General features: G+C 54.5%; 51 protein-coding genes and 1 pseudogene (2 of these 52 running past the window's edge). 35 read left to right on the top strand and 17 right to left on the bottom strand.

Annotated features, from left to right (window positions below):
• From PAB09_RS04395 to PAB09_RS04405, 3 genes are all read left to right on the top strand, one after another.
• On the top strand, positions 1-159 hold the 3' end of the coding sequence (locus PAB09_RS04395) for a hypothetical protein (RefSeq protein ID WP_271034833.1). Its footprint begins 633 nt before the window's first position; only the last 159 of its 792 coding nucleotides appear in the window; the start codon falls outside the window, past its left edge; it ends in the stop codon at positions 157-159.
• Positions 160-287: 128 nt separating this feature from the next.
• Positions 288-1268, top strand: coding sequence for a hypothetical protein (locus PAB09_RS04400; RefSeq protein ID WP_271034834.1), 981 nt, complete (start codon positions 288-290; stop codon positions 1266-1268).
• A gap of 155 nt (positions 1269-1423) precedes the next feature.
• Entirely contained in the window at positions 1424-2257 is an 834-nt protein-coding gene (locus PAB09_RS04405) for an HpcH/HpaI aldolase/citrate lyase family protein (protein WP_271034835.1), read from the top strand.
• A 156-nt stretch (positions 2258-2413) separates the two neighbouring features.
• Here the strand turns inward: PAB09_RS04405 and PAB09_RS04410 are convergent, their stop codons facing one another.
• On the bottom strand, positions 2414-3106 hold the full coding sequence (locus PAB09_RS04410; RefSeq protein WP_271034836.1) for a TetR/AcrR family transcriptional regulator: 693 nt from the start codon (positions 3104-3106) through the stop codon (positions 2414-2416).
• A gap of 236 nt (positions 3107-3342) precedes the next feature.
• Positions 3343-4239, bottom strand: coding sequence for a putative nucleotidyltransferase substrate binding domain-containing protein (locus tag PAB09_RS04415; RefSeq protein WP_271035265.1), 897 nt, complete (start codon positions 4237-4239; stop codon positions 3343-3345).
• A gap of 1244 nt (positions 4240-5483) precedes the next feature.
• On the opposite strand from PAB09_RS04415, the gene PAB09_RS04420 reads away from it, so the two are divergent.
• Complete coding sequence (locus PAB09_RS04420) at positions 5484-6254, top strand: thioesterase family protein (RefSeq protein WP_271034837.1); 771 nt, start codon at positions 5484-5486, stop codon at positions 6252-6254.
• A 752-nt stretch (positions 6255-7006) separates the two neighbouring features.
• On the opposite strand, the gene rpsR is transcribed toward PAB09_RS04420, so the two are convergent.
• The 4 genes from rpsR to rpmB are packed head-to-tail and all read right to left on the bottom strand — an operon-like array spanning position 7007 to position 7986.
• Entirely contained in the window at positions 7007-7255 is a 249-nt protein-coding gene (gene rpsR / locus PAB09_RS04425) for a 30S ribosomal protein S18 (protein WP_025252335.1), read from the bottom strand.
• Positions 7256-7272: 17 nt separating this feature from the next.
• Entirely contained in the window at positions 7273-7578 is a 306-nt protein-coding gene (rpsN, locus tag PAB09_RS04430; RefSeq protein WP_271034838.1) for a 30S ribosomal protein S14, read from the bottom strand.
• A 3-nt stretch (positions 7579-7581) separates the two neighbouring features.
• The gene (gene rpmG, locus PAB09_RS04435) at positions 7582-7746 is read right to left on the bottom strand and encodes a 50S ribosomal protein L33 (RefSeq protein ID WP_012359793.1); all 165 of its coding nucleotides are present in this window, start codon (positions 7744-7746) and stop codon (positions 7582-7584) included.
• A gap of 3 nt (positions 7747-7749) precedes the next feature.
• Positions 7750-7986 carry a 50S ribosomal protein L28 gene (gene rpmB / locus PAB09_RS04440; protein ID WP_025252337.1) on the bottom strand — a complete coding sequence of 79 codons (237 nt, stop codon included), beginning with the start codon at positions 7984-7986 and terminating at the stop codon, positions 7750-7752.
• Between the two features lie 867 nt (positions 7987-8853).
• On the opposite strand from rpmB, the gene PAB09_RS04445 reads away from it, so the two are divergent.
• From PAB09_RS04445 to PAB09_RS04470, 6 genes are all read left to right on the top strand, one after another.
• Positions 8854-9126, top strand: coding sequence for a type B 50S ribosomal protein L31 (locus PAB09_RS04445; RefSeq protein WP_271034839.1), 273 nt, complete (start codon positions 8854-8856; stop codon positions 9124-9126).
• A gap of 19 nt (positions 9127-9145) precedes the next feature.
• Positions 9146-9319, top strand: coding sequence for a 50S ribosomal protein L32 (gene rpmF, locus PAB09_RS04450; protein ID WP_046440321.1), 174 nt, complete (start codon positions 9146-9148; stop codon positions 9317-9319).
• A 461-nt stretch (positions 9320-9780) separates the two neighbouring features.
• Entirely contained in the window at positions 9781-10473 is a 693-nt protein-coding gene (locus PAB09_RS04455) for a response regulator transcription factor (RefSeq protein ID WP_271034840.1), read from the top strand.
• A 182-nt stretch (positions 10474-10655) separates the two neighbouring features.
• Positions 10656-12020 carry a HAMP domain-containing sensor histidine kinase gene (locus tag PAB09_RS04460; RefSeq protein WP_271034841.1) on the top strand — a complete coding sequence of 455 codons (1365 nt, stop codon included), beginning with the start codon at positions 10656-10658 and terminating at the stop codon, positions 12018-12020.
• Positions 12021-12773: 753 nt separating this feature from the next.
• Complete coding sequence (locus PAB09_RS04465; protein WP_271035266.1) at positions 12774-14108, top strand: S1C family serine protease; 1335 nt, start codon at positions 12774-12776, stop codon at positions 14106-14108.
• 102 nt (positions 14109-14210) lie between these two features.
• Positions 14211-14825 carry a MogA/MoaB family molybdenum cofactor biosynthesis protein gene (locus tag PAB09_RS04470; RefSeq protein WP_271034842.1) on the top strand — a complete coding sequence of 205 codons (615 nt, stop codon included), beginning with the start codon at positions 14211-14213 and terminating at the stop codon, positions 14823-14825.
• Positions 14826-15197: 372 nt separating this feature from the next.
• Here the strand turns inward: PAB09_RS04470 and mscL are convergent, their stop codons facing one another.
• The 3 genes from mscL to PAB09_RS04485 all read right to left on the bottom strand — a co-directional run bounded on the left by mscL (position 15198) and on the right by PAB09_RS04485 (position 17122).
• Entirely contained in the window at positions 15198-15605 is a 408-nt protein-coding gene (gene mscL / locus PAB09_RS04475; RefSeq protein ID WP_271034843.1) for a large conductance mechanosensitive channel protein MscL, read from the bottom strand.
• Positions 15606-15688: 83 nt separating this feature from the next.
• Positions 15689-16306: an SAF domain-containing protein gene (locus tag PAB09_RS04480; protein WP_271034844.1), complete on the bottom strand. Its 618-nt coding sequence runs from the start codon at positions 16304-16306 to the stop codon at positions 15689-15691.
• A gap of 171 nt (positions 16307-16477) precedes the next feature.
• Positions 16478-17122 (bottom strand): 5-formyltetrahydrofolate cyclo-ligase, encoded by a 645-nt coding sequence (locus PAB09_RS04485; RefSeq protein ID WP_271034845.1) that lies wholly within the window; start codon positions 17120-17122, stop codon positions 16478-16480.
• A gap of 441 nt (positions 17123-17563) precedes the next feature.
• On the opposite strand from PAB09_RS04485, the gene PAB09_RS04490 reads away from it, so the two are divergent.
• From PAB09_RS04490 to PAB09_RS04535, 10 genes are all read left to right on the top strand, one after another.
• Positions 17564-18484, top strand: a complete 921-nt coding sequence (locus tag PAB09_RS04490) for a UTP--glucose-1-phosphate uridylyltransferase (protein WP_271034846.1) — start codon at positions 17564-17566, stop codon at positions 18482-18484.
• Between the two features lie 409 nt (positions 18485-18893).
• On the top strand, positions 18894-20159 hold the full coding sequence (glp, locus tag PAB09_RS04495; protein ID WP_271034847.1) for a molybdotransferase-like divisome protein Glp: 1266 nt from the start codon (positions 18894-18896) through the stop codon (positions 20157-20159).
• An 8-nt stretch (positions 20160-20167) separates the two neighbouring features.
• Complete coding sequence (locus PAB09_RS04500; protein WP_271034848.1) at positions 20168-20866, top strand: GNAT family N-acetyltransferase; 699 nt, start codon at positions 20168-20170, stop codon at positions 20864-20866.
• Positions 20867-20980: 114 nt separating this feature from the next.
• Positions 20981-22252: a divisome protein SepX/GlpR gene (gene sepX, locus PAB09_RS04505; RefSeq protein WP_271034849.1), complete on the top strand. Its 1272-nt coding sequence runs from the start codon at positions 20981-20983 to the stop codon at positions 22250-22252.
• Positions 22253-22368: 116 nt separating this feature from the next.
• Positions 22369-22782 carry a DoxX family protein gene (locus tag PAB09_RS04510; RefSeq protein ID WP_271034850.1) on the top strand — a complete coding sequence of 138 codons (414 nt, stop codon included), beginning with the start codon at positions 22369-22371 and terminating at the stop codon, positions 22780-22782.
• Entirely contained in the window at positions 22769-23455 is a 687-nt protein-coding gene (locus PAB09_RS04515; RefSeq protein WP_271034851.1) for a zf-HC2 domain-containing protein, read from the top strand. The genes PAB09_RS04510 and PAB09_RS04515 overlap by 14 nt, the downstream gene beginning before the upstream one ends.
• A gap of 265 nt (positions 23456-23720) precedes the next feature.
• A complete protein-coding gene (locus tag PAB09_RS04520; RefSeq protein WP_271034852.1) occupies positions 23721-24203 on the top strand; it encodes a hypothetical protein in 483 nt (160 codons plus the stop codon).
• Positions 24204-24265: 62 nt separating this feature from the next.
• Positions 24266-25873: an IS21 family transposase gene (istA, locus tag PAB09_RS04525; RefSeq protein ID WP_271034853.1), complete on the top strand. Its 1608-nt coding sequence runs from the start codon at positions 24266-24268 to the stop codon at positions 25871-25873.
• Between the two features lie 16 nt (positions 25874-25889).
• Entirely contained in the window at positions 25890-26648 is a 759-nt protein-coding gene (locus tag PAB09_RS04530) for an ATP-binding protein (RefSeq protein WP_271033409.1), read from the top strand.
• A gap of 153 nt (positions 26649-26801) precedes the next feature.
• Positions 26802-27476 (top strand): HNH endonuclease signature motif containing protein, encoded by a 675-nt coding sequence (locus tag PAB09_RS04535; RefSeq protein ID WP_271034854.1) that lies wholly within the window; start codon positions 26802-26804, stop codon positions 27474-27476.
• Positions 27477-27623: 147 nt separating this feature from the next.
• Here the strand turns inward: PAB09_RS04535 and PAB09_RS04540 are convergent, their stop codons facing one another.
• Positions 27624-29186 (bottom strand): dolichyl-phosphate-mannose--protein mannosyltransferase, encoded by a 1563-nt coding sequence (locus PAB09_RS04540; protein ID WP_271035267.1) that lies wholly within the window; start codon positions 29184-29186, stop codon positions 27624-27626.
• Between the two features lie 159 nt (positions 29187-29345).
• Between PAB09_RS04540 and rsmI the strand changes: the two genes are divergently transcribed.
• The gene (gene rsmI / locus PAB09_RS04545; protein ID WP_271034855.1) at positions 29346-30209 is read left to right on the top strand and encodes a 16S rRNA (cytidine(1402)-2'-O)-methyltransferase; all 864 of its coding nucleotides are present in this window, start codon (positions 29346-29348) and stop codon (positions 30207-30209) included.
• Between the two features lie 14 nt (positions 30210-30223).
• Positions 30224-32053 (top strand): methionine--tRNA ligase, encoded by a 1830-nt coding sequence (metG, locus tag PAB09_RS04550; RefSeq protein ID WP_271034856.1) that lies wholly within the window; start codon positions 30224-30226, stop codon positions 32051-32053.
• Positions 32054-32177: 124 nt separating this feature from the next.
• Here the strand turns inward: metG and PAB09_RS04555 are convergent, their stop codons facing one another.
• Positions 32178-32717 carry a GNAT family N-acetyltransferase gene (locus PAB09_RS04555; protein ID WP_271034857.1) on the bottom strand — a complete coding sequence of 180 codons (540 nt, stop codon included), beginning with the start codon at positions 32715-32717 and terminating at the stop codon, positions 32178-32180.
• A 27-nt stretch (positions 32718-32744) separates the two neighbouring features.
• Here PAB09_RS04555 and PAB09_RS04560 point away from each other — a divergent pair, with 27 nt between their 5' ends.
• The 6 genes from PAB09_RS04560 to PAB09_RS04585 all read left to right on the top strand — a co-directional run bounded on the left by PAB09_RS04560 (position 32745) and on the right by PAB09_RS04585 (position 40758).
• Entirely contained in the window at positions 32745-33584 is an 840-nt protein-coding gene (locus PAB09_RS04560; protein WP_271034858.1) for a TatD family hydrolase, read from the top strand.
• A 348-nt stretch (positions 33585-33932) separates the two neighbouring features.
• Positions 33933-35081, top strand: coding sequence for a resuscitation-promoting factor (locus PAB09_RS04565; RefSeq protein ID WP_271035268.1), 1149 nt, complete (start codon positions 33933-33935; stop codon positions 35079-35081).
• Between the two features lie 234 nt (positions 35082-35315).
• Complete coding sequence (gene rsmA / locus PAB09_RS04570; RefSeq protein ID WP_271034859.1) at positions 35316-36188, top strand: 16S rRNA (adenine(1518)-N(6)/adenine(1519)-N(6))-dimethyltransferase RsmA; 873 nt, start codon at positions 35316-35318, stop codon at positions 36186-36188.
• On the top strand, positions 36181-37149 hold the full coding sequence (locus tag PAB09_RS04575; protein WP_271034860.1) for a 4-(cytidine 5'-diphospho)-2-C-methyl-D-erythritol kinase: 969 nt from the start codon (positions 36181-36183) through the stop codon (positions 37147-37149). The genes rsmA and PAB09_RS04575 overlap by 8 nt, the downstream gene beginning before the upstream one ends.
• An 88-nt stretch (positions 37150-37237) precedes the next feature.
• Entirely contained in the window at positions 37238-39073 is a 1836-nt protein-coding gene (locus PAB09_RS04580) for an ABC-F family ATP-binding cassette domain-containing protein (RefSeq protein ID WP_271034861.1), read from the top strand.
• Between the two features lie 59 nt (positions 39074-39132).
• Positions 39133-40758 (top strand): alpha/beta hydrolase, encoded by a 1626-nt coding sequence (locus tag PAB09_RS04585; RefSeq protein WP_271034862.1) that lies wholly within the window; start codon positions 39133-39135, stop codon positions 40756-40758.
• A 72-nt stretch (positions 40759-40830) separates the two neighbouring features.
• Here PAB09_RS04585 and PAB09_RS04590 read toward each other — a convergent pair whose 3' ends face one another.
• Complete coding sequence (locus PAB09_RS04590) at positions 40831-41160, bottom strand: putative quinol monooxygenase (protein ID WP_271034863.1); 330 nt, start codon at positions 41158-41160, stop codon at positions 40831-40833.
• Positions 41161-41373: 213 nt separating this feature from the next.
• Here PAB09_RS04590 and ppk2 point away from each other — a divergent pair, with 213 nt between their 5' ends.
• A complete protein-coding gene (gene ppk2 / locus PAB09_RS04595; protein WP_271034864.1) occupies positions 41374-42306 on the top strand; it encodes a polyphosphate kinase 2 in 933 nt (310 codons plus the stop codon).
• A gap of 144 nt (positions 42307-42450) precedes the next feature.
• Here ppk2 and PAB09_RS04600 read toward each other — a convergent pair whose 3' ends face one another.
• Positions 42451-43251 (bottom strand): Cof-type HAD-IIB family hydrolase, encoded by an 801-nt coding sequence (locus PAB09_RS04600; protein ID WP_271034865.1) that lies wholly within the window; start codon positions 43249-43251, stop codon positions 42451-42453.
• Positions 43252-43473: 222 nt separating this feature from the next.
• On the opposite strand from PAB09_RS04600, the gene PAB09_RS04605 reads away from it, so the two are divergent.
• Positions 43474-44550: an enoyl-CoA hydratase/isomerase family protein gene (locus tag PAB09_RS04605; RefSeq protein WP_271034866.1), complete on the top strand. Its 1077-nt coding sequence runs from the start codon at positions 43474-43476 to the stop codon at positions 44548-44550.
• A 157-nt stretch (positions 44551-44707) separates the two neighbouring features.
• Here the strand turns inward: PAB09_RS04605 and PAB09_RS04610 are convergent, their stop codons facing one another.
• Both PAB09_RS04610 and PAB09_RS04615 read right to left on the bottom strand, forming a co-directional pair.
• On the bottom strand, positions 44708-45412 hold the full coding sequence (locus PAB09_RS04610; protein WP_271034867.1) for a TetR/AcrR family transcriptional regulator: 705 nt from the start codon (positions 45410-45412) through the stop codon (positions 44708-44710).
• A 165-nt stretch (positions 45413-45577) separates the two neighbouring features.
• A complete protein-coding gene (locus PAB09_RS04615) occupies positions 45578-47917 on the bottom strand; it encodes an MMPL family transporter (RefSeq protein ID WP_271034868.1) in 2340 nt (779 codons plus the stop codon).
• Positions 47918-48340: 423 nt separating this feature from the next.
• On the opposite strand from PAB09_RS04615, the pseudogene PAB09_RS04620 reads away from it, so the two are divergent.
• Both PAB09_RS04620 and PAB09_RS04625 read left to right on the top strand, forming a co-directional pair.
• Positions 48341-49563, top strand: a pseudogene (locus PAB09_RS04620) (IS3 family transposase).
• Between the two features lie 122 nt (positions 49564-49685).
• Entirely contained in the window at positions 49686-49817 is a 132-nt protein-coding gene (locus tag PAB09_RS04625) for a hypothetical protein (protein ID WP_271035269.1), read from the top strand.
• Positions 49818-49843: 26 nt separating this feature from the next.
• Here PAB09_RS04625 and glcB read toward each other — a convergent pair whose 3' ends face one another.
• Positions 49844-52042 (bottom strand): malate synthase G, encoded by a 2199-nt coding sequence (glcB, locus tag PAB09_RS04630; protein ID WP_271034869.1) that lies wholly within the window; start codon positions 52040-52042, stop codon positions 49844-49846.
• A gap of 551 nt (positions 52043-52593) precedes the next feature.
• Here glcB and aceA point away from each other — a divergent pair.
• Both aceA and rraA read left to right on the top strand, forming a co-directional pair.
• The gene (gene aceA, locus PAB09_RS04635; RefSeq protein ID WP_271034870.1) at positions 52594-53889 is read left to right on the top strand and encodes an isocitrate lyase; all 1296 of its coding nucleotides are present in this window, start codon (positions 52594-52596) and stop codon (positions 53887-53889) included.
• A 692-nt stretch (positions 53890-54581) separates the two neighbouring features.
• Entirely contained in the window at positions 54582-55085 is a 504-nt protein-coding gene (gene rraA, locus PAB09_RS04640; RefSeq protein WP_271034871.1) for a ribonuclease E activity regulator RraA, read from the top strand.
• Between the two features lie 452 nt (positions 55086-55537).
• Here rraA and PAB09_RS04645 read toward each other — a convergent pair whose 3' ends face one another.
• Complete coding sequence (locus tag PAB09_RS04645) at positions 55538-56968, bottom strand: glyceraldehyde-3-phosphate dehydrogenase (protein ID WP_271034872.1); 1431 nt, start codon at positions 56966-56968, stop codon at positions 55538-55540.
• Between the two features lie 337 nt (positions 56969-57305).
• Between PAB09_RS04645 and PAB09_RS04650 the strand changes: the two genes are divergently transcribed.
• On the top strand, positions 57306-57671 hold the 5' portion of the coding sequence (locus tag PAB09_RS04650; RefSeq protein WP_271034873.1) for a hypothetical protein. The gene runs 288 nt beyond the window's last position; the window shows 366 of its 654 coding nt (coding positions 1-366); its start codon is at positions 57306-57308; its stop codon lies beyond the right edge, outside the window.

The raw sequence follows: 57671 nt of genomic DNA on the forward strand, positions 1-57671 counted from the left end.
GATGCCTTCGTCGTTGAATTCGTGCGCACAGGGAGCACAAATATGGATCTAGCAATCAAAGTGGCTCAGTCCGGCACGGACGAATACCTGCACTGCCAGGACTCGGGAAAGCTTGTAACCTGTAGCAGCGACAACGGCTACCTCGTTTACATTGCCTAGTCAGGCGGCGGGACAACGTCGCACGCTAAGGCGAGCAGGCAGGACGGCGTCGGCAAGCAGTGGGGCACGCACCCGTGTCGGAGTTATCAATAGATCCGCGCCACGTCACCGAAAAAGGAAAACTGGAAATGACCACGTTCGCGAATAATCAAAAACCAACCTTAAGGAAGGGTACGCGCACATGTGCCGGTCTTGGACTGTGCATCGCAATATTTGCTACCACCGGTTGTACGATCGGTGACCCGGAACAACGAGCTTCCGCCACAGCCACGCCGACGATGCCCAGCGTCACCCCGACGATTATCGACTCAGCACCAATTTCGGATGCGCCGGACACGCGGGACACGCGGGAAACACAGCCCGCGACAGGGCCCGTTGAGCAGCAAAGTGGCCCAGCCGATGCGGCTGGACTGCAGGCGGAACTTGAAGTGATCGTCAACGAGGTGCAATCAAGCCTCGGCGGGCACGTGGGCGTTGCGACCCAGGGAGCAGGCGGCATTGCCTCCGCTGGAACCACCAGTGGCATCCCGGCGTGGTCGACCATCAAGGTTCCCATCGCTATCGCGGCGCTGCGCAATGATCCAGGCCAGCGATCGAACATGCTGGCCGCTATCACCTATTCAGACAACGCGGCGGCCCAAGCGATGTGGGACTCGTTGCTGACCCCGCGTGACAGCGTCCAGGCAATCCTCGCGGAGGCGGGCGATAGCACCACGGTGGTCAATGATCGGCCTTTGCGACCGCCCTACACCGTCTTCGGGCAGACGCAATGGTCGCTGGATGCTCAGGTGGCCTTCGCAAGCAACGTAGCCTGTCTTTCGGGCGCGGCGGAAGTCCTCACGGCAATGGGACAGGTCGACTCGGGGCAGTCCTATGGCCTGGGCACGTTGCCACAAGCACGGTTCAAGGGTGGCTGGGGACCCGATGTCTCCGGCGCTTATGACGCGCGTCAATTCGGAATCGTGGAAATCGGTGGCGTCCACGTACCGGTGGCTCTGACCGCCCATGCTGCCGATGGCAGTTATGAGTCCGCCCAAGCCCTGCTGAGCGCGTTGGCCGGCAAGTTGTCGGCGCTGACGGTCCCCCTCGCACCGGCAAACTGCGTGTAGGAAGCCGCTTGAGTGTACGGTATTCCCTGCACCGGTAGTCCTAGGAGACGAGGAAGGTTCCCGCGAGCACTGCGACCGGTTTTGAGCCGCGTAGCACGATGCACAAACTCGATTCTGGGTACCGAGACGAGAAGAAATAGGTACTCTAAGGTCTTATGACTTCTCCAGATGGCTTTCACATTCCAGGACCTGCGATTCTTTTTGCCCCTTCCAACCGAGCGGAGATTATTCCGAAGGCCGCGGCCCGCGCGGACATGGTCATTCTTGACCTTGAAGACGGAGCAGGCGATGTCGATCGTGACGTGGCGTATGGCAACATCCGCAACGCGCACCTCGATCCGGCACGTACTTTCGTGCGCATCGTGGGACCACAAGATCCTTATCACGCCGACGACCTTGCTTTTGTACGTTCGACCGAATACACAAACGTCATCGTGCCGAAGGTAGGAGCGCACCTGCCTCCTCACCTTGACGGACTCAACATTGTCCCCATCATCGAGACACCACAAGCGGTACTCAATATCGCTGAGATAGCTGCCGACGACAATGTGGTGGGCTTGTATTGGGGGGCCGACGACCTCACCATCGCCCTCGGCGGACTGTACTCGCGCCGTCGCAGTGACGAGCCGCATCCGGGCTCATATCGGCCAGCGATGGAGCTCGCCCGGCAATTGACCCTCATTCATGCGGCTGCCGCGGGCAAATTTGCGATGGACGCCGTCTATCAAGACTTCCAGGACGAGGCGGGACTCTACTTCGAGGCTCTGGATTCCGCGCGCATGGGATTTCAGCTTTTCCCGTGCATTCACCCACGACAGGTGGAGGTCGTGCGAAAGGCATTCCGTCCAACAGAGGAGCAGCTCCAGTGGGCGCATCGCATCGCTGAGGAAACTAAGAAGCACCCTGGCGCTTTCAAGCTGGACGGCGAAATGGTGGATGCTCCCTTAATCAAGCTAGCTTCCATCTTGTTGTCCCGCGCGGAGATTTAGGTAGTCTGGTCACCCGTCAGACAAATCCTGAGGCCATCATCTTTGATGTGGGCAAGCACACGATAGTGAATCGCGACCTCTACTTTTATGCCAATGCCCAGGCTAAATAGCCTGGGCATCATGGGATTTCTGGTGCGAGAAAAGCGGGTTGAGGTTCTAGCTTTCTTCGCTGTCTTCGAGTTGCTCGTTGGCTTGCTGGATGAGCTCCAACGTTCGCTCAACTCGGTTATCCGGCAGCTTCGTACCCAAAACGGCGAGTACAGCGTCGGCAAGCATAATCGCAAGTTCTGGCAGAGTTTCATCCGACAAGGGGAAGGGAACCACGCCGTCGTTCTTGCGCATTTCAATCACCGACAAAGCGATGTGGAAAGGAAGATCCACCCGCGGATCCTCAGGACCGACGATTTCGCCTGCGATGTCTCGGAAAATTTGCTCCAGCTGAGCACGCTGCGCATGATAATCGGAAAATTCTTCTGAAGACGCAACAGGAAGCTGATAAAGGCGACCGACGTTCCACCGCGACGACAGCAACAGGCGGCATTCCGCAGCCGTCAATGCCCACAGGCGAAGGGGGGCGTTAACCTCAGCCTCACCAAGAAGAGCCGCCAGACGAGTGGAAGGCTCCACTGTCGAATTCAGCAGCTTAAGGAATATCTCCGTCTTAGAAGGGAAGTGATAGTACAACGACGCCTGGCGAATGCCGACGGCATCAGCGATCTGGTGGGTGGATGTCGTTGCGAAACCCTGGGTGGTAAACAGCTCCGCGGAAGCATCCAAGATCTCCTCGCGTGCCGTGCTGCCACGGCGGCGAGGGCTCTTCTTGCGCGGGCGGCCAACAGCTCCTGCCATGTTTGGTTTCACACCCCTTTCCCTTTTAAAGCTTGGGCGCTCGAAGACTTAAAGAGCGCGCGGACTTTCTATTCTATACAACGCTAGGTTGAAACCCGTCATTGCGTAATCTACCTGCACCAATTACCGATTCACTTATTTCGGTGCATCGCCGAATCGGACGGGGTGTCCCCATCGCGGGTTGTCGTTAATTGTCGTGCTGCGTGCGGAAGTTTTTCTGGCGGGTTTCAGACAAACTAACTCAGAGTGATCCCGTGCTCACTGGCTAGTGAGTGTGCAACTTCGCTCACCGAGCGCGCAGAAGCGCCATAAATGGATCGCTGCAACGGCGGGAGGTATTCGGCGGTCGAACGCTGGTTGTCAATTCGGTCAGTCCAGCGACGGAATTGCAACTGAAGGCCGGCTGCCCATGCTTCGCGCAAATAATCGGCCTGCGCCACGCTGAGATGTCCGGCGGAAAGCCCAGCATCAATTCGATCCAACGTGGTTAGTGCCTCCGAGCCTGCTGCGACTCCTGCCCAACGGGCAATAGCAATGATGGGGTAAAGCAGGTCCCGCCGAACGTCAAAGCGTACGTCGCGGTCGGGGAGTCCTTCGAGCAGTTGTACGGCTGGCGGTCGCAAGGCGATGGCGTCGGCCAGCAGTCCTTCATGTTCGCCACGAGCAAGCACCGATTCGAGTAGCCAGGTTCCGGCATCAGCGAAGATCGCGAGCTGTGAGCTATCAGCGTCCTTGACTGCCTGGATCCATTCCTGTTTCGTACGTGGTGCAGAACCCAATGGGGTTACGTCAGTATTGAGCCCAACACCTGTGATTAGTTTGGTCAAGGGTTCGGTGTTGGCATCTGCAGGGCCCACGGCAAGCCACTTAATGGGGGAGTTTGGAAGGGCATCACCGCGACCAACCGAACCGGTAAGGACAATGCGAGCACCTCCGGTGAGCTCCTCAACCGCGGGAGAATGTAGGGCATCCGTTATGAGCGCAGAAAACCATGCGACGAGCTCTTGAAGGTTCTCGTCATGATCGACGGCGTTGCGTACCAAGTCTTGGGACTCAGCGAGCACCCCACGGAGCATGGGTGTATTGGAGCACAGGGGTGCTTGTTCAGCGAGCTCGATCAAAGATGAATGCAGCACGTTTTCGTCTTCCCTTTTAAAAAATGGGCTCACAGTCCATGGATTTGAAACCCATGGGCACTCTGTGGACAACTACTGAATTGTTTCTTTCATTGTTCCATTGCTTAAGCACGCAACGTTAATTGTGGATAATTGCGTGTACTCGATCAAGCGGCAGTGGATTTCTGGTCCACCATTGCGGGGTGTAGATGGCCTTTGTCCGAAGATTTGGAACAATTTCTAGCACTCTTCAATGTAGCCTACGGCCGTTTGTTCTCCTTAATCTCGCCCCATGAATTCGGATAAAAATCTTGCGATTGACAAGGTTCAATTCACAAACTTTGAGTTCGTACGGAAGGAGAGGCGTACTTCGCATTCGAAGTTTCCAACAACTGCTTTAGCTAGTCGACGTCCACAGAGTGGTAGGAAGACTGATTCCTTAATGGCAATCGACCATTAGTAGCCTCGATCGAGCTTAAATGGTTGGGACATCGTCTGCCTAGCAAACTTATATGGTTTGCCTGTTGAGATGAAAAGACAAATCCATGAATTCGTAGTGTGGTTCATCCGGGGTAGGGGCGCCTGGGGTATGTGTGCACGATGGGTCGATTGCTTATGTGTCTCCAAGGCGGGGTGGGAGATGATTACCGTTGCTGAATGTGGGGTCGGGATTCTCAACTTTCTGGGGTTTTGGCTGCATCGAGAGGAAGTGGACGGCTATTTTGTGGTGATGGTGGGGGCGGGAGGGGTATTTTGTCTTTGAGCTTTACTCGGAAAGAACAGGCCCTGACGATGGGATGTAAGGCCGATTCGGGGGTGAGCAGCGTTGCTTTTTGTTAACAACGTGTTGTAAGACACATTTCTGGCAGGTACAGTCTGGTGCAGCTTTTGATCCGTAATCGCTGGAGAATAAGGGGGCATGCTAATGACTGATGTCGGAACTGGACGGTGAAATTACCTGTGCAAGGCTGCTGGAATGCCGATGTGTGAATTGAAGCGTCGACCGAGATTTGTACCGCCAATTCGAAATGCATCTTCAGCCCGGACTTATGTGGCCGCCGGCACAGGCGCGTGATGTAAGGGCCGAAATGCGCCTTCGACATTGATAAGGGAGTACTGAGAACCTAAGAGTGACAAGGAAGTCTTTGCCTCGAATCGTGCTGGTGCGCTGTGGTAAGCGCTGACTGAACAAAGGTGCTTCCACTGCGATCCGGACAAACACCCCTCAAAAAACTGAACTTAATTACAAATTGGAGAACCCTATGGGCAACTTCTATTTCCGCCGAATCGCCGATAACCGCTTTGAGCCGTCCCGACACACGGAAGGCGCATGGTCCAGGGAGGACTATCACTTCAGCGCTTTAGCGGGTCTAATGGTCAATGAGATTGAACGCTCGCGCCCGAACGCAGAACTAGTCTTAAGCCGCGTTTCCTTTGACATTCTCGGAAGGCTGCCGTTTGAGGAGGTGGCAGTTGACGTCGAGGTTTTGCGTCCTGGACGCACCATCGAACTCGTACAGGCCACGGCTAGTATTGGTGGACGCGCGATGATTAGCGCCAGGGCCTGGTACCTAGCAGCTGCCGACACTGCTGAGGTGGCTCACATGGACGAACATCGCCTACCTGCGCCAGATGAGTGCCCGGAAGGAACCCTTCAGGGGCTCTGGGGTGGTGGTTTCATTGAACAAATGCATTTCCGGAAAGCGGGCCCTATTGAACCGGGACATGGAGCGATCTGGCTGACCTCCGACAATCAGTTGATTGAGGGGGAGCCGCGTATTGAAGTTGCCGAATTCTTTGCCCGCATCGACGTGGCCAATGGAGTAAGTCCCCGCCGTCAGCCAACGGAGTGGGCATTTCCCAATGTTGACCTGACCGTCCACTTGTACCGACAACCGGACGGGGCATGGACGGGATTGGATACGAAGGTGTATTGGGGTGCTGAAGGAATCGGATTGACAAGCTCAGTGCTCCATGATGTCCACGGCCCTGTCGGGCGAGCAGAGCAGATCCTCACCCTCCGTAAGATCTAAGACACCGCAGATTACGAAGCCAGCAGCACTACTCAGGCTTGTCCAATCATGAATGTCGAAGGCGGGGTGCTAAGACTACTCGGGCAGAAAATCCGCTATAAGAAGAGCCTGCCTTGCTTTTACCTGTTTGAATGCAGCAGCCAAAAAGCTTGAATGAAGTAAGGGGAAATGCCTTCAGATTGAACGTGACAGAGATAATCGGAAAGACGTGGCGTTCGATATCGAGAAACTCGACCGTTGGCTGGCATCGATCCAAACAAACCTTGCCGAAAGAGGTGAAAGGTAGAAATCCAGATGGGCAAGCGACCGTATGCCCGTTTTTTCGAGACGATTCCTGCATATGGACAAGCATCTCGTTGTTGAGGTGGCAGTGGTGGAGAGTTTCGCCCCCTGAGCGGGGAATTGGGTATGCAGCGGGTGTGGCGAGCAAGAATCACGATAGGAACAGTACGACGAAGCCCCAAATTTCCTAATCCTCGCCTTGAGCGCTAGAAGGTGTGCGCGATGGAAGTGAAGGGAAGGATACCAGTTATTCGAGTACCAAATTTGTAAGGAGCCGTCGCGATACCTCAGGGAGATAGTGGATGCGAGCCCTTTGATCCCCTCTGACAACGATGAGAATACAAAGCTCGCTCGGGGGGTAACGGGGCGGTCGTAGAAAACAAAAAACGCTCGTCCCTGAAAAGGAACGAGCGTTTCAAGCTGTTATCGCGTGCTAGCAAAAAGGGCTAGCGGCGTTGTCCACCCAGTCTTTAGCGGCTGGTGAACGGCAGGAGAGCCATCTCGCGAGCGTTCTTGACGGCGGTGGCAACCTGACGCTGCTGCTGCGGGGTCAGGCCGGTTACGCGACGAGAACGAATCTTGTGGCGATCGGAGATGAAAAGGCGAAGGGTGTTGATGTCCTTGTAATCAACCTTTTCGATACCGGCGGCCTTGAGAGGGTTCTTCTTGGGGCGGCGGGACTGCTCCATCCGCGCCTTCTTCATGTTGGTGCGCTTCATTGCAAACTCCTCGACAATTACCAGCTGGACTTACGAACGCCAGGCAGCTCACCGCGGTGAGCCATCTCGCGCATACGGACACGGGAAACGCCGAACTTGCGGAGGAAGCCACGTGGGCGACCATCGCGGGAGTCGCGGTTACGAACGCGAACTGGGGAGGCGTCGCGTGGCTGACGGTTCAGCTCGAACTGTGCGTCCAGACGGTCCTCGTCAGAGGTGTTAGGGTTCTTGATGATTGCCTTGAGCTCGTTACGGCGCTCCGCATAGCGGGCGACGATTTCCTTGCGCTGCTCGTTCTTGGCGATCTTGGACTTCTTAGCCATAGATTATCGCTCCTCGCGGAATTCGACGTGCTTGCGGGCTACCGGATCGTACTTCTTCAGAGTGATACGATCGGGGTTGTTTCGCTTGTTCTTACGGGTGACGTAGGTGTAACCGGTGCCAGCCGTAGACTTCAGCTTGATGATTGGGCGGATATCGTTACGTGCCATCTTTTAGATCTTCTCCCCACGTGCTCGGATCTTCGCAACAACGGACTCGATGCCGTCGCGGTCGATGATCTTCAGGCCCTTGGTGGAAACATTCAAGGTGATGGTACGGCCCTCGGAGGGCAGGTAGAACTTACGACGCTGCACGTTGGGGTTCCAACGGCGAGACGTGCGTCGGTGCGAGTGCGAGACAGACTTGCCGTAGCTCGGCTGACGTCCCGTGACCTGGCAAATAGCCGACATGGGTTTTCTTTCTCCTAGCCGCCCACATCATGGCTTGAAAGGCAAGCAACTCCACGGCTTCGTTCACAAAATGGAACGCGAGCGAGATGTAAGATGCCGAGGTGGCAAACTTATGCCTCGTGGGCACGTGCTTTAGAAAAGCGGGGTGGAGCTAGCTGCCAAACGCCAGTTGACGGGGCGTAAACGTACAATGTGACAACAGCAATCAGCAATCTTACAACCTTGCTTGGAAATTTCCTAATCGCTTCCCGTTTCGAGCCTTTTCGCGACACCTACGGGTTCCTGTTCGTTGCTAGCTGTGCAATCGCGATTGAGCGCATTTAAAGTTTGCTTCCTTTAATTATGTATCGTCTCTCCGCTTGGGGAAGCTTGCTTACCGACGTCGGCAAGCAAGAAAGTGACAAGCTCACCTTTTTAAATGGCTGGTTCCAGTGCGTCAATGGTTGTTGAAAGTAGGGTCCGGTAACAAGTTGTTGGGAATCTCAACCTGTTGCCGTGGAGGTGGTGGGCGTCGGAAAGCTCACAAGTGCAGGTGGGTTGTCTTCTTTAACAACCTGGCGATGTGGTGGGGTGTGTGAGGAGTGTATCAGCGTGCTGAAGGAGTCGGGCCGGGGGCTGAACTTGAGATTTATTGGTGCAGCTTAGACGGCAGTAAGTTAGTGGGCTGGTGGGTGGGAGATAGGATTTCTTAAAATGGCAATCCTCCTGTAGCATTGTTCAAGTTGTTCTTGGCTTTGGCGCTCTAGTGTCTAAGGATCTTCCATAGAGCACATTCTTGAATCGATATTTCGCACCCAACTCGGGCACGATCCAAGGCAGGACCTTGGAACCGACCCGAAGTCTCAATCCTGAGGGAAACGAATACATATGAAGAAGGATATCCATCCTGACTACCACCCAGTAGTCTTCCGCGATGCAGGTACTGGCCACCAGTTCCTGACTCGCTCCACCGTCACCTCCGACCGCACCGTTGAGTGGGAAGACGGCAACGAGTACCCACTGATCGTCGTCGACGTCACCGCTGAGTCCCACCCGTTCTGGACTGGTGCACAGCGCGTCATGGACACCGCAGGTCGCGTTGAAAAGTTCAACCAGCGCTTCGGTGCAATGGCTCGTCGCAAGAAGAAGACCCAGGCTTAAAGGTTAGGAGGGAAAAACCATGGCAGTACCAAAGCGTCGTATGTCCCGTGCTAACACGCACGCACGCCGTTCCCAGTGGAAGGCCGACAATGTCGCCCTCCAGGAGGTTAAGGTCAACGGCCAGACCGTTCGCATTCCGCGTCGTCTGGTCAAGGCAGCTCAGCTTGGCCTGGTCGAGGTCGAGCAGTTCTAGGAGCTCACCCAACCGTAGGAACGTGCTAACAAGGATCTTAGTCAGGATCGGGCCTACACTTCGGTCGCAGTTTGAGCTGTGTGCACCGTTGCCTGAAAGCCGGCAATCTGCCTTCCAGAAGGAGGCGGGTTGCCGGTTTTTTCATGCAATCCATGTGTGCGAAGGGGGAAAGCGCACTCGCAGGAGGGGCGTTACTCATCGCTGTATTCGGGGAGGTATCCGCTTCTTCGCGCGGAGCATACGCCTGTGCTTTCCTCCAAACGCGCGGCGAGTAACCCGTCACTCGCAACCCGTGTTTGTGGGAATGTCCTTGATTCAAAGAAAAGGGTTGCTCCATTTTCTGTCCTGATTCATTGTGGTTGAAGATAAAGGCCTTTTTAGCGAATACGATTGAAGGGTTCATAGCACTAAGCTAGCGTTTATTCAGTAACGGTATAGGTAGACAAGGCAGTATTAGAAGAATGAAGATTGTTGTAGTTGACGACGAGCAGGCCGTACGCGAGTCGCTGCGTCGTTCGTTGACCTTTAATGGCTACGAAGTATATCTCGCCGAAGATGGTTTGCAGGCATTGGAAGTTATCGAGCGTGAGCAGCCGGAGCTGGTCATCTTAGACGTGATGATGCCCAAGATGGACGGTCTCGAGGTTTGTCGCGCCCTACGCAGCGGTGGCGATGATCGCCCGATCTTGGTCCTCACCGCTCGTGATGGGGTGTCTGACCGAGTCGCGGGTCTTGATGCGGGGGCTGATGATTACCTGCCAAAGCCCTTCGCATTGGAAGAACTCCTTGCCCGCGTTCGTTCCTTGCTTCGTCGCGCGGCTGCCGAATCGGTCAATAGTTCTGGCCCGGGTGAGTTGGTTTTCGAAGACTTGCGTTTGAACCCTGAGACTCGGGACGTCACCCGTGGCGGTAGACAAATCAGCCTGACTCGCACGGAGTTTGCACTCCTGCAGTTGTTAATGACCAACGCCCGCCGCGTGCTTTCCCGTTCGACGATCCTTGAAGAGGTATGGGGATATGATTTCCCAACCTCCGGAAACGCTCTCGAAGTCTATATCGGCTATCTTCGTCGCAAGACTGAGGCGGAGGGTGAACCACGCCTGATTCACACTGTGCGTGGCGTCGGCTATGTGCTTAGGGACACGGCGCCGTGATTTTGCGCAAACATAAAAGTCAGCCTGGGGATTTTGATGAATCCCAGGCTGACTTTGGCGAAGGGCGCTTTCCCCCCGATGTGGACCACGTCTACTCCGCCCCTGCTCCCCCCGAACCACTAAGATCGTCGAAGAGAAAAGGGCTGTGGTCAAATCAGGCTTCATTGAGGTGGCGCATCACCATGCTCACCGCCGCAATGGTCGCTGTAGCAGTGGGAATGATGACCATCGTCGCATATTGGACCGTCTCCGCGACTTTGAGGCAGTCAGTAGATAAGAGCCTGGAAAACTCAGCTGCTGCGTTACTTCAACAAGCGGTGCAGCCGACAACCCTCGTTGACGCACAAAATGTCGTAGACAATTTCAGGCTTTACCACCCGGAGACCAGGGTTTCTATTCGTCTGCCCGGTAGTTCATTCGTTATTGGCGATGATATTCCACAGCTGACGAGTGTCGAAGCTGATAATGGCGAGGGCAAGGTAGCCACAGTTGGCGGTGAAAGAATCTATTCCAAGAGCAATGGTTTCGGTGCAACCGTCGTGCTGGCTCAAGACATGCGAAGCCATAACCAACTCATCACGAGCCTAGGGCTGGTGCTCCTTCTGGTGGGCGCAATCGGTATCGCGCTCGCTGTGGCCGCCGGAAAGGTCGTAGCCAGCGCTGGTCTCCGTCCGCTCGCGCACCTGCAGGCGGCGGTGGATCGGGTTCGGCGTACTAATGAATTGCGACAAATTGAGGTTCTCGGAAACGATGAGCTTGCTGACCTCACGCGCAGCTTCAACGAAATGTTGGAGGCACTAGAAACATCTAGGCGTCGGCAGGCTGACTTGGTTGCGGACGCTGGTCATGAGCTAAAGACGCCACTAACCTCAATGCGCACCAATATCGAATTATTGATGATGATGCAGCGAAGCGGTGGCGCAGGAATCCCGGAAGAGGACCGCATCGCACTCGAGCATGATGTGATTGCGCAAATGGAGGAAATGTCCACCCTTATCGGCGATCTCGTTGATTTGGCTCGTGATGATGCGCCAGACACTTCTCTCGAAACTGTTGACATGGTGGAGGTTACGGAGGCAGCATTCGAGCGCGTCCAGCGCCGTCGCCCAGATGTTACCTTTCACCTCGAGACTACCCCGTGGTATCTCGACGGCGACACGCACGGTCTCTCCCGTGCCATCGTGAACCTCCTCGACAACGCTGCCAAGTGGTCTCCCAATGACGGCGTGGTTCGACTGTGCATGACTCCTCTTTACAATGGGCACGTGGAGATTACCGTTTCTGATTCCGGTCCTGGCATTCCTGTGGAAGATCGAGAAAAGGTTTTTGAACGCTTTTTCCGCTCGGTTCAGGGACGGTCGACCCCAGGATCGGGACTGGGCCTTGCCATTGTCAAACAGACGATTGAACGTCACGGTGGCACGATTACAGCGGAGGAGTCTGATGATGGTGGAGCAATGATGCGCGTGATCTTGCCTGGTTACGCCATGCTAACCGACTTGGAAAAGTCCCGCATCGGTTCAACCCGAAAGCGAAACACCCCCTGAAGTAGCTGGTACGAATGATATTGGCTGATTCGGCAGGGGTGTTCTGCCTTTTCAAGTAGTTTTATACCGTCAGTTAAGAAGGCCAGCGAAAACCCGTTGGCGAACCTTAGCAACCACGAATACTGAATACTGGGCTTCATCTGGAAGCCGCCATTTCCTAGTGATCAACCGAAGTGCTTCTCGTGAATGCGCACATGGAAACCAATCACAGAAAGCTCCCAGACTTTCACATGAAAACTCCAGAATGGTGGCAGTAGCCCCTAATGCATCAGGAGCATAGTATTGCTTATGAATAATCCCTTTGGTTCAAATTTCCATAACGATGCTTCCAACAAGCAACCAGGCAATGACCTACATAACGTGGGAGATAAAGACGCAGCTGCAGTCGAAGGCAACGGCGGCCACCAGTCAGCTAGTTCTAATCAGGTTGGAAACTCACCTCAGCTGGAAAACAGTGGTTTTGCCACTTCTGCGGGTTTGGATCCGCAACGGAGCTTCCGCATATCTGATAGCAACAGCTTTGAGGAGCAACGCGCCAGTGCGGATACTGCAACGTGGAGTTTCCCTGTGAACAATGAAACTTCTGCAAAGCCTGCCAATTTCGGTGAAAACTCAGATTCGCTCGGTAAATCTCCGGATGAAGCCTACCCGGTCGGGTATGGCGATACCAGCCAAACCGGCTCCTACGATTCTCGGGCAGGTCAGTTCAATTCCTACGGCGTTGCACAAAAGTACCCCCAACCATCTCAGCCGCTGGCTCCTGAAGCTCAGCAGACAAGCTACAGTCCAAATCAAGGGATAGAGGACGCTGCAGGATCATACGCAGGAAGTGCCCAAACAGCCAGATCTGCTGGAGGCAATTCCATCGGTCCATCGGGACAAAAAGATGGCCGAGACGACCCAACCATCGCCTCCGACGGCACCCAGCCTTCGTGGCTTTTCCCTCAGGGCGGAGGTGCCGAAAGTGAAGGTGAGTCCAGCCCTAAGAAGAAACCGAGAACCCTTAGCATGCGCGCCGCAACGGCTATGGCACTGGCTGCCGCAATCGGTGCTGGCTCCATTACGGGAGTTGTCGTATCCAATGTCAACAACTCCGACAGCTCGTCTCGCGCTGCCGTGGTGGATAGCTTGAATAAGCAACCTGTCGCTAACACAACCGGATCCGAAGCTAAAGATGGATCGGTTGAAAAGGTAGCAGCCACGGTTTTGCCTTCAGTTGTCTCTATCAGTGTGACTACTCGAACCGGAGTTTCTGAAGGATCAGGATCAATCATCTCCGAAGATGGTTATGTATTGACCAATAACCACGTTATCTCGGATGCGACGACCGGAGCCGCGCAAATCACCGTGTCGCTTAACGACGGTTCAGAATATAACGCGACAGTGGTTGCGGGCGACGCGAATACTGACGTTGCCGTAATTAAGTTGGAAGGCGCATCGGGATTGCCGGTGATTAATTTCGGAGACTCAAGCGCTCTCCAAGTGGGACAGGAAGTCGTCGCGGTCGGATCCCCCCTCGGTCTTAGTGCTACGGTTACAAGCGGAATTGTTTCGGCGCTGAATCGACCAGTCCGAGCAGGCGGTGAGGCTACTGGGCAGTCCTCGCTCATAGACGCAATTCAGACAGATGCTGCTATTAATCCCGGAAACTCCGGCGGCCCCCTGGTTGACATGAATGGCAATCTCATCGGTATGAACTCCGTCATCGCTTCGACGAGCACATCTAGCGGGGAAGCCGGCTCGATTGGTTTAGGTTTTGCTATTCCCGCAAACTTTGCTCGCCGTGTGGCTTCCCAGCTCATCGAAACTGGTCAGGCTTCCCAGCCGATGATTGGTGTTCAGCTCCAATCCAATTCCGCTATTGTTGGCGCGCTCATCGCAGATGTCACTGCCGGTGGACCGGGTGAACAGGCTGGGCTGCAAGCTGGCGAAGTCATCACCGCAATGAATGGTCGGCGAATCGACTCCGCGGACGCACTCATCGCTGCTGTCCGAAGTAGCGATTTCGGCGAAACAATAACGTTGACGGTTGGAGACGAAAATGGAAGCAACGAACGCGAAGTAGAGGTTACCCTCACAAGCGAGTAGCTTATTAACCAACGCACAATTCCAGTTTCCTCGTGGGACGGGTCCGCCGAGCAATGTCGGCGGACTTTTCACAATCCTGCGCGACCCGAAGGACCAATATTTATGAGCGGACGTGGTACGGAAAGCCTTGAGACGGCGGATGAGACGCCAGAGGTAGAGGGCGAATTTGGTGGATTTCTTGAGGTCGGTGAGCCGGATGCCGAATTTTTCCGTGCCACTGAAGCCGAAGCTGAAATTACGGCACCGCGGCGTGCTTTAGTGGTTTTGATCTCCGATCATGTGATCTCCTCCGGCGAGGATACCGATAGGCTGTGTACCGAGCTATTGGAGGAAGGCGGATTCGTCGTTGACGCAGTGTTGACAACGCGAAACAAGCGCTCCCAGATTCGCAAAGCGATTGAGACGGCGGTTATTGGCGGAGTTGATCTGGTACTTACGGTTGGTGGCACAGGAGTCGGCCCGCGAGATCGCACCCCAGAGGCAACCCGCGATGTACTGGATATGCACGTTCCTGGCATCGCACAGGCATTAAGATCCTCCGGACTAGCCTGTGGTGCGGTTGATGCTTGCACGTCGCGTGGAATTTCTGGAGTTTCAGGTTCAACGGTGGTGGTGAATCTTGCGGCATCGCGAGCTGCGATCCGCGATGGTATGGCTACACTGACGCCATTGGTACATCATTTGGTGGATCAATTGCGGCGTTCCACGGTGGATTAGATCAGAGGTGAACACTCGATGGCTGCATCGCCACGTAAACGACGCAGGGTAGTGAGAAGAAGCGACGTGGATTACGATCGCTCCGCTGATGGTGCCACCGTGGAAAGCTCTTTGGATGGAGCGCGGACGATTTCACTCGAGGGGGATGAATCTGAGCCCTCAGCCAGAGACATTGAATTTTATCGTGAGCAGCAACCACCGCATTATGGTGGCTAAACAGCTTCATAGAAAAGATGGGGGCGTGACCTTAATGGTGACGTCCCTCGTGCTTGGTAGTTGACCGCTATTATGCCTTGATGCGCTTCAGAGCTTGGAAAGGCCGCACGCATTGACAATGCGTGCGGCCTTTCCAAGCTCTGAAGCGTGCCGGAGTTAGTTCTTCTGCTGCTCCTTGAGCAGGTCGCGGATCTCGGTAAGGAGCTCGGTCTCGACTGATGCAGGAGCCTCTTCGTCCTCTTGGACGCCCTTTCGCTTTGCCTGCAGCTCATTGAACTTGTTCATCGGTACGACCAGAACGAAGTAGACAACAGCGGCAACCAGCAGGAAGTTGATGGCAGCGGTGATGACGGCGCCGAAGTCCATGAAGGTTGCGTCGTTTCCGGAGATGATGTGGAAGCCCAGACCATTGACCTCTGCGCCACCCAGGGAAGCGATCATTGGGTTGATGAGCTTCTCGGTGAAGGCGGTGACGATGGCGGTGAAAGCACCGCCGATGACAACGGCGACAGCCAAGTCAATGACGTTGCCGCGGAGGATGAAATCCTTAAATCCCTTAAGCATGTTGGTAAAATCCTATTCTTTCGGTTCCGAAAAGTTCTAACTTTGCCCAAGATTAGCGGAGAAAACTTAGAAAAGTGAAAGGTTTATTTGAGGGTTGTAGTCAAGTTAGCTCGGGTGCCTGTGAGAACCACCGCAAGCGGTTGCTTGAGTGAAGCGGCGGCCACATGCTGGGCTTGTGATTGTGGCAGAGCTATCATGACCATCCCGGCGGGAATGGAGGAGGTGCTGGAACCGTTTTCCGCGGGCTTTGTGGATGCGAAAACTACTGTTCCACCTGTAGCAATAGGCTCACCCTCCAAATTGCCCTCAGAATGGGTAACAATGGTCACCTCATCACCGTGCACTAACATCTCGGCCAAACCTGGATCGGCCAGACGAATGGGAACCATGTTATATGACTCACTTGAAAGAAGTGCTGTGGGATTAGATACAGGGGCATGGGTTTGGTCAAGGGTAACGACATTCTTGATGCTGATCGGAGTCCCTGAGACTACGGTGCTTGCGGCAACTCGCCCTGCAATTTCTTCGGTTTTGAGGGCGGAATCTTTGGGGGCAAAGTCTGTTGGAAAGTTGACGACGCGAATGTCGGACTCATCGATGATACTTCCGGCGACAATATCTGTGGTCGCAACTACTACAGGTGTGGTTTCGGATTGATTATTGGTCAAATTAATGGCTCCGGCAAAGAGGACAATGCTCATCGCGAAGCAGCGCCTTAGTAACTGAGTGCGCTTAAAACCGGGCTGAGAAAGTACGTGCAATGAATTGAAGGGGAATCTTTCCATAAGCGTCTTAGACTCGGCCGCTCCTCAAATCGTTCCCACTTACACTTGCTTCAAGCAAGGTCGGATGGCCGATCCCATCGCACGGACTCAGGTGAAAGACGTAACTGGGAAGGTGAGAACTTCCCTCTCGTTAATAACGTGGCTCGCACGCGTATCATGCGATTCGAAAGGTATGTCGGAGCGAATCTCGCCCTCAAAAAGCAGGAGAACCTGAATCGGCCGATCGTGTCCAAGGGGGGCTAGTGCGCGGTCATAGTATCCGGCACCTTTGCCGATTCGGTGTCCGGAGACGTCCGCTCCAAGTGCGGGGATGAGGAGGAGATCGAGTCCGCCTAGGATTTCGGAGGAAAACGAAGGCGAATGTGGCTCGACGATGCCAAATGCCCCTTCCGAGAGGCTGTTTGGCCCATCGTAGCGCGCCCATTCCAAAACTCCCTTAGGGCGGGAGAGTGGAAGCCAGAGTTCGTCAACAATCGTGGATAAGGTGTGAGGAAGATCTGACCCTCCAGGTTCTTCCGGCAAAGGGCAATAAGCCGAGATCTTCCTTGCTCCTACATGGTCGATGAATGAAATGATGTTGTTGGTGATTGCCTGGTTAGCTCTCTCTCGCTCATGATCAGTTCGCTGCCTTCGGGCATCTTGTAGGAGTGCACGCAGGCGTCGCTTTTCTGAACGCAGGCCTAGTACAAAGTCTTGGGTGGGAGAGTGGGAGGTGTCTTCACTGGTGGTCATAACACAATGGTTGCATGAAAGAACGCCATGATGCGAATAGTGGTGCGACTAATGACCAATTAACGAGGAATTCAACCAGAGCTGTTTTGATAGCCATTGTTCAAAATGCAAACAGGCACAACCGTGACGGAAGAACGGACGTAGTAGTGAACCTACCGTAGGCGTCGGTAAGCAACTGTTCGATCTGAAACTCTAGAAATGTGACCTGTGCGGTAGCAGGTCCTCGAAAGGTGAAATGGCCGCGAATGACCCACGCGGTGTGAACGCAGTAACAAAGGGGGGCTCGAGACAATTTTTCCCCTCGAGATGCATTGGGTAAAAAAAGTGGGCGTGGCCTGCGGTTTGCGAGACCACGTTGGAGACAGTGTTGCGAGTTATGTGACGGAGTTTAGAGGGTGTTATCGCGTGGAACGAACATAATTAAAGGTAAGGTTTTCTTTCATGACCTTGCCTCAGAATTCTCATCCCCTCGCCGTCAAAACGGTGATCGTTCCAGCAGCTGGAATGGGAACTCGCTTCCTTCCAGCAACGAAGACAGTTCCGAAGGAGCTACTTCCAGTCGTAGATACGCCGGGAATCGAGCTCATTGCTGAAGAAGCAGCGCAACTGGGGGCGACACGGCTGGCGGTCATCACTGCACCGAACAAACAAGCAGTATTGGAGCATTTCAAGGCCTTTCCTGAGCTCGAGGCGACCTTGGAGGCGCGAGGAAAGACTACGCAGCTTGAAAAGGTGCGGCGTGCCAACCAGCTGATCCAGCCCGTTTCCGTTGTCCAAGATCAACCGCTTGGCCTTGGGCATGCGGTCAGTCTCGCCGAAAGTGTGCTCGACGACGACGAGGATGTCGTAGCGGTCATGCTTCCTGACGACCTTGTCCTGCCGACAGGGGCGGTTGAGAAGATGGCAGAGGTGCGTTCTCAGTTGGGTGGCAGCGTGTTGTGTGCCGTCGAAGTCCCGCAAGATGAGGTATATAACTACGGTGTCTTTGACGTCGAGGACTGTGACTACTCGGGCCCACTCGCGGTCAAGAAGGTGAAGGCGATGGTGGAAAAGCCTTCCATTGAGGATGCACCGTCGAATCTTGTTGCAACGGGCCGCTATCTTCTCGATCGAAGCATTTTCGATGCGTTGCGTCGCATCACGCCTGGCGCCGGCGGTGAATTACAGCTGACCGATGCCATCGATTTGCTTATCGACGAAGGCCATCCGGTCCACATCCTTATTCATGACGGTAAGCGCCACGACCTCGGAAATCCCGGTGGTTATATCCCAGCGGTGGTTGACTTCGGTCTATCTCACCCAGAGTATGGTCCGCATCTCAAGCGCGTATTGCGACAAATCCTCGATGAACACGGGGCCTAAAAGCTTTCCTCACATTAATCCTCCCGCTGTCTGCGGCTAAAAGCGATGAGGCAAAGACCATGCAAGTGTGGGTTTTGTGGGGCGCGTCACTTAGTGGGGGTGCTGGTTGTTTGGTGCATCCGAGTGGTTTCAATTGTCAACGACAAAAGTCCCTTCATTGAGGAGAAGGGACTTTGCAAACCTCATTTGTCCAGTTTCTTGCAGGTGAACGCTTTTTTGGGCACTCTTCGTAGGTGTGGCCCGCGCGCGATTACACATATGTTTAGGCGTGCAATGTCAAAACTACTGGGTGGGTCGACTACAGTTAGGTTGCAAGTGTGACGGAATCTCTAACATTGCGTCGGTGGGGCGCGATGGGGAGATTTCGATTCAACTTATGCAAGATTCTGCGATATGAGGAGATCGGCACGTGCGCTCTGTGGAGGAACAATTAGCCCTCGTCACCGAGGCTGCCATTGCGCCGGAGCCAGTCCGGATTGCCATCACGGATGCGTTGGGGCTTATGTGCGCTGAGGAAGTTCAGGCGAGCCGTCCGCTCCCGGGTTTTGATCAGGCGGCGATCGATGGTTACGCGATCCGTGCGGTCGATGTTGGTGGTGAGCGCGGTTTAGGACGTCCCGCTGACGAGCCACCAGTTGTTTCTGAATCAAGTCTGCCGGTAGTAGGCGAAGTCGCCGCTGGCTCGCAACGTCCGTTGCGCTTGCAGCCGAAGCAGGCGGTGCGCGTCCACACCGGAGCTCCGTTGCCGACCCTGTCAGATGCCGTTATTCCACTTGAGTGGACAGATCGCGGTCGAAAACGCGTGGTGGCTCAACGCCCAGTGCGTTCGGGTGAGTTTGTTCGCAAGGTAGGCGACGATATTCGCCCTGGGGATGTTGCAGTTAACTCCGGCGCTATTTTGGGTCCGGCTCACATTGGTCTGCTGGCAGCAGTGGGGCGCAGCAAGGTGCTCGTATACCCGCGCCCTCGGTTGTCTGTTATCTCGGTAGGGCACGAGCTCGTTGACATCGATCGGGAGCCGAGCCTCGGACAGGTATTGGACGTCAATTCTTACGCGCTTGCGGCCGCAGGAAAGGAAGCAGGCGCGGAAGTCCACAGGGTAGGCATTGCAGCTGGCGAACCTCGACGGCTGAAGGAGATAGTGGAATCGCAAATTCTCCGCTCGGAAATCATCGTCATCTCCGGGGCTGTGGGGGGCTCGGGTTCTGAGGCAATCAGAAGTGTCTTGGCCGAGCTTGGCGCCATCGATACCACTCGCGTGGCCATGCATCCAGGCTCTGTGCAAGGATTCGGGCTCCTGGGTGAAAACCAAACCCCCGTTTTTCTGTTGCCGAGCAATCCTGTTTCTGCACTAGTCATCTTCGAAATGTTCATCCGTCCAGTCATCCGGTTATCGCTAGGTAAGCGGACGCCGATGCGACGAACGGTTCGTGCCAGAGCTCTCAATCATGTGGGCTCCAAAGAAGGCCGCCGGGGTTATGTGCGCGCACGATTGATGCGTGATGCCGAAACACAAGACTATTTAGTCGAAGGCCTCGGCGGAGCTAATGGTGCGCACTCGCACCTCCTTGCAGGGCTTTCTGAAGCAAACGCCATGATTAGAATCCCTGAAGAAGTCACTCAAGTGCGCCCTGGCGACATTGTAGATGTCATCTTCCTTTCCCAAGGCAGGTAGCGCTTGCCATGCTAGAAAGAATCAAGCAGGCTCTAGGGACCGGTCCACAACCAGCATCAGGGCCAGTGCACCCCACCCATCCTGGGTGGGGTGAAATTACCTGTGGCGTTCAAACTCCGTTGGGTGACGTGGTGCGGCTTCGCCCATTGGCTTATAAAGACGGACAACAATGGTCTGTCATGCGCCAAGCGGATCAGACCTTTCTCGAACCGGTCGAACCCACTGTGGAGGAAGATTGGCGTCAAGCACACACGCTTACCGCCTGGCGCAGCTTTTACTACTCGTTGAAGCAAACAGCTGACGCTGGCTTCGTTGTCCCGATGGCGATTGAAGTAAACGATCGATTCGCAGGTCAAGTCACGTTAGGCAATATTCAACGCGGAGTGGTTGCAGAATGCTGGATTGGATATTGGGTAACAAGCGATCTCCATCGACGTGGAATTGCGACAATAGCCTGCGCGCTCGGCACCGACCACGCGTTCACCCGGGTCGGTATGCACCGAGTCACGGCTACTTTTTTGCCGACAAACGAAGGTTCCAGAAAGGTGCTTGATCACTGCGGCTTCCGCGAGGAGGGATACCTGCGAGAGAATCTACATATCAATGGGCAATGGCGTGATCACGTGCTCGTAGCCCAAGTCGAGAACGAATATGTTAACGGCTGTGTCGATAGACTCATCCTTCAGGATCGTGCGCGGCGTGTCTGACCGTGGTTGTATCTGCCTGCGGCTACGGTAGTAGAAATCTGGGGTAGTAGCTTCAGCGGTGGGGCGCGCTACTTTGGTTCAACGTCTCAAACTATCCTTCGGAGGGTTCGCGCTATGCCAGGTGCTATCGCAATCGGGCTTTTGATCGTGGTGTGGATTTTTGTTCTTACACCGTGGCTTCTTCGGCGCCAAAAGCCAATTCGAAAGGCCGGGGAGGCCTTCGATGACACGCGAGTGGTCTACGAAGGAGGAAGTGGCGAACTTCGTCCCCGCAGGCGCCCGCGCATCAGTCGATCCGACGTACACGCCTCGCACCAAGAAGTAGACGCTGGTGAGTATGAGATGGTGGACGCTGAGGATTACGAATACGAGGCTGTTGAAAGTCAGATAGGAAACCTAGACACCGATCCCTTGATTGCTGACGAAGTTTCTGATCGACTTGACTCGGCTTTCTCCTCGGTGCGCTCAAAGTTCCCTCGTCCTTCAAACAGAGCCGAAGCAGATGTGGTTGACGGTGAATTAGTCCACGAACTCCCCGCTTCGGAAAAGTTTTCGGCACAGCTTGCTTCAGCCACCGCTCCTGATGAGGAAATCAACGAATTTGCGCTTGATGACGGCGAAAAGGCCTACTACGAGATGGATGAGTCGTATACGGATGCAGACGAATACCTGCTCGCAGAGCAGCGTACTTTGCGTTCACCAGAGGTTACTAACGGAGCCCTAGCCGCCGACGATAGAAGGTCCGTTGGTGATACTCCAGTGGTGGATTCGGATGGCGCACAAAAAGCTGCATCTTTAGAGGACTCTGAGAGAGATGAATCAGAGACTCGTGGAGTGGCAAAGCCATTTGGCCAAGGGGTACGATCCGATAGCGAACCACTCAGCGAGGAGGAGTTGGCTTTTGCTCAACGGCGCAAGGGACGTGGCGGATGGGATCCCGAAGCGGACCAACTCGCAAGTCAGGACCGTTATCGGCGTCGCACACGTACGCTCGTCGGGCTTGGTGCCGCGCTCATTGTCACTCTCATCATCGGCTTTGTAGTCGGCGGCTGGTCTTGGGTGCTCCCCGCCGTGACGGCCGGACTGACAGGGCTCTACCTTTACGCTTTGCGTCAGCAGGTAGCCGCAGAGGAGCGACTTCGCGCTCGACGCATCCAGCAGTTGCGGCGTGCCCGGCTCGGTGTCCGCAGCAAGAATGACGAGATACTCGGTATCCCTCAGCGGCTGCGTCGGCCCGGCGCTGTTGTCCTTGAAATCGATGATGAGAGCCCCGATTTCGAGGAACTCGACGTGTATGAAGGACCGGTGCCAACTTCGGATTCAGATTCCCAGGGGATTGCAGATGTCCGCGAGGTGGATTTCCGAAACGGTCGTCGGGCGGGATAGACGGACATTTCGCGAGGTGGCCGTTGTCCTTTGATTCAGCGTAGAATTTTCGGCGTGCCAAGCCGAAAAGGCTCTTTTTGGTCGCCCATGCACAACTGACGAAAGAAAGACTCGCAATGGATCAACCGGTGGTAAGAGATGCCACGCTCCTCATTTTCAGGGCAGTCCTTGGCATCGTTTTCATCGCACACGGATTTGAGCGATTCTTCCGCACAGGCATCACACAAACTACCGCTGATTTCAGCGCAGTAGGCGTTCCCCAGCCAAAACTCTCCGCCTACATAACGGCAACCGCAGAACTATGTGGTGGTGGTTTTCTTGTGCTCGGTCTATTGACGACATTCATTGCCGGCGCATTAGCCTTGCTCGTCTTGGCTGCGTTGTACTTTGTGCACCTCGATCAAGGATTTTTCGTTGCTTCTAATGGTATTGAATATCCTTTGGTCATGATAGTTGCACTGCTGATGATAGTCGTGTTTGGCTCAGGGCGTGCCAGCTTGGATGGAGTTTTGAGCCGTGCTGAGCTGTGATCAGGTGCAAGCAGCCTTGTCGGCGCGTTTGGATGGCGAAGATCCAGGTGTCGATGATGATGTCCTCGACGCGCATCTTGCATCCTGTGACAACTGTCAGGCATTTTATGAGCGTGCCGCCCAACTGAACCGGCACCTGAGTTTCGGGGGAGGCATGGATCAAGCGAAAGAGAACATTCCTGATCTTTCAGACGCAATTCTTGCTGGAATTGAGCCACAGTTTAGGCGCCAGGCGGCAAGCCGTGCGCTTTCTGCTTCACTGAGTAGGGTCTTGCTCGGCGTAATCGGGGTTTTTTGGATCGTCGGCGCGGTGTTTAGCCTCGGAGATGTCCAAGCGCTCGACAACGTTGACATAGACCCAATGATGCAATCGCTTGCCTTTGAAGTTGCAGCCACTAGGGGAGCGTTTGGCTTTGCTTTGTTCGCAACAGCATGGTTGCCAAATTTAAGCGCGGGCGCATTGCCAGTGTTTGGGGCAACAGCGATGTTTAGTCTTGGTTTTAGGGTGCGCGATCTATTCATGGGAAACCTCACCACCGGTCAAATTGGAGAGCTTGTTCTCCTCGCGGCCTCAGTGCTGGCGTTGCTGTGGACCTGGATTGCTAGTCGGGGCTGGATCGTTCTTCACAACACGTGGAACGCCTTAAAGGCCGAGCCGGTCACTGAGCATTAGTGACTTGGGGTACTTTGAAAACCCCTGAGGTCGCTTCTTGCGAATCAGGGCCATTTTGCTGTGGATAACTTGCCAACTTCAGCATTTTCTTAGCCACATGAGTCACTTTGGTTTCGTTATCCACAGGATAGGGCTGTCTCTGATAAATCTGTTATGCGGCGCTCGCAATCCTTCTTATCATCCGAATCACCACCGCAATCGCGGTGTCTTGCCTCTTTGAAATACGCGGAGGCAATTTCGTTCGATTAGAAAGGATGGCTCTGATATGAGCGATACCGGGGTTGGTTTTCGTATTACTGACGGTGAAGGAAACGGTGCTTATTTCCAGCGAATCGTCAACGGTGCACTCATCGAGGCCCTGATGCCCTGCATCGAAGACATGATCGATAGGGATATTGCGTTCGACGTAATTGTTCAACGTCTCGCGATGGAATTGAGTCGAGACACCGGCGACATGCGTGGTCTGGTCAAGGGGCTGGTTATTCTGGCGCAAATGCCAAGAACTCGCCTCGCAGCAGTTAGGCATTTGCACCTTGATGAAAGTCGCATCAAAATGCTGGGAAACCAGTTGTGGCACCTCAACGGTGAGAAAGAGTTGTCTGTCGTGGATGAACACTTCGTCAAACATGTAACGCCGCAAACGCAGAACGAAGAATGTCGATTCGGGGTAGTTGGTACCGCGAGTCCGCGTAGTTGGTACCGGTGTTCCACGTATCTGGTACTGCAAGGGGTTTTCTTTCATAGTTGATGCTGGCGACACCGCAATCCGGTGGTGTCGCGTCAACTTTTACTTGGAAGGAGCCGGTCCTTGTGGCTAACTTCAAACAGATCATCGCGATGTGCCTTGATGGTGCTAGCTACGCGCAGATCACACACGCATTGGGATGTTCACGACGAGAAGTATCCCGCGCAAAGAAAGTCATCAACGATGAGGTACTAACTCCAGAGCGTTTCCGTCAGCTCCCACCGGGATGGTTTGATGATCGATTCAGTGATGGCCGGAGTAAGCGGACGATGTCCTACGACCAGCCTGATTTTCATGCTCTTGCACGCAAGCTGAAAAGTACGAAGCACGTGACCAGGCACAAGCTGTGGATGGACTACTTGTCGCAGCCTTGTCCGACGGATAAGGCAAAGTACCAGTACTCCCAGTTTTGCAGTGGGCTCAATGAATTTCTGCGTGCTAATGATCTTGTCGAAGTCGTCACCCATGAGCCCGGGCAAGAGCTTTATGTCGACTGGGCCGGTGACAAAGTGCCAGTGGTGGATCAGGCCAGTGGTGATACCGCATTCAAGGCGTCATTGTTTGTCGCGGTCAGCCCGTACTCAGGACTGATGTACGTTACTGCTGCTGTGAATGAGAAGATGCTGGCTTGGATTGAGTGCCATGTTAAGGCGTTGAACTATCTTGGCAAATTACCGGCGGTCATCGTGCCGGATAATGCTTCTACGGCGACTTATCGGCCGAAAAAGACCTCTACATATCGGATGGTCACTGACCGCTACGCAGCGTTTGCTGACTATTACGGGGTCACGATCGTGCCGACTCGGCCCGGCAGGCCACGCGACAAAGCGGCAGTAGAACGTGCCGTGAAAATCGCCTACACCAAAATCCTGGGTTACTTCAGCGACGAGGTCTTCTATAGCCTTGATGAGCTTAATGAGGCGATCGCTGATCGGCTTGCCGATATCAACAGCGCAATGACGCGGCCTGATGGCTCAACACGGCGCATGCGCTTTGATAAAGAAGAGGCACCAGTGATGCGCGATCTTCCGCCGACGCCGTTTACGGAAGTGTCTTATAAGCGGCTTAAAGTCGATCGTAATTGGCACATCACCTGTGACTATCAGTACTACTCTGTGCCATTTCAGCTGGTAGGAGAATCGGTAACAGTCAGGCTCACCCCGCAACTGGTGAGCATCTTCAGCGGGGAGCAGCTTGTTGCTGAACACACGCGCCTTCACGGATTTAAATACCGGTATTCCACAAACCCTCAGCATGCACCGCGTGGCGATGATGAAGGCCACAAGGCGCTTACCCGTGATGAGCTTTTGGCCTGGGCCTCGTCGTTTGGGGCAGCAACGCACGCAGTCATAGCGATGATCCTCGACCGCAATAGTGCCGCCGTACCCCGCGGACTCATCCAGGCACGCAACGTGCTGGCCAACCTGGGCAAAAAGCACAACAAAGCCACCCTGGAACCTGCATGCCAGCAGGTCTTAGACAAGAAACTGGCCCCCACGATGGCAGTGATCAAACGCATCCAGACTGACATTGCCCACGTCCAACAACATCCCGGGTCACCAGGGCTAAAAACACAGCCTGTGGCCAAGCGCCAACCACGCCCAAGTACCCCGCTTACCGGCGAGGTGGCCGATGCCGTCTTTATCCGGCCTGCTGATCACTACGAAAACTAGAAGGAGTGTAAAAATCATGAGCAGCATCGATGACGAGATTGTGCGGGCGAAAATGCGCAAGCTTCGCGTATCAACCTTCGCTGACATCTTCTACGAGGTTGTCAACGACGAGGCCTATGCGGATGCGCTACCAGAAGATATCTTCCTCGCCGCAGTCGAAGAAGCCTACACACAACGCCAACAGCGCAACATTGCCAAGGCTATCACCCAGGCTAAATTCCGATACCCGGATGCGAGCCTTGCTGAAGTCACCCGGGCAGAACAACGCGGCATCAACATGCGCCAGCTGAAACGGATCGCAGCGACCAACTGGCGGGAAAACCCGACCAACATTCACATCCTCGCACCGACGGGAACAGGCAAGACATACATTGCCTGCGCCATCGGCATCGCCGCATGCAAGGCTGGATATTCCGTGGCGTATTACCGGCTGGATCAACTTGTAGATATGCTCGCGGTCTTCTCACCGACTGACCAAAACTACCTCGATAAGATGCGGAAACTGATCAACGTCGATGTCCTTATCATCGACGATTTTATGACCATGAGCATCAACCAGCGCGGGCAAGAAGACCTAACCAAGATCATATTCGACCGCGACGGTCGGCTCCCGACACTTATCTCCTCCCAATCGGCCGCCGCCTACTGGGTTGAAACACTGCCAGACAGAGTCGGAGCCGATTCACTCGTTAGCCGCCTCAACAACGGCCACCGAATCCGTATCGGAGACTTCGACATGCGCAAGGCCACCGCCCCAATAGAACCGGACGAATAAAGCAAACAACCAGGCCGACTCGGTCGGCCCGGCCCCGGTACCAACTACCCGGAACCCGGCAGTACCGGGTCTCCGGAACACCGGTACCAAAAACCCGCATCTGACAAAGAACTGGTCCTCTCACGTACGTTGAGCACACGGTGCAAGGAGATTTTGGATAACATTGGTGCCCAGCGAGAGGCTGCATCTCATTCGAAGAATCGAAATCGAGCAACCATTACCCAAAAGGGCGAGCATGTCGAATTCGTCATCACCTTAGATCTGGCACGGGGACGACAATTAGAAGCCCAACTCGAGAAAGTACGGGAACAGCTTGCGTGCGATTTGCCAGAGGCTTTCGCCGTTTGCTTGAGGCTAGACAAGGCCCCAGAAGTGATACTCCATGCCGTAGCGAGCATGGACGGTGGGATCTATTTGGATAATGGCATGCGCCTGAGCCGAGAGGATTTCGCGGACGTGGATCTGGTCAAGACGGCGATTCTCAATCCTCATCGAGAAGTGGAAGCGACAGAGGTGCCGGAGGATATGGCAACTTTAGTTCGCGGGCGAGATGGTAGTTGCCGCGCCCCCTATTGCGAAAAGCCTGCTCATCTCTGTCAGGTAGAACATGTCATCGCGCCAGGAAATGGCGGGCGCACAAATCCTGCAAATCTTCACGCCGTATGTCTTCAGCATTCCCAGGCGAAGTCACGAGGAAAAATCTCGGTGGTTCAACATCCGAATGGACTTAATGTATGGACACTCGAGGATGAATCTACGATCAATACCCTTCCGCACGGAGCGCTCTCCTCGCAAGTCATTTCCGGAGATATTCAACCTGCAGCATGATGTGCCAGCGTGTGGCCGGTTTTATCTGCAGACCTTGGTGGAAAGGTTGGTATGCATGAGGCCAGCACCACGGTGTCGGCCCCATGCTGCGTGTATGTGAATAATCGAAACGCCGCGCGCGTTGTCTGACAATCCAGGAAGCTGAACTTATTTCCAACTCGGGAACCACATGAGCGATTCATAGTACGAATCGGTGATCTGCATCCCATAGAGGATAGGGGCGAAATAGAGGAACATCGCAATTACGAAAGCGAGATAGGTTATCACCCATGCTTGCCCACTGGATACTCCAGGTGCAAACTTCTGTAGCCTCTCAATTGCGAGAATTCTCCCTGACTTCCACAGTGTGCCAAGGATCAAGGAAAGCATGACTATCATCATTGGTGCGAGTGCGGTGGCGTAGAAGAAATACATCTGGCGGTCGTAAGCTGCAAGCCACGGTAGGAAACCAGCTAGGAACGCAACGAACGGAACGAGGTAATTGCTTTCGCGTCGTATCACCAGAGCCCAGGTCGCCCACAAGAGAACTGGCACGGTTAGCCACCAAATGGCGGGGGTTCCAAACAAATAGATCATGCGACGGCACGTTGTATCCCCACAGTTGATGTCAGTGCTCGAATAGTAGAGAATGGGGCGTGCCGAGACAAGCCATGCCCATGGTTTAGAGTCCCAGGGGTGTGAATGTCCACTCGAAGTTGTGAGTGACTCATGGAACTTTAGGACAGACTGGTGATAATAGAGCCAATTCGCGAGGGTGTCTGGCAATGAACGTAGTACGGAGTCTGCAGGGATGCTGCCGTCCTCGGCGGCATGCCGATAGGCAGCTGTTTCGTTTGCAAACCACGCGCGCCATGACCACGCGTACAACGCAACTGGGAGGATTACCAAGGACGCAAAGGCGGGGAAAGAATCTCTTATGAGAGCACCTACCAAGGGGCGTTCGATTCCGAACTTTCGGCGCCTGAAAGCATCCATGGCAACTGCAAGCACACCAAAAAACGCCATGTAATAAAGGCCAGACCACTTGACGGAAAGCGCGAGACCCAGAAAAACGCCGCACGCAAAGCGCCACCAGCGAAAACCTGCCCGTGGACCCCATTTCTCAGAATCTTCGTGGCGCAGCCACCACTGCCAGAACCGCCGATCCATCTGCTGATTGTCGAGTACTAAAGCCCACGCGGCGGCAACGATAAACAGCACTTGGAAGATATCAAGCATGCCAAACCGCGAGCTGACCAGAAGCACTCCGTCGCAGGTGGCCAGAATGCCCGCGAAGAGAGCAACGTAGGGAGAGTGGCTAAGTCTTCGGGCAAGATCCATGGTCAGCAAGACTACTGCTACCCCGAAGAGTGCAGCCATCACCCGCCAGCCTAGTGGTGTGTATCCAAAGATCTGTTCCCCGAGTGCCTCAATTTGCTTGGCGAGAGGAGGGTGGACAACGAGCCCGTACCCTGGATTCGACTCGATTCCGCCGAGAACTGGATTAAACCACGAACGAACCATGTCCCAAGCTTGTGGAACGTAATGCTTCTCATCGAACACTGGCGTCCCACTTGCGGTGGCAGTTGTCAGACCAATGAAGCGAGTGGAAAAGGCTAATACTGCGACAACTACTGTGAAAATCGTGTCCCGCCGCGTCCAAACATAGAGCTGGGACGAAGTAGGGATGCGGGGTTCGCGTGTGCGTGCAAACCGACCGGCAGGAGCCATGCGGGCCGCAGTAGTGGTGTCGTTAGGGACAGTGGTGGTGCTCACTTGCAACAGTCTAGAGGACGCTTCCGCTTGCTCGGAATTATATACCCTAGGTTTCGAGTCAGCTATGACGCTGCGGTAGGTAGTGGAAAGGTAGTCGTGTGGAAGACTTAAGGTATGACTTTGGATTTGGCAGGTAATCAACTTCCACCTTTGCCACGCGGCATTATTCTAGCGGCCACCCCGCTGGGAAACGTCGCCGATGCGTCGCCGCGGCTAGCACAGGCGCTTGCAGAGGCGGACTTCGTTGCCTCTGAAGATACGCGGCGCACGAGAGCATTGGCGCAGGCATTGGGGGTCGAAATCCGCGGTCAGGTGCTGAGCAATTTTGACCACAATGAACAAGGGCGCGCCGTGCAACTAATTGAATACGCGCGCACTGGCACCGTTGTTGTAGTAACCGATGCGGGCATGCCGATAGTGTCGGATCCAGGTTTCCCTTTGGTCGAAGCGGCGCATGAAGCCGGAGTGTCGCTCACATGTTTTCCAGGACCTTCAGCCGTTCCGGTGGCGGTGGCACTGTCTGGGTTGCATGTCGGCAAGTTTGCCTTCGATGGATTTGCTCCGCGCAAGGCTGGACAAAGGCGGCAATGGCTGGAGACGCTGAGAAACGAAACCCGTGCCGTTTGCTTTTTTGAATCTCCGCACCGGATTGCCGAAACGCTTGCCGACGCCGCCGAGGTTTTAGGAGGCAACCGTCGCGCCGCCGTCGCGCGTGAGCTTACAAAGACCTATGAGGAGGTACGCCGTGGAACTCTTGAGGAGCTTGCCGCTTGGGTGCGTGAAGGCATTCGAGGTGAAATTTCCGTCGTTATCGAGGGCGTTACGAAGAAAGAGGTTGCCGATGTGCGAGAACTCATTGACGAGGTCGAGGCTCTCGTTTCGGGCGGAATGCGATTGAAAGAGGCTTGCGCGAAGATGGCCGAAGACTATGGAGTGAGCAAGAAAGTACTGTATGACGCCGTGCTCAAGGCACGCTGATAGAGTAGTAAACCATGAATAATGTGCTCGTTTCAGTAGCTTGGCCATATGCAAACGGTCCCCGACACATCGGGCACGTGGCTGGCTTTGGTGTTCCTTCCGATGTATTTGCGCGTTATCAGCGCATGATTGGCGCCAACGTACTTATGGTTTCAGGTACCGATGAACACGGCACCCCACTTTTGGTGCAGGCGGATAAGGAAGGCGTCAGCGTCAAGGAGCTTGCTGATCGCTACAATCGCCAGATTGTTGAAGACCTCGCAGGCCTTGGTCTGTCCTATGACCTCTTTACCCGTACAACAACTCGGAACCATTACGCGGTCGTACAGGAGCTGTTCAAAGGGCTGTACGCAAACGGGTACATGATCAAACAGACGACGATGGGGGCGATTTCCCCTTCGACCGGTCGTACCCTTCCTGACCGCTATATCGAAGGTACGTGTCCGATTTGTGGGGCTGCCGATGCACGCGGTGACCAGTGCGATACCTGCGGAAACCAATTGGATCCGGCGGATTTGATCAACCCAGTTTCGAAGATCAACGGTGAGACCCCAAAGTTCATTGAGACCGAGCACTTCCTGCTGGACCTGCCTGCGCTCGCTGAGGCGTTGGGTACCTGGCTTGAAGGACGCAAGGACTGGCGTCCTAATGTCTTGAAGTTTTCTTTGAACCTGCTCGAGGATTTGCGTCCACGTGCGATGACCCGAGACATCGACTGGGGAATCCCAATTCCTGTCGAAGGATGGGAAGAAAATCCATCGAAGAAGCTTTACGTGTGGTTCGACGCGGTCGTCGGATATCTGTCTGCCTCGATTGAATGGGCCAAGCGTTCGGGTGATCCGGATGCTTGGCGTCAGTGGTGGAATGATCCTGAGGCAAAGTCCTACTACTTCATGGGTAAGGACAACATCACTTTCCACTCCCAAATATGGCCGGCCGAGTTGCTAGGCTACCAAGGAAAGGGAGCAAAGGGGGGCAACGTCCATTCTCTTGGCGAGCTTAATCTTCCTACTGAGGTCGTGTCTTCCGAATTCCTGACCATGTCGGGATCGAAGTTTTCTTCTTCCAAGGGCGTCGTTATCTATGTCAAGGACTTCCTCAAAGAGTTCGGCCCAGACCCCTTGCGTTACTTCATTGCGGTGGCCGGCCCGGAGAACAGTGACACGGACTTCACATGGGAAGAATTCGTTCGACGTGTCAATAACGAGTTAGCCAATGGCTGGGGTAACTTGGTCAACCGTGCTGTGAGCATGGCCTATAAGAACTTTGGTTCTGTTCCAGCTCCAGCAGCGCTAGAACCTGCCGACGAGGCGATTCTTACTCAAGCACAGAACGCATTCGCTGAGGCGGGAGAGTGTTTGGCACATTCGCACTTCAAGCAGGGCATTTCGATTGTGATGCAACTTGTGGGCGAAGCAAATGCATACATCGCAGACATGGAGCCTTGGAAGCTAGCCAAGGATGACACCCAGCGCGAGCGCTTGGGAACCGTATTGTGGACTGCCCTGCAGGTGATCTCGGACTGCAACGTCATGCTTACCCCGTTCTTGCCACACACGGCACAGCGCGTGCATGAAACGTTGGGACGCACGGGAGTGTGGGCTGCACAACCAGAAATCCGCGAGGTGGTCGATGATGAGCCACTGGACCTGGTCGGAGTCGGGCTGCCAGAGCTCGGCCAAACTTATCCGATTATCACCGGTGACTACGAGATTCAACAGGCGAAGTGGGAAAGAATCGAAGTCATCCCCGGTACCGAACTTGCAAAACCACAACCCTTGATCGCGAAATTGGATCCAGAACTTGGCCAGACTGGCCCTGACTGGGCTCCGGTTCGGGCCTAACTACCTGTTGGGGCAAGTCTCCAGATGACGAACTCAGCGTGGCATCTTCTTTGTTGGGAGATGCCACGCTCAGTTATTTCTTGTTCGGCCAATTGCCGCTGCGGGACGGGATAACCTTTCAAGACTAAGGATTAACTCCGGTGTCTTCGAGCAACAAATACATAAAATGCAGGTCAAGCCAGCGGCCAAATTTGATTCCGGCCTGTGGTATCACGCCTGCGCTTCGGAAACCGAGGCGTGAATGCAGCGTAAGAGAGGCTTCATTAGATCCCTCGATAGCGGCGACTACTACGTGAAGTTTGAGTTCGCGCGCGCTTTCCACAATCTTTTCAAGCAGCAGCGAGGCGATTCCACGTCGCTGGAAACGCGGGTGAACATAGATCGAGTTTTCAGCAGTGTGAGCAAAGCCTTGGAAATCGCGAAAAACACTAAGGCTAGCATAGCCTGCGATTTCTCCTCCAACCTCTGCGACGAGAATCGGCAGTCCCGCAGCATCATGGCTTTCGATCCACTGCAGGCGATTGGCTTCGTCGACATGATCGTTGTTCCAAATGGCGACAGTGTCATCAACAGCTTGGTTGTATATCTCGACGACTGCAGCCACGTCATCCTTCGCAATCGGACGAATAGTTGTTTCTGCTCGTGCACGCGGTTCATCTGACATAAACAGAGAGTCTAGACTTAGGGAATTATGTCGAAGAAGAAGCCGCGTCCTACTCCAGTCCCCGCCCCAATAATCCCCAAGCTCATTGATGCCCACACCCACATAGCTTCGTGTGGAGCACGCGAGGCCGTAGAAGTATCGGCCCTCGTCGGCCGTGCAGTTGATGCCGGAGTGGAATTGATCTGCACTGTTGGTGACGGTCTAGCTGAAGCAGAGCTCGCTCTCTCTGCCGCGCACATGGATGAAAGAGTCTATGCTGCATGCGCCATTCATCCAACCAAGTCGAATGAGCTTGACGCAACGGCGCGGGCACGGCTGAGGGAATTGGCGAATGATACTCGGTGCGTCGCAATCGGTGAAACAGGTCTCGATACCTATTGGATTAAGCACGATCCGGAAAACACAGCGGATTTAGATACTCAAATTGAAGCGCTCATCTGGCATGCGCAACTGGCAGTTGACTCTGGGAAAACGTTGATGATTCACAATCGGGAGGCCGATGAGGAGCTGATGCGCGTGCTTGCAGAAGTTCCACAGCCGAAAAGCATTGTCCTGCACTGCTTCTCCTCACCGATAGAGGTGGCAAAGCAGGCGCTGGAGCGGGGGTATGTGCTTAGTTTTGCCGGAAACGTCACCTTCAAACGTAACGAAGAATTGCGGGAGGCGGCCCGCATCGCTCCTATTGAACAGATTTTTATTGAGACCGATGCTCCTTATATGACCCCTGAGCCATTTCGGGGTGCTCGAAATGAGTCGAGCTTAATCGGGCATACAGCGACGTGCATTGCTCAAGTGCGCGGCATTGCGGTCGAGGAATTAGCTGAGGCAACGTTCAGAAACTTTCAGCGCATTTACCTTGACAAGTAGGGCGGATCGTTGCAAGGACCCAGGATCTGGTCGAACGGTGCCCAGCATTAAAGCATGTGAAATAGATCACGAATCTTTAAGAATTGTATGAGAACCTTGGCGTATAAAGGCATTATTTGTAGCTGCTGTGGCAAATGTGAATGAGTAGCCAGTTCTTAAGGTGGGATTGCCCTAAGTTGCAGATTGACAATTCTGCGAATTGTTACATCAGGTACTCGCAAATTGAGCAGTGTTACCGTATTGTTATTTAAATAGTTCAGGCGAAGGGTAGTAAACTCATCGCGCATAGCTCGGAAGCACTAGTCTTTCCGCAGAAAAGTGTCGTCGAAAAGAAAAGTGAAGCAACACGTGGGTATCCACCAGAAGTCCCGAATCAATAACAGTCCAAAGTTCTCTGTGCCTATGCGCCTGGCAACCGGCGGCGTCCTCGCGGCGGTCGCAGTCGGCGGGGTCACCGTCGTTACGCAAAAGAAAGATGTCACCATCGACATCAACGGCGATCAAATGACCTTGGCTACGTGGTCTGGGGATGTTCAGGGGGCATTGGACAAAGCTGGGATTGCTATCGGTGAGAAGGACTTGGTCTACCCAGCTCCTTCGGAAGAGCTTCGAAACAACGAAACGGTTACCGTTCGCACTTCCAAGCAGGTGGCTGTCGTCATTGATGGTGAAGAAAAGACCATCGACACCAACGCCACCACCGTTGGTGAGCTTGTTAATCAACTTGATGGGATTAGCTCCGCTGTTGCGGCACTGAGTGTCAGCCAAAATCAGGATGCCAAGATTCCTGAGGATGGCATGACGGTCGATGTCACCACTCCGAAGATAGTGTCGCTTACCGACGGCGGCAAGACTGTCTATTCAGAGATTGCAGCCGCCACCGTCGCCGACGTGCTTGAGCAACGCGGAATTAGCTTAGGTAAGGACGACGTTGTTACTCCGTCGCTAGATACCGCAGTCAGCAAAAACCTCAAGATCAACATCGATCGCGTGGTGATCAGCGAGGTTGAGGGCACGGAGTCGTATACCGTCGACCCAACCTTTGTTGATGATCCGAACGCTTTCGAGGGTGAGGAGACCGAAGTAAGCCCGGCTACTCCGGGAGAGCGCTCCATAACTCGTAAAATCACCACCGTCAACGGTGTCGAGACCGCTAACGAAATCATCGACGAAAAGATCCTGACTCCAGCGATCGCGGCAACGATTTCCCGTGGCACCAAGCAACCAACCAGCGCGCCCGCTGTTGCTGGCGGCTCGGTTTGGGATTCCTTGGCACAATGCGAGGCCGGTGGAAACTGGGCGATTAACACAGGCAACGGTTTCTCCGGCGGTCTTCAGTTCACCCCGAGTACGTGGCTCGGCTTCGGCGGTGGTGAATACGCCCCTCAGGCCTATCTCGCAACCCGTGAGCAGCAAATTGCGGTGGCACAGAAGGTACAAGCAGTCCAGGGATGGGGTGCTTGGCCGGCGTGCACCTCCAAACTTGGTTTGCGTTAGTCTTAGCTGATAGAAAACAACCCTTGGCGTCGGAGAGCGATGCCATGCCAACCGCGGCAAAGGGGAAAGTAGGAAAGACGACACGGTTTCTTCCTTGTGCTGCGAGCCATTCCAACCTCTAGCGGGCCCCGATGGATTAATCCAAGGGCCGCTGGAGGTTTTTTGCAGCTTCGTTTCGAGGTGTTTTAGCTGCAGTTCGAGGTTGAATGGGTGGGGAAGGTAGATTGTTAGACTATGGGAAATCTGCGTGCGCAACTCTTGGGTCCGGCCGAAATTCGTACCCTTGCGGAAAAACTGGATGTTTCGCCGACAAAGAAGCTGGGGCAAAACTTCGTTCATGACCCCAACACGGTGCGCATGATTGTTGCAGCGGCTGAATTAGATTCGTCTGATCACGTCATCGAAGTCGGCCCAGGTCTGGGATCGTTGACATTGGCCTTGGTAGATACTGTTGAAAAGGTAACAGCCGTGGAGATCGATCCGCGATTGGCCAAGCAATTACCGCATACTGTTGCCGAACGCGCTCCGGAATTTGCCGATCGCCTAACGATTATTCAGCGCGATGCACTTCTGATAACACCGGAAGACCTAAATCAGCCCACAGCGCTTGTCGCCAATCTTCCCTATAATGTCTCGGTTCCAGTACTCTTGCACCTGCTGGCTACGTTTCCGACGATTCGGAGGGTACTTGTCATGGTTCAGGCGGAAGTTGCCGATCGGCTCGCTGCAGCTCCTGGAAACAAGGTTTATGGTGTCCCGAGCGTAAAAGCCAGCTTTTATGGCAACGTCAGGCGTGCGGGTTCAATCGGAAAGAATGTATTCTGGCCAGCGCCGAAGATAGAGTCTGGGCTCGTGCGCATTGACTGCTTTGATCCCGTCAGCGCACCTTGGCCGATTACTGAACAAACTCGGAAACAAGTCTTTCCTCTTGTGGATGCTGCATTCGCACAACGCCGGAAGACGCTCAGAGCAGCACTTTCTGGCGTATTCGGTTCCGGACAAGTTGCGGAAGAGGCACTACGGGCAGCGGGAATTGAACCAACGCTTCGTGGAGAGAAACTCGATATCACGGACTTTGTCCGCTTAGCAGGAGTAACCAATGCCTAGACAGACTCTTGAGGATCAACGAGGCCTTCGCACCGTCACGGCGACGGCCCATTCGAAGGTCAATCTTCATCTCGGTGTGGGGCCGGTTCGTGAGGATGGATATCACGAATTGGTGACAATTTTCCAGGCGCTGAGTCTTCACGACGAAATCATCCTACGCGAAGTTGACCAGGACCCCCGCCAGGTCGCAGGGCAGGAGTCAATCATCGCCGGGTTCGAGGTCAACGGGAATCCATCGGTCCCCACTGATTCCAGCAATCTTGCATGGCGCGCGATTGATAAACTTTATGCGTGGCACAGGGCGCATGGGGGGAAGCAACTTTTACCCGTCACTCTGGAGCTAAACAAGGGAATTCCAGCGGCTGGGGGCATGGCCGGTGGCTCTGCAGATGCTGCCGCTGCATTGCGTGCGTTTAATGCGCTGCTGCCTCATCCAGCCTCGGAAGAGGTCCTGCTTGAACTATCCGCCGAGCTAGGCTCGGACGTTCCATTCACTTTAAGCGGAGGTACTCAGCGAGGCACTGGCCGGGGTGAAAACCTGACTCCCGTTATTTCTACCGGCACCTACCACTGGGCATTGGCGTTTGCCAAAGAAGGACTTTCGACCCCAGCGGTTTTTGCCAAACTGGATACGATGCAGCGGTCATCGCATCTTGATACTCGGGAACTTGCCCTAGCCCTGCGAAGTGGGGATGTACATGAAGTTGCGGCGAATTTGCACAACGATATGCAAGCAGCAGCCCTATCTATGCGTCCATCCTTGCGTACTACGCTGGAGCGCGGTCAACGAGCTGGCGCATTGCGAGGAATAGTCTCCGGCTCTGGTCCCACCTGTGCTTTTCTGTGTGAAGATGCCCTTATAGCACAGGAAGTAGCCGCCGAACTAGGCCTTTATGGGGCAGTAGCCGTGGCGAGCGGTCCAGCGCCTGGGGCTCAATTAAGCAACCTTGGGCAAGCATAGGTGACAAAGGGCTCAATCATTCGTCCTGCCTCAGCCCTGACCTAGACTGATACGTTCATGTGAACCTTGACGGGAAAGAAAATCTTTAGTGGCAAATCTCATTAACTTGGAATCCGTCAGCAAGTCTTTTGGACTCAAGACTCTGCTCGACAACGTAAGTCTCGGAGTTCAGACTGGGGATCGAATCGGGGTAGTTGGACTCAACGGTGGTGGTAAGACTACTTTGCTTGAAGTTCTCACGGGCATTGAAATACCCGATTCGGGGCGTGTGAGCCACAATTCCTCACTCAAGATGGCTGTCGTGACGCAACGGGCAGAATTGAACCCTGAGGCAACGGTCGCTGAGGTGGTACTTGCGCCCCTAGGCTTGGAAACGTACGAGTGGGCATCCAACTCTAAGGTTCGCGAGGTACTTGGGGGATTGGGCATCGTTGATCTTGGTCTAGACTCAAAAGTCGGGCAGCTTTCCGGCGGAGAGCGCAGGAGGACAAATCTTGCTGCTGCGCTGGTCCAAGATCTTGACTTGGTCGTGCTCGATGAGCCGACCAACCACCTTGATGTCGAAGGCGTTCAATGGCTGGCCCAGCATTTGCTTTCCCGCAAGCTGGCGATAGTCGTTGTCACCCACGACCGTTGGTTCCTTGACACTGTAGCTACGCGAACGTGGGAGGTACACGACGGGCAGGTTGACTCCTACGAAGGCGGCTACAATGACTGGATTTTCGCTAGGGCGGAGCGTGCCCGACAGGCCGATGCGATGGAACAGCGTCGGCAGAATTTAGCGCGAAAAGAACTCGCTTGGTTAAGGCGTGGCGCCCCGGCCCGAACCTCAAAACCGCGTTATCGCATTGAAGCTGCCGAAGCCCTGATTGCCGACGTGCCAGAGCCACGAAACAAGGTCGAACTCATGGCCTTTGCCAAGCAACGTCAGGGCAAGGTCGTGGTGGAACTGGAAAACGCACGAATCGAGACCCCCGATGGTCGTTTATTGGTCGATGACCTGACATGGCGGCTCGCTCCAGGCGAAAGAATCGGTTTGGTGGGCGTCAACGGATCTGGCAAGACGACGTTGCTTCGCGCCTTGGCAGGTGCCTATCCTCTAGCTGCTGGAAGGCGTATCGAAGGGCGTACCGTTCGCATGGGCTGGCTGCGGCAGGAACTTGACGATCTTGATCCTTCCCTGCGCCTCCTCGATGCTGTTGAGGAGGTAGCTACCTATGTGCAGCTTGGCAAGAAGGAGCTTTCAGCATCGCAGCTGGCAGAACGCCTCGGATTCTCAGCAAAGCGTCAGCGAACTCCCGTGGGGGATCTCTCAGGTGGCGAGCGTCGTCGATTGCAGTTGACCCGAGTGCTCATGAGTGAGCCCAATTTCCTTTTGCTCGACGAACCAACGAATGACCTCGACATAGATACCCTCCAAGAGCTTGAATCTCTCCTCGACTCGTGGGCTGGAACAATGGTAGTCATTTCACACGATCGCTATCTCATTGAACGCATCGCTGATTCCACATGGGCGCTGTTCGGCGATGGCAAGTTGAGCAATTTGCCGGGTGGCATCGAAGAGTATCTTTCGCGTCGGGCGCAGTTGACGGCGGGCAAAGACCAAGGTGTATTGGACCTCGGAACCGCTGGTGGGATAGAGGAAAAGGCCACAAACAACCAAAATGCGGGATCAAAGGTTCACACTTCATCACTCTCGAATCAGCAGATCCGTGAAATCAATAAGCAGATGACTGCGTTGGAACGCAAGATGGCGAAACTGGATCCGCAGATAGTCCAACTCAATGAGGAGATGGCGCAAGCAGCTGCTGTTGTGGACACAGCGGCCCTGGTGGACCTAGATAAAAAGCTTAAGGCGCTTCAAGGTGAGCGCGAGGAGCTGGAGATGCAATGGCTAGAATTGGGAGAACAACTCGAAAGTTAGGCGAGCCAGTACGGGTTTTCGCCCGCCTTCACCTTTGGGGTTTGGTTGGTGCGTTCTTCATGTACATCATGGGGACGACTCCATCACTTCTCCCGCGCTCATGGTTTTACCAAGCGGTGATTTCAGGGATCGCAGCAGCACTCGGCTATCTATTGGGACTTGGCTTGCACTGGGTCTTTTGCCGTTATGTTCGTGCTCGCGTCAAATGGCTCAATTCTGATCATTGCTCGCCAACAACCGTTTCTTTGGTGCGCCGTGCCATCATAGGTGTCGGCAGTATTTGGGTCTTGGCGGTGATCGTCTTTTCCCGACGGTGGCAAGAAAAACTCTCCGCGCTCGCTGGAACGCGACCAATGGATCTTTGGGAATTTTTGCTCATGATTCCGATGTCGGTGCTGATCTTTGGTGCTGTCATGGTTGTGGCTCGCTTCCTTCGCCGAAGCGCTGACTCTTTGGATCGCCACTTTCCCCACCGCGTGCGCCCAATGACCCGGACAGTGATGTCGTGGGGCTTTGTACTCCTGCTTTTTGCCTGGTTTTTTCATAATGCCGTTCCTGGCGCCATTGTTGGTGTGGGGGAGAGGTTTTATACAGCGCAAAACCGAAACCCCGACCCGCAAATGTCGGCGCCTGTACTGGCTGAAAGGTCGGGATCTCCCTACTCAGAAGTGGATTTCGAAGGTGTGGGATTTTATGGTTCACGTTTCGTTTCTGGCGGCGCCACGGCACAACAGCTCACCGAGGCTACCGGACGTCCCGCGAAAGAACCAATTCGGGTCTATGCAGGTCTCGGTAATGCGACCGATACAGATGAGCGTGGTCAACTCATTATTCGTGAGCTTGAGCGCACTGGTGCCCAAGACCGCAAGGCGATGCTCTTGTTGATGACGACCGGGACTGGATGGGTCTCCGATTATGCGACGCAGGGATTTGAGTTGCTTTACGACGGCGACACTGCAATCGCCGCAGGGCAGTATTCGGCATTGCCTTCGGCACTGGATTTTCTTGGTGGTGCGGAAAATGTCTTAAACGCCGGTAAACAGCTCTTGGACCCCATCATTAGCTGGTGGAACTCGTTGCCTGAAGAGCGCCGTCCGAAACTCTATCTGTATGGCGAATCGCTAGGAACCACAGGCGTCGAGGGTGCCTTTTCTGGTTTACGCGACATCGCGAATTCCGTTGACGGGATCTTGCTGACAGGTCCTCCTCATTTCAACCCTTTGCGCTCGCAAATAGTCGAACGCCGGGATCCCGGAACCACGGAAACTGACCCAGAATACTCAGAGGGGATGCTCGTTCGTTTTGCCAACGATGTGGATGACATCAACGATTGGGTAACCGAACCGCAGCCAGATTGGGGACCAGCGCGGATACTCTATGTGCAGCACCCGTCGGATCCAGTGGCATGGTGGAGCCCGGAAATGATATTTAGAGAACCTGACTGGTTGAAAGAACCGGCGCCGGCGGGGCATGAGCGCGCGATGACCTGGATGCCTGTTATTTCCTTCTTGCAGGTCTCGGCGGATTTGCCGGTGGCTGCAAACGCCCCCATCGATTTCGGGCACAATTACGGTTCGTCCGTCTTGCCCGGTTTTGCAGCGATAGCTGGCATGACCTTAAGTTCAAACGAACTGGCTGAGCTCGATGCACAACTGGTAGCCATAAGAGGCAATCGCCCAAAGTAGTTTCTAATTCTGCAAATAATCCCGCATCCTCAGACACGACTTGCCATGAGATGATGCGGGATTGCAGTTTTTCTAGGACTCCTCTACCTGGAACTCTGCCATCTTATCCCATTCAGTCTTTCCTGGAATGAGAGTGTTAATGATCGAAGGGGTCTTGAGCAAGTATGCAGGCATTTCCTCGCAGGCGCGCTTGAAGTGGTCGGACGAAACGTGAGCTTCAGCGGCATCATCCTGGAAGGATTCGATCAAAAGGAACTCTTGGGGATTGGCTGGATCCTGGTACCAATCAAAGAAAATGTTTCCTTCTTCCTGCCGTGTTGCTTGGGTGAACCAATCGACATCTTGAAGGAACGTATCCACGTATTCTGGCTTGACCTGGTATTTTACATTGATCAAAATCATGTAGTCGACTCTACCGTTTCGATGTTAGTGTGGGCTAAACTTGCAGCTAAGACCGCTGCGGGAAATCCGTGAAGGCGGAATTGACGTCGCCACTCGTGGTGCCGTAGATGGCGGCCTAACAAAGATTGCAGATCCAAGGAGATAACTAACAATTGGGGGTTTTATGCGTGGAGCGTTCTTTTTCTTGACCAAAAGCCAGTAAATTGAAATGTTATGGGCAAAAAGGACAAGGATTTTCAGGGGATAGCTTACTCTGCTGGGGGATTCGGTGGTGATGACCTGGCGGTGAAGCCACCAAAGCTTTCCAAGGAGGCATACGAGGCAGAACTCAAGCGTTTGCAGGCTGAACTCGTCGACATGCAGCAATGGGTAGTAGAGACTGGCGCTCGTGTTGTTGTGGTGATGGAAGGGCGTGACGCAGCCGGTAAGGGCTCAGCTATCAAGCGAATCACTCAGTATCTGAACCCGCGAACCTGCCGGATCGAGGCGCTGCCTGCTCCCAACTCTCGTGAACAAGGCCAGTGGTACTTCCAGCGCTATGTTGAGAAGTTGCCTACTGCAGGTGAAATCGTCATCTTCGATAGGTCTTGGTATAACCGTGCCGGCGTCGAACGGGTTATGGGCTTTTGTACTTCGCAAGAGTATCGTCGCTTCCTGCATCAAGCACCAATCTTTGAGCGGCTATTGGTAGAAGACGGAATCATGTTGCGGAAGTATTGGTTCTCCGTTTCTGACGAAGAACAAATTGCACGATTTAAGTCGCGCCGAAACGACCCGCTTCGTCGTTGGAAGCTTTCCCCAATGGATCTTCAGTCCATCACTCGCTGGGAGGATTATTCCCGCGCCAAGGACGAGATGTTCATCCACACCGACATTCCTTCTGCGCCGTGGTACACGGTGGAGTCTGAGGACAAGAAGCGTTCGCGAATCAACGTGATCAGCCACCTTTTGTCCACGATTCCCTACACACGTATCGATCGTGAACTGCCTGAGATCCCTGAGCGACCCCAATCTGCTCGCGACTATCAGCGTCCCCCGCGCGAGGATTTCCGCTATGTGCCGGATGTAGCCGCCCACCTTGAGAAGGCCTCGATTGAGGAGTCTTCTAAGAAGGGCAAGAAGCACAAGAAGAAGCACGGAAAGTAGTCAACCGCTTCGCCTTGAGAGCCCTCCTGAGGCAACTAACGTGAACTGAGAACACCAGTAGTTTCCCTTTTACCCAGCCCAGGACACTGCTGGTGTTTCACTTTGGACTTGAACAATCGTCCTCGCTAGTCCCACTCATGAATGCTAGGAGTGCTCGAGCAATTCTTTGAGCACTGTGACTACCCCGTGGTCTGCATTAGACGGGGCAAGGTGATTTGCGACCTCTTTGACTTTGGGGTGCGCATTCGCCATAGCGTATGAGGTGCCAGCGGCCTTGACGAGTTCGTAATCGTTGAGGAAGTCGCCGAAGGCGAGAGTTTCTGTTATCTCGATCCCCATGGTTGCGGCGAGGCGTTCGAGGGCGATGCCCTTGTTAATATCCGGCTGCATCAAATCGATCCAATGTTTGCCAGAAATTGTGATCGGAAGCCCTCCGGTGCGACCTTCAAGCGCAGGTGCGCCGACGGTCTCTGCGTCTTGAAAGCAATATATTGCGAGTTTGACCACGTGACTGTCGATAGCTGCATGCAAGTCGTCGGTGATCGTAAGCTTTCTATAGTAGATATTGCATTCATCAAGAAACTTCTCGTCATGGCGAGAAATGAAGGCGCCATCTGCACGACAAACGACCACACCCCAGTCGATATCTGGGCGTTGCTCGATGGTTTCGATAATTTCGTGGCAGATTGCTGTATCCACCGTCGTTAGCGAAACGATGTCACCTTCGTGGAAGACCACCGTTCCGTTTTCAGCGATGTAAGACAAAGGGGATGACGAGCGTTCGAACTGGTGTTGGAGGGTGGCAAGCTGCCGGCCACTGGCAGGGGCGAAAACAACTCCTTGATCGTGAAGCTGGTCGAGCAATGGCCAGAAATCATCGGGTATGTGGTGGTTTTCGTCGAGCAAGGTGCCGTCCATGTCTGTGACGATCAATCGGTATTTCATGGCATTACTTCGATTCTGCTTAAACCAACGCCGTGATCACTGCAATCACTGCGGAGGGTATTTGTATTTTTGTTTTTATGGCTGAACGCCGCTCGCCGGAGAAAACAGTGATTTGTAAAAACCCAAGTAAATAGGGATATCTAACACCGCTGTGGTCCTACCCCAGAATAGGGGAAAGTCATTTTCCTGCAAAATAGTACGTGATGTGCAACACTATTTTCTATGTCTAGTAACCGTAATTCGCTGCTTAGAGAAAAGGACTCGCTGGTCAATGCCTACGTGCGCAATACCACGGGGATCTTGGAACTTAACCGTCCACGTGCATTGAACTCGCTCAACCAAGAGATGATCGACATTATTGACGAAGCCCTCAATTCATGGCGTGATGACCCCGCAGTTCACCGTGTCGTGCTGACTTCGCTCAGCGAGAAGGGCTTCTGTGCTGGAGGAGATGTGCGCGAGGCTCGTGAAGCAGCGTTATCGGGGAACCACGGCCCCGCAGACCACTTTTTCGATACCGAATTTCAACTCAACGGGGATCTTGCCGAGTTCCCCAAAGCTTATATCTCGATCATCGATGGCGTGGTGATGGGAGGTGGACTCGGCATCTCTGCGCATGGCTCTCACCGGATCGTGACGGAGAAAGCATTTGCCGCCATGCCAGAAATGGCAATTGGTTACATGCCAGATGTGGGAATTCCGTGGATGTTCCAGCATATGGTAGATGAAAACAATAGGACCTCTTATGCTAGGGCTGTATTTCTCGTGGTTACAGGATGGCGTTTGAGCCCGGCGGATATGGTGTATTCGGGGCTCGCTACCCATTTCGTTCCTTCGAAAGATATCGGTGATTTTGTAGATGTAGTGATCGCAGAATCCTTAGATGAGGCTCTCGAGCGATATGCCTCCAATGTAGAGGAAGTATCCCGGCTTGCCGCTTTGGAGGCGGACATCGAAGCAACCTTCAATTTTGCGTCGTGGGCAGAGATTTCAGCGGCACTCGATTCCCATCCGAACAAGGAATTTACTGAGGAAGTTCGTTCCTTGCTTTCCAATGCAAACCCCGCGTCTGTAGTGGCTGCAGTCGAGCTGATGCATGCGATCACGAAGGTGTCCTCAATTCGGGAGGAGCTAAAGTTAGAAAAAGCACTGGGGGCGCATATGCGACGCCTGCCGAATTTCGCCGAAGGGGTGAGAGCGGTTCTGGTAGACAAGGATCGCAGTCCGAAATTCGCACCTGCCAGCTACGACGAGGTCGACGCAAATGAGTTTCGTATGCTTTTGGAAAACGTCCTCTAGAAATTAAGTTAAGGAATGCTTGAGAGCAATAGTCGAAAGAACCGCGACCTTAACACGCAAGGTCGCGGCTTCAATCATTTCTAGGTCTGCGTAGCCATCCGTTTACCCACGATGATTCGTGACGTACCTATGGTTTCTAATCCTGAGCCATGGGGGACTAATCTGCGCAGAGCTTTCCGGATTTATTATGCCGATCGTTGCGGCACAGCTGGATCGGGGAGTGCTCGAGTGAAATAATCTCTTCACGAATTTCTTCCGGCAGCTCGACAGGCCTGGCCACCGGTTTGTCACGGAATTGGTCGAAGGCTCGGCGCAGAATGTTGACACCGACTTCGCTTCCCCGATCGTGGCAAAAGTCGAAGTAGTGAGAGATCGCAAACTGTGCAACAGACGCGGCAGCAACAATCTCGGTGGCAAGGTCGAACAGGTCTTTTCCTGGAAAGTACTCGGCGATTTGAGCAAATGCCTCCCGTTGATAATGAGGCTCTAAATGATTGTTGAGCCCCAGTGGCAGAATTCCAATCTGCTGGCTGAGCACACCGAGCGAGTAGAAAGACAAAAGGTCATCGTCGTTACGTCGGAGTCCATTGATTGCGACTTGTTCGACGATTTCATAAACCTTTTTTCCCTCGGTATCACCTACGGATTCGAGCATTTCCCGCACAGCGTGAGACGCGAATTCTATGATCGCTTCTTCACGCGAGGAAAAATAATTGTGAAAAGTGCGCTGAGAAACCCCTGCCCGTGCGCAGATTTCAGCGATCGATTGCTTTTCGGGGCCTTCATAGCGGGCCACGGATGCCGCCGCTCGTGCGATGGCTGCTCGCGTTTGAGCCTTCTTCAATTCGCGTAGGCCGGACATGAAGCGTGCATCCTTTCTAATAGAGGGGGAGGTTCTGATGATGTCGTAAATACTGGAGCAATTGATGCTTCAGGAAGTAGGTACCCATTTAGATTAAGCCTTTGGGCACACAGCCCCATTCATCTGGGGCTGTGACAAGGATTAACGGCATTGACCTTGCGCGTCTTAGTGGGCAAGGTTGTGCTCGCGGGCCAGTGCTTCACCCTCGATATCTACCTTTGGCAAGATTTTGTCAATCCACTTGGGTAACCACCAAGCGCGTTCATCCAGCAAAAACATTGTCGCAGGGATGATGGTCATTCGAACGATGAATGCATCGAAGAAGACTGCGATGGCTAGTGCAAAGCCCATTGTCTTGATGAAGGCCATATCCTGCATCATGAAGGCCGCGAAGACAGATATCATGATCAGCGCAGCTGCCGTAACCACGCGGGCGCCATGTTTAAAACCGTTTGAGGTTGCATTACCGGCGGTCTTGCCATGTGCCCAGCCTTCGCGCATGCGAGTGACGAGGAACACTTGGTAATCCATTGCAAGTCCAAAGACGAGCCCGATGAGAATGATCGGCAGGAAGGAAAGCAAAGGCTGTGGATCGTCGATAATGCTTAACCAACCCTCTTGGAAGATTCCCACCGTCACGCCGAAGGTAGCGAGCACGGACAGTCCGAATCCCAACGCCGCGATGAGCGGTACCCAAATAGAGCGGAAGACAAGCATCAAGACCACAAATGCCAAAATGAGGACGATTGCGACATAGGGGATGAGAACTGATTGGAGTCGATCGGAGACATCGTCGTAAATAGCCGTTGCTCCAGTGATGCCGTAGGTGGCGCCCGTCTCGGACTTCAACGCTGGGGTGTTTTCTCGCAGGCTCACCAATGTCTCTGATGTTCGTGAATCGGTTGGACCCCACTCCGGTGTGATATAGATCTGCGCGGTGTCCATTCCATCAGTCGTTGCTGTGACCTGAGCGTTAACAACACCATCGGTTTCGGAGATGGTGGAAACGGCCATCTGGAGTGCCATCGGGCGTTCAGCCTTGCTTACCTCGGCGAGATCTACCAAGGCGATCATCGGTGCATTGCGACCTTTCCCGAATTCCTCGGCAGTGATATCCCATGCTTCTCGAGTAGCGGATCCCCTTGGCTCAGAACCGCCAGTGGGCATGGCAAGTTGCATGTTGGCCGCTGGAATTCCCAGAATCGCCAGAGCGACGACACCGACAATCAGGTGGCCCATCGGGTGCTTGCGGATTCTTCGCACCCAGCGAAGACCCATCGTAGGAGTCTCGTTCTCAGGGTCAGGAACTTTTGGCCCAGGAACTCGTGCGGCAAAGATCTTCGTACCTAACAGGCCAAGAAGCGCTGGGAGGAAGGTAAGCGCTACGAGAACCGCAATGGCGACGGTCGCGGCTGCGGTGAGAGCCATTGCCGTCAAGAATGGGATGTTGATGATAGACAATGCTGCCAGCGCAATGAGCACGGTAAGGCCCGCGAAAACAACAGCCGAGCCAGCAGTGCCAACCGCCATGCCCATGGCATGGGCTCGTTGATCTAACGTCATCTTCTTGAGCGCATCACGCAGCTGCCGAGGTTCCATATCAGCCGCGCCGGCTGTCTTCACGAGCTCATTGCGGAAGCGGTTGACGATAAACAGGGCGTAGTCGATTCCCACAGCTAGGCCGATCATCGATGCCAGGGTGGGGGTCATCGAGGTAATGTCGGAAGACACAGCTGTGAGTGCTTGAATGCCCAAAATGCCGATTCCTACACCGATAACCGCCGAAATCAGCGGCATCCCAGCGGCAACGAATGAACCAAACGTAATCAGCAAGACAATGGCGGCCACTGCCATACCGATAATCTCAGACGTCATTTCCATCTCACTCATGGCCGTAAAGGCATTACCGTTTGCCAGTACTTTGAGCGTGTCTGAATTGTATTCGTCGAGTACGGCTTCGACGGCATCGCGATCTTCGATTGGGATATCGGTTGCAGAAGCGGCGTCAAAGGTAATGCTCATCGTGCCGGTGGTTTGATCTTCTGACAAGGGGCTCAAGGCCTTAATATCCGACTGAATTTGTTCCTCAGGGACTCCTTGGGCCTGCTTTGCCTGGGTTAGCTGTTGTGACATGCCCATCGAGGCGGTAGCCGGATCGACGAGGGTGTCGGTTTCCGTGAGTGCACCAGTGGCCTTGAGGTCTTCGATCAGCTCGTTGATGCGGGCCTGGACCTCGGGATCGGTTAGTTTTGACCCGTCTGTCGTCTGGACCAAGATCGTGCCGGTCGGTCCGGATAACGCATCGCCTGACGTCGGGAAGCGCTCCTGCATCTTTTCCATCGTTTCAACTGACTCCAGACCTGGGATGGTCATGGTGTTGGTGGTGGGCTTAGAAAAAGCCGATGCTACTGAACCAATGGCTATGAGGACTATGAGCCAAAAAGCGAGGAAAACCCATTTCTTTCGGTAGGCCGTGCTACCGATTTTGTAAAGGAATTGAGCCATGAGGTGGTTGTCTTTCCTGTATTCGTGGGATTGGGAAGATTTGAGTTACGCACCGCTTTGGGTGTTCGATTACCTATTTTTCGCAGGTTTCACCCGATTTGCGCAACATTGCATAGTCTATGCAAAAATTCGGAAAGGCTGCAAGTTTCGGGTTGTAAAAGCGATGAATCGTGCAATCGTGAAGAGATTGGTCGCCTGCGATGAGACGTTGTCGTTTGACAATCTTTGGAATTGCTTTTCGGTAGAATTGCTGTCGTTCTTGGGGCGTGAGAGGTGGAGGAAGCGCAGTTAATGGACGTTGATTTCCTCAGAGTTGTGCTGGCAGCTTCCGCGATAATTGTCGGGGTGGCTTTTGCTGTTGCTATTCGTCGAATTGAAGCGTCCTGGGTTTAGTTCCTACCTCAGCTAAGGAAGGATTGAACTATGCCTAGAAAGTATTCCGTCGAGTTCAAGGAGAAGGCGGTCCATCAGATCATCGAAATGGTCCGCCTGGAGTCTTGCTCACTGCAACGCGCCTATTCGGAGGTCGGTGAGCTGCTGAGTATCTCACCATACGTTGCGGGTTTGGTACCGTGACAGCGCTTCAGTACGCGATAATTCTGACGCTTCAGGCGGCGAAACAATGGAAGAAGAACTCAGGCGTCTGCGTCGAGAAAACCGCGAACTGAAACGAGCAAACGGGATTCTTAAGACAGCTTCGGCTTTTTCGCAGCGGAACTCGACCGACCCACGGCCAAATGATCTCCTACATCGACGCGTACAAAGATCAATTTGGGGTCGAGGCCATCTGCAGAGTTCTAAAACAGGCAGATCGTGGATTCATCACCTCTCGTGGCTACCGCAAGGCGACCACTCGTGTTCCCAGCGCAAGGGCCTTAAGCGATAGCCTGCTCATCCCAGAGATACAGCGTGTGCATGCACAGAATTTCTCGGTCTACGGTATCCGCAAAATGTGGCACGCGATGAACCGTGAAGGCTTTCATATTGGTCGCGACAAGACCGCACATCTGATGAAACTCGCAGGCGTTTCTGGCCGCAGACGTGGGCGAACCCCAGTGACAACGGTAAGCCAGAAGACACCGGATCATCGCCGAGACCTTGTACAGCGAGACTTTCGTGCGCAGGCACCAGGCAGGCTTTGGGTTGCCGACATTACCCACGTTCGCACCCTGTCAGGATTCGCCTATACCGCGTTTGTCGTGGATGTATTCAGCCGAAAAATTGTTGGTGTTGCTACACGCTCGACGATGCCTACCGATGCACTGCCGATGGAGGCTTTGGAGCATGCGTTAACGACTGCAGGGCGAATCCATGGAAACCAGCTAATTCACCATAGCGATCGGGGCAGCCAGTATGTGTCACTGAAGTATTCCACTGCGCTAGCCGAGTCAGGAATCCGTCCGAGTGTGGGAACAGTCGGCGATTCTTACGACAATGCACTAGCCGAAACAGTCAACGGTCTCTACAAGGCTGAACTGATTCATGCCCAGGGCCCGTGGACGTCGGTCGGAGAAGTCGAACTGGCCACCTTGCGGTGGGCGCATTGGTGGAACACGAAGCGACTTCACGAAGCATTGGACTACGCCACCCCACAGGAAGTAGAAACCGAGTACTATCTCACCCAGCCCATCAACACAGGGCCGTAAAAGAAGCGGAACTAAACCCAGGACGCTTCAACAAGAGCGGAGTGCAGTCTGGCAGTCGGTCGAGCGACGATGGAGCCAACTATAAGTGGGGCATCATTTACTACAATCCGAATGACCCCTCTGTGCTGGTAGAGAAGCGTTTTGGGGTGGGGGTGAATTTCAATTATGCAACATGGCAGGGCAAGACATTTGTCGCTGTCGTCTTAGTGGCGACAGCGACCTGCCTTGCCCTGCCATTTCTCGGGTGGCGTTAAAGCAGGATTGGTATGAGGGGGTGCCTTTAGGCGATTCCCTCGCGCTGCTTGAACTCGCGGCGTCGAGCGTGCAATAACGGTTCGGTGTAACCGGACGGTGACTGTGTGCCCTTGAGAATCAGATCCTTTGCCGTTTGGAAGGCGATGGAGTAATCGTAGTCGGCAGACATGGAGCGGTAAGCCGGATCACCCTCGTTCTGGCGATCCACAACCTTCGCCATGCGCTCGAGGGACTCAATAATTTGTTCCTCTGAAACAACGCCGTGCGTGAGCCAGTTTGCCAGAATCTGAGAAGAAATGCGCAGGGTAGCGCGGTCCTCCATCAAATCCACATCGTGAATGTCGGGAACCTTGGAGCAACCGATACCTTGTTCGACCCAACGGACAACGTAGCCGAGAATGGACTGACAGTTGTTGTCGAGCTCTTCCTGCTTTTCTGCGTCGGACCAATCGGTAGTGGCCGCAACAGGTACAGTCAACAGTCCTAGGAAGGTGTCGCGACGGCCTGCAGTCTTGAGCTTTTCCTGAACCTCGTGAACATCAACCTGGTGGTAGTGGGTAGCATGCAGCACCGCGCCCGTTGGGGAGGGAACCCATGCGGTGTTCGCACCCTCACGGGGCTGACCGATCTTCGCCTCGAGCATTTCGGCCATCAACTCAGTCATGGCCCACATACCCTTACCGATCTGTGCCTTGCCTGGAAGTCCGCGCTCAATGCCGGTGTCGACGTTGTTGTCCTCGTATGACTGCTTCCACAGTTCTTTTTGCATATCGGCCTTGCGGACCATCGCCCCGGCCTGCATCGAGGTGTGGATTTCATCACCGGTACGGTCCAAGAACCCCGTGTTGATGAACGCCAAACGGTCGGCCACGGCCATGATGCACGCATCGAGGTTAGCGGAGGTACGACGCTCTTCATCCATGACGCCAACCTTGATGGCAAAGCGCTCAAGGCCAAGCAGGTCCTCAACGCGTCCGAACAGCTCGTTCGTGAACTCCACTTCCTCAGGTCCATGTTGCTTTGGCTTGACGATGTAGATCGAGCCGGTTCGGGAATTACGCAGGGCGTTGTGCTGATCGAGGCCAGGGATTGCACAAGCGGAGGTGATGATGGCGTCCATAATGCCCTCGAACACCTCTTCACCGTCGACGAGGATAGCGGGATTACGCATAAGGTGGCCGACATTGCGGACGAGAAGGAGAGAGCGACCATGCAGGCGCACGTGGGTGCCGTTGCGGCCGATGTACTCGCGGTCTTCGTTGAGAGCACGGGTGAAGGTCTTGCCGTTCTTGGTGACTTCTTCCTTCAGGCTGCCGTTGTTGAGTCCGAGCCAGTTACGGTAGCCCAAGACCTTGTCGGTGGCGTCGACCGCTGCAACAGAATCCTCGAAGTCCATGATTGTCGACACCGCGGCTTCAAGGATGATGTCCTTGATGCCGGCCTTATCCTCGCGTCCAATGGGCGTGGACGGGTCGATCTGCAACTCAATATGCAGGCCGTTATTGCGCAGCAAGATGGCGGAAGGATCGTGGACTTCGCCGATGAAACCGCGGTAAGAGCGTTGGTCGCGCAGGTGGAACTTCTCTTCTCCGACCATCGCGGTGAGCTTGCCGCAGAAAACTGTATAGCGGTCAACGTCAGCGTGAGATGCGCCCTCCAAAGGAACGGCCTTGTCGAGGAAATCTCGACCCCAGGCGATAACGCGGCGACCTCGCTCTGGGTTGTACTTGTCTCCCTTTTCCGCACCGGGTTCTTCCGGGATGGCGTTAGTACCGTACAGCGCGTCATAGAGTGAACCCCAGCGGGCATTGGCAGCATTAAGCGCGAAACGTGCGTTGAGGATGGGTACTACAAGCTGAGGCCCTGCGACGGTAGCAATTTCTTCGTCGATGTTGCGGGTGCGGATTTCACCCTTGGCTGGTGCTTCTACGAGGTATCCGATCTCTCGCAGGAATGCCTCGTGTTCTTCTGGATCGGGCTGGCCGGGGTTTGCACGGTAGTAGTCATCGAGCTGGGTCTGAAGCTGCTCGCGCCGGGCAAGCAGCTGCTCATTGCGCGGAGTGAAATCCCTGACAATGCTCGCGAATCCAGCCCAGAAATCTTCGACTGAGACTCCGGTGGCTGGCAATACCTCAGAGTTGACGAAGTCGTAGAGAACCTGCGCGACCTCAAGGCCGGCTACCGACACCCGCGGGGTGGTGTCCTGATTAAGGGTCTGGATCATCGGGATGCTCCTAGTGCTCGAGTGTGATCAATGGAAGTGCATTCTGCCCTCGGGGCGATGCAGCCGTTTGAAATTCTTTCAGTCCGGTTCTTGGTGGGAGAGACGCAAGGCCCGGTCAGTGTGTCGCTTTTGTGCGATGCATATCACTCTAAGTGACTGGCATCACAAGGAAAACCCTTTCACAATTTTTACTTCAGACTACCCCCGCTGTGGCGGTTGCCTCACTCGGGGGAGAGTGCCCGCTTTTTTAACTTTTCTGATTCGCCTGCGTATTTAAGTTGACAACGTTTGCGCAGGCGGGGGTGGTTTGGGGCAAAGCAAAAATTTTGGGGGCGAAACATGTCGCTTTGCAAAATTTGCAAATTACCCCTTTACCCCCACACGGAATTTACTTTTCGAATTCATTGACGCGGGACTCAAACCAAGGCAATCTGTGACTCACGCCACCGAATTGGTTGCACGAGTTGCAACGAGGCGGTGGATCCTACACCAATCGTTAGAACCTTTCTCGCCACCATCTTTGGGCGACTAACCATGAAAGAGAGCACGACATGACCACCACCGGACAGGCACGTACCGCTGCGGAGATCCAGAAGGATTGGGATGAGAACCCTCGTTGGGAGGGGATCCAGCGCGACTATACCGCCGAGCAGGTCGCTGAGCTTCAGGGCAAGGTCATCGAGGAGCACACCCTTGCACGCCGTGGCGCTGAGGTTTTGTGGGAGAAGGTCTCCAAGCGAGATGGCTCCTACATCAACTCGCTTGGCGCGCTGACCGGAAACCAGGCAGTGCAGCAGGCCCGTGCTGGACTTCAGGCCGTTTACCTCTCGGGCTGGCAGGTTGCAGGTGATGCCAACCTCTCCGGCCACACCTACCCAGATCAGTCGCTGTACCCGGCCAACTCGGTTCCAAGCGTTGTCCGTCGAATCAATAACGCCTTGCTGCGAGCCGACGAGATCGCCCGCGTTGAGGGGGACAACTCTGTCGAGGACTGGCTGTTGCCAATCGTTGCCGATGGAGAGGCTGGCTTCGGTGGCGCCCTCAATGTTTATGAGCTGCAAAAGGCAATGATTGCTGCCGGTGCTGCTGGTACTCACTGGGAGGATCAGCTTGCATCCGAGAAGAAGTGCGGTCATCTGGGTGGCAAGGTTCTCATTCCGACCCAGCAGCACATCCGCACCCTGACCTCCGCTCGTCTTGCTGCCGACGTTGCTAACACTCCAACCGTCATCATCGCCCGCACCGATGCCGAGGCTGCTACCCTCATCACCTCCGATGTTGATGATCGGGATAAGCCGTTCATCACTGGTGAGCGCACCTCCGAAGGTTTCTACAAGGTGCAAAATGGCCTCGAGCCGTGCATCGCCCGCGCGAAGTCTTACGCCCCCTATGCAGACATGATTTGGATGGAGACCGGAACTCCGGATCTGGAGCTGGCAAAGAAGTTCGCTGAGGGCGTGAAGGCGGAATTCCCAGACCAGCTCCTCGCATACAACTGCTCGCCTTCCTTCAACTGGTCCGCACACCTCGATGCTGACGAGATCGCGAAGTTCCAGCGTGAACTTGGAGCAATGGGCTTCTCCTTCCAATTCATCACTCTGGCAGGCTTCCACGCCCTCAACTACGGCATGTTCGACCTCGCTCACGGCTACGCACGCGAAGGCATGACGGCTTTCGTCGACCTGCAGAACCGCGAGTTCAAGGCTGCAGAGGAGCGCGGCTTCACCGCAGTCAAGCACCAGCGCGAGGTTGGCGCCGGCTACTTCGACAAGATCGCCACCACGGTTGACCCGAACTCTTCGACTACCGCTCTGAAGGGATCCACCGAGGAAGGCCAGTTCCACTAGGAACGGAGCATTGGGACATCACCCCCGGCCCTTCCCCTCACAAAGATGGTGGTGTGGCTAGGCTACACCGGGTCACACCACCATTGGCTTCATGCCTCTCGTGCTGCGCCCGCATCAGCACCCATGTTTTCTCCACGCCTTCGGCGGTAAGTATGGGATCCACTCGACATTTGCGGTACCTCGCAATGCGTTAGGCCATCTGTGCCCATCTTTCGCAGAATTCGTTGCGGCGATCGAACCTCTCGTATCACCGAACGGCGACAAGGCAAATATTACCTGCGAGCCTTGCCCACAATCGGTCGGTGGACGATGTTCTCATTGCGATTTGTGGTGTTGCTTTCGCTCAAGTGGCGCTCCAATTGGGCACGTTTCTCCAAAAGGGAAATAGATGGCGTCCAGTCTCATGGCGCAAAATTTGTCCAGAGGATGCTTCAACCGCTAAAAGGGGCTCGAACCGCTGGGGTTTTGGGCTTAGTGGGAAAACGCTCTCCATGGGTTGCTGGTGTGGGTGCAGGACGGGAGGATCTACAGAGGTCGTGGACACTAGCTTCATGTTTGTACTTCCTGTCCAGTCGGTGAGCCTCATTGCGTTGCTATGTCTTTAGTTCCAACTAAAGAACGAGTGCGAATGGGCATGAACACGATTTAGCATTACCCGATGAAACACTAGGTGAGTAGAAAAGGAAAAGGGCATGGCTATCACACCGTTGGCAACCGCTGATCTTGTGGACATCATCGGCGAAGATGTGCGTTCCTGCGATACCCAATTCACTAATTATGGTGGAGTCACAGCATTTTGTGGACGCATCGAGACGATTCGCTGTTTTCAAGACAATGGCTTGGTCAAAAAGCTGCTCAATTCCCCCGGCGACGGTCGCGTTTTGGTGGTTGACGGCTATGGATCGGTTCATACTGCTTTGATGGGCGATCTTATCGCCAAGGCTGGCGTGGCACATGGCTGGGCTGGCGTGGTGATCAACGGGGCGATTCGCGATAGTGCCGTTGTGTCGGAGCTGCCATTCGGGGCGAAAGCTCTGGGGACGAACCCTCGCAAATCCGCAAAGGATGCCGAAGGTGAGCTCTCCGTAGTAGTCGAGTTCGGTGGGGTTGAGTTCGTGCCTGGCCATTTCCTTTACGCTGATGCTGATGGCATCGTCGTCACCGAAGACCCGATTGAGGAGGGCGCCATCGATTAGCTCCGAAAACCATCACTCGCTTTAAGTACACAAGGTGACCCGGTTTTCCACGCCACATGCGTGTGAAAAACCGGGTCACCTTGTGTGGTTTCCATCCGCAGTCCGAATTTATCGTGCGGACGCTGGTCAATCACCCTGACTTTTTGTTTGAAAGAAGTGGCTCAATACGAAGCCTGGTGATGGATTCAGCGCCACGCTCCCTCATTAGAAGAAAGTAGAGGCGACAGAAGGCAATTTAAGGACGAACCGTAGCAAGGACCATCAGCGAACCCGAGTTGCACGCCTTAAGAACGGAAGAACAGACAAAGCGCCGGAGAAAACTCCGGCGCTGAATGCAGTTACACCCAGTTCGCTCTGGTTTCCGCTAGGGCCGTGCGTAGTTCCCGTCAGCCCCCTCATCAATGATGTGAGGGTCGGGAAACGAGTGCAGCCCCACCGGGGAGGGCGGTGTATTAGATGTCTTTAGACGCGGGGCGCGCTGGAAGGACAACCGGGCGAGCGTTTGCAAGGTGCTCGACGATACGGATGACCTGGTTGGAGTAGCCGAACTCGTTGTCGTACCAGACGTAGAGAACCAAATGGTTGCCGTTGGCGATGGTTGCCAAACCGTCGACAATTCCGGCGTGGGTGGAGCCAACGAAGTCGGAGGATACAACCTCTGGGGATGCGATGTAGGAGATCTGCTGGCGCAGATCGGAGTACAGCGCAACGCGATCCATGAGGTCATTGACCTCATCGCGGGTGACTTCCTTTTCCAAGGTCAAGTTGAGCACAGCCATGGAAACGTCGGGGGTTGGAACGCGGATTGCGTTGCCGGTGAGCTTGCCTTCGAGCTCAGGCAGGGCCTTGGCAACTGCCTTTGCGGCACCGGTCTCCGTGAGCACCATGTTCAAGCCGGCGGCGCGGCCACGGCGGGCGCCCTTGTGGAAGTTGTCGATGAGGTTTTGGTCATTAGTAAAAGAGTGAACGGTCTCGACGTGGCCGTTGACAATGCCGTAGTGATCATTGATCACCTTCAGCGAAGGAGTGATGCCGTTGGTGGTACACGAGGCGGCGGTGACGATCGTGTGCTCGTCGGTGATGGCGTCGTGGTTAATGCCGTAAACGACATTGAGCAGGTCGCCCTTGCCTGGTGCGGTAAGCACGACGCGGTCAACACCCTTGGCCTCAAGGTGCTGGGACAGTCCAGCACGGTCGCGCCACACGCCGGTATTGTCCACGACAATGGCGTTGTCGATACCGTAGGAGGTGTAGTCGATGCTGGTCGGATCGTTCGCGTAGATCATTTGGATCTTGGTGCCGTTTGCCCAGATGACTTCATTTTCCTCATCAACGGTGATGGTGCCACGGAATGCGCCGTGTACCGAGTCGCGGCGCAGCAGAGAGGCGCGCTTGTGGATGTCATCAGCGGACTTCTTGCGCACAACGATGGCGCGCAGGCGAGGACCGCCATAGGCGGCCTCGCGGGAGATGAGGATGCGTGCCAGCAGGCGACCGATGCGGCCAAAGCCGTAGAGCACCACGTCCTTGGTGGGACGCTCGGTGGCCGCGCCGATGACCTCAGCCAGTTCCGAGTTAAGGAATTCAGCGAGGTCCCCGCCCTTTTCGGAATAGGAGGCAGCCAGCCGGCCGAGGTCGATGGAAGCCGAGCCGAGGTTCAAGGCTGGCAGCAGTTCGAGAATCGGCAGGGTGTCGGCCGGGGTAAGCTCGCGGTCATTTGCCAAGCGCGAGTAGCGGTGAGCCTTGACGATGTCGATGTCGGTGACGTCGATCAGAAGGCGGCCGAACACGGAGACCACCACATTGTTTTCGCGGTGAAGCTTGCCGATGATCGGGAGCATCTGCTGTGCGGATTCGAGCTTTTCGTTCCAGTCGTTGGCCATGACGTTCTTCTTAGATCCTTTTGGGTAAGCGTAAAAGACACGCGCCGCTTCGGGCACTGCCGTAATCCTAAAACATTCCTGTTACTAATATGGTCCGTTTCGGGGGTGAAAAACACGGTGAGGGTACCCACGGGGATTGAGGCGCAGCAGCATGCCCACGACGGACGCATCCTAGTTCTTGCAAATTCGACCGCAACTCGGTGCAGTGCCTGCTTGCCGACGCCCGATGCCCACCTCCGCTCAAGACATAATTTCGTATTGCCTGGGTTTCTTCCAATTTGATTGACAAAAGGTAGACTTTTCGGGCGAGCGTCGTTGGTGGAAAGGTGCGTTAGACATGTGGCATGCCGTTAGTTTTGCGTTGATGGATTCCGTCAACGTTTTGCTCATCGGTCTCATTGTCGCTGTTGGCGTGCTTTTGCCACGTGGCGGCAAGTATTGGAAGATCATGGGGCTGCTGGTCGGCGGCGACTGGGTAGGAGTGTTCCTGCTGGCCTTGGCCACGATGTATCTGTTCAATGGCATCGAGGATACGGTCCGGGCGGTCATCGATTCGCCGATTTTCGGGATCATTCTCATTGCCTTCGGCATCCTGGGTGCGGTGATGACCTGGCGCGGCGGCGACAATACGGCGATGCTGGAAAAGCTCTTGCCGCCGGTGCGAAAGCCTTCTGGAAAGACTTTTGTGGCAGGTCTATTGCTC

The organism is Corynebacterium sp. SCR221107, assembly GCF_027886475.1.
Classification (GTDB): Bacteria; Actinomycetota; Actinomycetes; order Mycobacteriales; family Mycobacteriaceae; genus Corynebacterium.

Coding starts and splice junctions, on each gene's coding strand:
- rpmG (WP_012359793.1), bottom strand. CDS start 7,746: ATGGCACGTAACGATATCCGCCCAATCATCAAGCTGAAGTCTACGGCT.
- PAB09_RS04400 (WP_271034834.1), top strand. CDS start 288: ATGACCACGTTCGCGAATAATCAAAAACCAACCTTAAGGAAGGGTACG.
- PAB09_RS04610 (WP_271034867.1), bottom strand. CDS start 45,412: ATGTCCGGCCTACGCGAATTGAAGAAGGCTCAAACGCGAGCAGCCATC.
- PAB09_RS04540 (WP_271035267.1), bottom strand. CDS start 29,186: ATGGCTCCTGCCGGTCGGTTTGCACGCACACGCGAACCCCGCATCCCT.
- mscL (WP_271034843.1), bottom strand. CDS start 15,605: ATGCTTAAGGGATTTAAGGATTTCATCCTCCGCGGCAACGTCATTGAC.
- PAB09_RS04405 (WP_271034835.1), top strand. CDS start 1,424: ATGACTTCTCCAGATGGCTTTCACATTCCAGGACCTGCGATTCTTTTT.
- PAB09_RS04480 (WP_271034844.1), bottom strand. CDS start 16,306: ATGAGCATTGTCCTCTTTGCCGGAGCCATTAATTTGACCAATAATCAA.
- ppk2 (WP_271034864.1), top strand. CDS start 41,374: ATGGGCAAAAAGGACAAGGATTTTCAGGGGATAGCTTACTCTGCTGGG.
- PAB09_RS04560 (WP_271034858.1), top strand. CDS start 32,745: ATGTCGAAGAAGAAGCCGCGTCCTACTCCAGTCCCCGCCCCAATAATC.
- PAB09_RS04590 (WP_271034863.1), bottom strand. CDS start 41,160: ATGATTTTGATCAATGTAAAATACCAGGTCAAGCCAGAATACGTGGAT.
- rraA (WP_271034871.1), top strand. CDS start 54,582: ATGGCTATCACACCGTTGGCAACCGCTGATCTTGTGGACATCATCGGC.
- PAB09_RS04460 (WP_271034841.1), top strand. CDS start 10,656: ATGCTCACCGCCGCAATGGTCGCTGTAGCAGTGGGAATGATGACCATC.
- glcB (WP_271034869.1), bottom strand. CDS start 52,042: ATGATCCAGACCCTTAATCAGGACACCACCCCGCGGGTGTCGGTAGCC.
- PAB09_RS04530 (WP_271033409.1), top strand. CDS start 25,890: ATGAGCAGCATCGATGACGAGATTGTGCGGGCGAAAATGCGCAAGCTT.
- PAB09_RS04500 (WP_271034848.1), top strand. CDS start 20,168: ATGCTAGAAAGAATCAAGCAGGCTCTAGGGACCGGTCCACAACCAGCA.
- PAB09_RS04410 (WP_271034836.1), bottom strand. CDS start 3,106: ATGGCAGGAGCTGTTGGCCGCCCGCGCAAGAAGAGCCCTCGCCGCCGT.
- metG (WP_271034856.1), top strand. CDS start 30,224: ATGAATAATGTGCTCGTTTCAGTAGCTTGGCCATATGCAAACGGTCCC.
- PAB09_RS04445 (WP_271034839.1), top strand. CDS start 8,854: ATGAAGAAGGATATCCATCCTGACTACCACCCAGTAGTCTTCCGCGAT.
- PAB09_RS04575 (WP_271034860.1), top strand. CDS start 36,181: ATGCCTAGACAGACTCTTGAGGATCAACGAGGCCTTCGCACCGTCACG.
- PAB09_RS04490 (WP_271034846.1), top strand. CDS start 17,564: ATGACCTTGCCTCAGAATTCTCATCCCCTCGCCGTCAAAACGGTGATC.
- rpmB (WP_025252337.1), bottom strand. CDS start 7,986: ATGTCGGCTATTTGCCAGGTCACGGGACGTCAGCCGAGCTACGGCAAG.
- PAB09_RS04615 (WP_271034868.1), bottom strand. CDS start 47,917: ATGGCTCAATTCCTTTACAAAATCGGTAGCACGGCCTACCGAAAGAAA.
- rpmF (WP_046440321.1), top strand. CDS start 9,146: ATGGCAGTACCAAAGCGTCGTATGTCCCGTGCTAACACGCACGCACGC.
- rsmI (WP_271034855.1), top strand. CDS start 29,346: ATGACTTTGGATTTGGCAGGTAATCAACTTCCACCTTTGCCACGCGGC.
- PAB09_RS04585 (WP_271034862.1), top strand. CDS start 39,133: ATGTACATCATGGGGACGACTCCATCACTTCTCCCGCGCTCATGGTTT.
- PAB09_RS04420 (WP_271034837.1), top strand. CDS start 5,484: ATGGGCAACTTCTATTTCCGCCGAATCGCCGATAACCGCTTTGAGCCG.
- rsmA (WP_271034859.1), top strand. CDS start 35,316: ATGGGAAATCTGCGTGCGCAACTCTTGGGTCCGGCCGAAATTCGTACC.
- PAB09_RS04520 (WP_271034852.1), top strand. CDS start 23,721: ATGAGCGATACCGGGGTTGGTTTTCGTATTACTGACGGTGAAGGAAAC.
- PAB09_RS04470 (WP_271034842.1), top strand. CDS start 14,211: ATGAGCGGACGTGGTACGGAAAGCCTTGAGACGGCGGATGAGACGCCA.
- rpsN (WP_271034838.1), bottom strand. CDS start 7,578: ATGGCTAAGAAGTCCAAGATCGCCAAGAACGAGCAGCGCAAGGAAATC.
- PAB09_RS04555 (WP_271034857.1), bottom strand. CDS start 32,717: ATGTCAGATGAACCGCGTGCACGAGCAGAAACAACTATTCGTCCGATT.
- PAB09_RS04605 (WP_271034866.1), top strand. CDS start 43,474: ATGTCTAGTAACCGTAATTCGCTGCTTAGAGAAAAGGACTCGCTGGTC.
- aceA (WP_271034870.1), top strand. CDS start 52,594: ATGACCACCACCGGACAGGCACGTACCGCTGCGGAGATCCAGAAGGAT.
- rpsR (WP_025252335.1), bottom strand. CDS start 7,255: ATGAAGCGCACCAACATGAAGAAGGCGCGGATGGAGCAGTCCCGCCGC.
- PAB09_RS04510 (WP_271034850.1), top strand. CDS start 22,369: ATGGATCAACCGGTGGTAAGAGATGCCACGCTCCTCATTTTCAGGGCA.
- PAB09_RS04455 (WP_271034840.1), top strand. CDS start 9,781: ATGAAGATTGTTGTAGTTGACGACGAGCAGGCCGTACGCGAGTCGCTG.
- PAB09_RS04600 (WP_271034865.1), bottom strand. CDS start 43,251: ATGAAATACCGATTGATCGTCACAGACATGGACGGCACCTTGCTCGAC.
- PAB09_RS04485 (WP_271034845.1), bottom strand. CDS start 17,122: ATGACCACCAGTGAAGACACCTCCCACTCTCCCACCCAAGACTTTGTA.
- PAB09_RS04645 (WP_271034872.1), bottom strand. CDS start 56,968: ATGGCCAACGACTGGAACGAAAAGCTCGAATCCGCACAGCAGATGCTC.
- sepX (WP_271034849.1), top strand. CDS start 20,981: ATGCCAGGTGCTATCGCAATCGGGCTTTTGATCGTGGTGTGGATTTTT.